This window comes from Amycolatopsis pretoriensis, assembly GCF_900107925.1.
Taxonomy (GTDB): Bacteria; Actinomycetota; Actinomycetes; order Mycobacteriales; family Pseudonocardiaceae; genus Amycolatopsis; species Amycolatopsis pretoriensis.
Genome location: NZ_FNUJ01000014.1, coordinates 166,407 through 223,655, shown reverse-complemented (window position 1 = coordinate 223,655; position 57,249 = coordinate 166,407). Strand labels below are relative to the sequence as shown.

Annotated in this window: 52 protein-coding genes and 1 riboswitch (2 of these 53 running past the window's edge); of the genes, 31 read left to right on the top strand and 21 right to left on the bottom strand. The window is 72.3% G+C overall.

Going from position 1 to position 57,249, the window contains the following annotated elements:
* A protein-coding gene (locus BLV96_RS44580; protein ID WP_086683293.1) for a hypothetical protein crosses the window boundary here: on the bottom strand, nt 1-197 show its 5' portion. 91 nt of this gene lie to the left of the window's left edge; only the first 197 of its 288 coding nucleotides appear in the window; its start codon is at nt 195-197; the stop codon falls past the left edge of the window.
* 1 nt (nt 198) lies between these two features.
* Between BLV96_RS44580 and BLV96_RS49475 the strand changes: the two genes are divergently transcribed.
* A complete protein-coding gene (locus BLV96_RS49475; RefSeq protein ID WP_143051130.1) occupies nt 199-414 on the top strand; it encodes a hypothetical protein in 216 nt (71 codons plus the stop codon).
* A 68-nt stretch (nt 415-482) separates the two neighbouring features.
* Here the strand turns inward: BLV96_RS49475 and BLV96_RS44575 are convergent, their stop codons facing one another.
* Nucleotides 483-2,084 carry an alpha/beta hydrolase gene (locus BLV96_RS44575; protein WP_244180945.1) on the bottom strand — a complete coding sequence of 534 codons (1,602 nt, stop codon included), beginning with the start codon at nt 2,082-2,084 and terminating at the stop codon, nt 483-485.
* Nucleotides 2,085-2,180: 96 nt separating this feature from the next.
* On the opposite strand from BLV96_RS44575, the gene BLV96_RS44570 reads away from it, so the two are divergent.
* Nucleotides 2,181-2,507, top strand: a complete 327-nt coding sequence (locus BLV96_RS44570; RefSeq protein ID WP_143051129.1) for a hypothetical protein — start codon at nt 2,181-2,183, stop codon at nt 2,505-2,507.
* The gene (locus BLV96_RS44565; RefSeq protein WP_086683298.1) at nt 2,504-2,974 is read left to right on the top strand and encodes a YbaB/EbfC family nucleoid-associated protein; all 471 of its coding nucleotides are present in this window, start codon (nt 2,504-2,506) and stop codon (nt 2,972-2,974) included. The genes BLV96_RS44570 and BLV96_RS44565 overlap by 4 nt, the downstream gene beginning before the upstream one ends.
* Here the strand turns inward: BLV96_RS44565 and BLV96_RS44560 are convergent.
* From BLV96_RS44560 to BLV96_RS44545, 4 genes are read right to left on the bottom strand one after another with little or no spacing between them, the layout of a single operon-like run.
* Complete coding sequence (locus tag BLV96_RS44560) at nt 2,931-3,590, bottom strand: response regulator transcription factor (protein ID WP_086683301.1); 660 nt, start codon at nt 3,588-3,590, stop codon at nt 2,931-2,933. The genes BLV96_RS44565 and BLV96_RS44560 overlap by 44 nt on opposite strands.
* A gap of 29 nt (nt 3,591-3,619) precedes the next feature.
* Nucleotides 3,620-4,240: a helix-turn-helix transcriptional regulator gene (locus tag BLV96_RS44555; RefSeq protein WP_244180944.1), complete on the bottom strand. Its 621-nt coding sequence runs from the start codon at nt 4,238-4,240 to the stop codon at nt 3,620-3,622.
* Nucleotides 4,237-5,541 carry a hypothetical protein gene (locus BLV96_RS44550; RefSeq protein ID WP_091390356.1) on the bottom strand — a complete coding sequence of 435 codons (1,305 nt, stop codon included), beginning with the start codon at nt 5,539-5,541 and terminating at the stop codon, nt 4,237-4,239. Before BLV96_RS44550 ends, BLV96_RS44555 begins: the two co-directional genes overlap by 4 nt.
* The gene (locus BLV96_RS44545) at nt 5,528-6,331 is read right to left on the bottom strand and encodes an AfsR/SARP family transcriptional regulator (protein WP_158104080.1); all 804 of its coding nucleotides are present in this window, start codon (nt 6,329-6,331) and stop codon (nt 5,528-5,530) included. The genes BLV96_RS44550 and BLV96_RS44545 overlap by 14 nt, the downstream gene beginning before the upstream one ends.
* 60 nt (nt 6,332-6,391) lie before the next feature.
* Between BLV96_RS44545 and BLV96_RS44540 the strand changes: the two genes are divergently transcribed.
* The 7 genes from BLV96_RS44540 (at nt 6,392) to mycP (ending at nt 15,838) form a co-directional block, all read left to right on the top strand.
* Nucleotides 6,392-7,063 carry a response regulator transcription factor gene (locus BLV96_RS44540; protein ID WP_208608497.1) on the top strand — a complete coding sequence of 224 codons (672 nt, stop codon included), beginning with the start codon at nt 6,392-6,394 and terminating at the stop codon, nt 7,061-7,063.
* Nucleotides 7,060-8,322 (top strand): sensor histidine kinase, encoded by a 1,263-nt coding sequence (locus tag BLV96_RS44535; protein WP_244180943.1) that lies wholly within the window; start codon nt 7,060-7,062, stop codon nt 8,320-8,322. Before BLV96_RS44540 ends, BLV96_RS44535 begins: the two co-directional genes overlap by 4 nt.
* Nucleotides 8,323-8,417: 95 nt before the next feature.
* Nucleotides 8,418-10,283 carry a fibronectin type III domain-containing protein gene (locus BLV96_RS44530; RefSeq protein ID WP_086673355.1) on the top strand — a complete coding sequence of 622 codons (1,866 nt, stop codon included), beginning with the start codon at nt 8,418-8,420 and terminating at the stop codon, nt 10,281-10,283.
* Nucleotides 10,280-11,254, top strand: coding sequence for an AAA family ATPase (locus tag BLV96_RS44525; RefSeq protein WP_086673356.1), 975 nt, complete (start codon nt 10,280-10,282; stop codon nt 11,252-11,254). Before BLV96_RS44530 ends, BLV96_RS44525 begins: the two co-directional genes overlap by 4 nt.
* On the top strand, nt 11,254-12,375 hold the full coding sequence (locus BLV96_RS44520; RefSeq protein WP_086673358.1) for a DUF58 domain-containing protein: 1,122 nt from the start codon (nt 11,254-11,256) through the stop codon (nt 12,373-12,375). Before BLV96_RS44525 ends, BLV96_RS44520 begins: the two co-directional genes overlap by 1 nt.
* A complete protein-coding gene (locus BLV96_RS44515) occupies nt 12,372-14,456 on the top strand; it encodes a transglutaminase TgpA family protein (protein ID WP_244180942.1) in 2,085 nt (694 codons plus the stop codon). Before BLV96_RS44520 ends, BLV96_RS44515 begins: the two co-directional genes overlap by 4 nt.
* A gap of 119 nt (nt 14,457-14,575) precedes the next feature.
* Nucleotides 14,576-15,838: a type VII secretion-associated serine protease mycosin gene (gene mycP, locus BLV96_RS44510; RefSeq protein WP_086677887.1), complete on the top strand. Its 1,263-nt coding sequence runs from the start codon at nt 14,576-14,578 to the stop codon at nt 15,836-15,838.
* A 44-nt stretch (nt 15,839-15,882) separates the two neighbouring features.
* Here the strand turns inward: mycP and BLV96_RS44505 are convergent, their stop codons facing one another.
* Together BLV96_RS44505 and BLV96_RS44500 are read right to left on the bottom strand one after the other, a co-directional pair.
* Nucleotides 15,883-16,179, bottom strand: coding sequence for a WXG100 family type VII secretion target (locus BLV96_RS44505; RefSeq protein WP_086677888.1), 297 nt, complete (start codon nt 16,177-16,179; stop codon nt 15,883-15,885).
* Nucleotides 16,180-16,197: 18 nt separating this feature from the next.
* Nucleotides 16,198-16,530, bottom strand: a complete 333-nt coding sequence (locus BLV96_RS44500; protein WP_244180950.1) for a WXG100 family type VII secretion target — start codon at nt 16,528-16,530, stop codon at nt 16,198-16,200.
* A gap of 140 nt (nt 16,531-16,670) precedes the next feature.
* Between BLV96_RS44500 and eccCa the strand changes: the two genes are divergently transcribed.
* Genes eccCa through BLV96_RS44485 form a run of 3 tightly spaced genes read left to right on the top strand, consistent with a single transcriptional unit; the run spans nt 16,671 to nt 22,231 of the window.
* The gene (gene eccCa / locus BLV96_RS44495; protein WP_425266220.1) at nt 16,671-20,645 is read left to right on the top strand and encodes a type VII secretion protein EccCa; all 3,975 of its coding nucleotides are present in this window, start codon (nt 16,671-16,673) and stop codon (nt 20,643-20,645) included.
* Nucleotides 20,645-20,941, top strand: coding sequence for a hypothetical protein (locus tag BLV96_RS44490; protein WP_086677890.1), 297 nt, complete (start codon nt 20,645-20,647; stop codon nt 20,939-20,941). The genes eccCa and BLV96_RS44490 overlap by 1 nt, the downstream gene beginning before the upstream one ends.
* 3 nt (nt 20,942-20,944) lie before the next feature.
* Complete coding sequence (locus BLV96_RS44485) at nt 20,945-22,231, top strand: hypothetical protein (RefSeq protein ID WP_086677891.1); 1,287 nt, start codon at nt 20,945-20,947, stop codon at nt 22,229-22,231.
* Nucleotides 22,232-22,402: 171 nt separating this feature from the next.
* Here the strand turns inward: BLV96_RS44485 and eccB are convergent, their stop codons facing one another.
* Together eccB and eccD are read right to left on the bottom strand one after the other, a co-directional pair.
* Nucleotides 22,403-23,806, bottom strand: coding sequence for a type VII secretion protein EccB (gene eccB / locus BLV96_RS44480; protein WP_086677892.1), 1,404 nt, complete (start codon nt 23,804-23,806; stop codon nt 22,403-22,405).
* 1 nt (nt 23,807) lies between these two features.
* On the bottom strand, nt 23,808-25,154 hold the full coding sequence (gene eccD, locus BLV96_RS44475) for a type VII secretion integral membrane protein EccD (RefSeq protein ID WP_086677893.1): 1,347 nt from the start codon (nt 25,152-25,154) through the stop codon (nt 23,808-23,810).
* A gap of 131 nt (nt 25,155-25,285) precedes the next feature.
* On the opposite strand from eccD, the gene BLV96_RS44470 reads away from it, so the two are divergent.
* The 6 genes from BLV96_RS44470 to BLV96_RS44445 all read left to right on the top strand — a co-directional run bounded on the left by BLV96_RS44470 (nt 25,286) and on the right by BLV96_RS44445 (nt 29,706).
* Nucleotides 25,286-26,722 (top strand): serine/threonine protein kinase, encoded by a 1,437-nt coding sequence (locus BLV96_RS44470; protein WP_158104159.1) that lies wholly within the window; start codon nt 25,286-25,288, stop codon nt 26,720-26,722.
* 89 nt (nt 26,723-26,811) lie between these two features.
* Complete coding sequence (locus BLV96_RS44465; protein ID WP_244180941.1) at nt 26,812-27,114, top strand: YbaB/EbfC family nucleoid-associated protein; 303 nt, start codon at nt 26,812-26,814, stop codon at nt 27,112-27,114.
* 16 nt (nt 27,115-27,130) lie between these two features.
* Nucleotides 27,131-27,433, top strand: coding sequence for a hypothetical protein (locus tag BLV96_RS44460; RefSeq protein WP_086677895.1), 303 nt, complete (start codon nt 27,131-27,133; stop codon nt 27,431-27,433).
* On the top strand, nt 27,433-28,374 hold the full coding sequence (locus BLV96_RS44455; protein ID WP_086677896.1) for a WXG100-like domain-containing protein: 942 nt from the start codon (nt 27,433-27,435) through the stop codon (nt 28,372-28,374). Before BLV96_RS44460 ends, BLV96_RS44455 begins: the two co-directional genes overlap by 1 nt.
* 109 nt (nt 28,375-28,483) lie before the next feature.
* The gene (locus BLV96_RS44450) at nt 28,484-29,020 is read left to right on the top strand and encodes a DUF3558 family protein (RefSeq protein ID WP_158104160.1); all 537 of its coding nucleotides are present in this window, start codon (nt 28,484-28,486) and stop codon (nt 29,018-29,020) included.
* Between the two features lie 44 nt (nt 29,021-29,064).
* Complete coding sequence (locus BLV96_RS44445; protein WP_143051128.1) at nt 29,065-29,706, top strand: hypothetical protein; 642 nt, start codon at nt 29,065-29,067, stop codon at nt 29,704-29,706.
* Nucleotides 29,707-29,808: 102 nt separating this feature from the next.
* Here the strand turns inward: BLV96_RS44445 and BLV96_RS44440 are convergent, their stop codons facing one another.
* Both BLV96_RS44440 and BLV96_RS44435 read right to left on the bottom strand, forming a co-directional pair.
* Nucleotides 29,809-33,585 (bottom strand): CHAT domain-containing protein, encoded by a 3,777-nt coding sequence (locus BLV96_RS44440; protein ID WP_167379929.1) that lies wholly within the window; start codon nt 33,583-33,585, stop codon nt 29,809-29,811.
* Nucleotides 33,586-33,629: 44 nt separating this feature from the next.
* Entirely contained in the window at nt 33,630-34,403 is a 774-nt protein-coding gene (locus tag BLV96_RS44435; protein ID WP_158104162.1) for a caspase family protein, read from the bottom strand.
* Between the two features lie 926 nt (nt 34,404-35,329).
* Between BLV96_RS44435 and fabG the strand changes: the two genes are divergently transcribed.
* From fabG to BLV96_RS44400, 7 genes are all read left to right on the top strand, one after another.
* A complete protein-coding gene (gene fabG, locus BLV96_RS44430) occupies nt 35,330-36,091 on the top strand; it encodes a 3-oxoacyl-ACP reductase FabG (protein WP_086677901.1) in 762 nt (253 codons plus the stop codon).
* Nucleotides 36,092-36,096: 5 nt separating this feature from the next.
* Nucleotides 36,097-36,549 carry a MaoC family dehydratase gene (locus tag BLV96_RS44425; protein ID WP_086677902.1) on the top strand — a complete coding sequence of 151 codons (453 nt, stop codon included), beginning with the start codon at nt 36,097-36,099 and terminating at the stop codon, nt 36,547-36,549.
* Between the two features lie 102 nt (nt 36,550-36,651).
* The gene (locus BLV96_RS44420; protein WP_086677903.1) at nt 36,652-37,668 is read left to right on the top strand and encodes a phosphotransferase family protein; all 1,017 of its coding nucleotides are present in this window, start codon (nt 36,652-36,654) and stop codon (nt 37,666-37,668) included.
* On the top strand, nt 37,669-38,892 hold the full coding sequence (locus BLV96_RS44415) for an acyl-CoA dehydrogenase family protein (protein WP_086677904.1): 1,224 nt from the start codon (nt 37,669-37,671) through the stop codon (nt 38,890-38,892). It abuts the gene before it with no gap.
* Nucleotides 38,889-40,067: an acyl-CoA dehydrogenase family protein gene (locus BLV96_RS44410; RefSeq protein ID WP_086677905.1), complete on the top strand. Its 1,179-nt coding sequence runs from the start codon at nt 38,889-38,891 to the stop codon at nt 40,065-40,067. The genes BLV96_RS44415 and BLV96_RS44410 overlap by 4 nt, the downstream gene beginning before the upstream one ends.
* Complete coding sequence (locus tag BLV96_RS44405; RefSeq protein ID WP_086677906.1) at nt 40,064-41,155, top strand: acyl-CoA dehydrogenase family protein; 1,092 nt, start codon at nt 40,064-40,066, stop codon at nt 41,153-41,155. The genes BLV96_RS44410 and BLV96_RS44405 overlap by 4 nt, the downstream gene beginning before the upstream one ends.
* 287 nt (nt 41,156-41,442) lie before the next feature.
* Complete coding sequence (locus BLV96_RS44400) at nt 41,443-42,186, top strand: SDR family oxidoreductase (RefSeq protein ID WP_086677907.1); 744 nt, start codon at nt 41,443-41,445, stop codon at nt 42,184-42,186.
* A gap of 48 nt (nt 42,187-42,234) precedes the next feature.
* On the opposite strand, the gene BLV96_RS44395 is transcribed toward BLV96_RS44400, so the two are convergent.
* From BLV96_RS44395 to BLV96_RS44375, 5 genes are all read right to left on the bottom strand, one after another.
* Complete coding sequence (locus tag BLV96_RS44395) at nt 42,235-42,897, bottom strand: cutinase family protein (protein ID WP_086677908.1); 663 nt, start codon at nt 42,895-42,897, stop codon at nt 42,235-42,237.
* Nucleotides 42,894-43,970 (bottom strand): alpha/beta hydrolase, encoded by a 1,077-nt coding sequence (locus tag BLV96_RS44390; protein ID WP_208608496.1) that lies wholly within the window; start codon nt 43,968-43,970, stop codon nt 42,894-42,896. Before BLV96_RS44390 ends, BLV96_RS44395 begins: the two co-directional genes overlap by 4 nt.
* Before the next feature lie 10 nt (nt 43,971-43,980).
* Entirely contained in the window at nt 43,981-46,407 is a 2,427-nt protein-coding gene (locus tag BLV96_RS44385) for a penicillin acylase family protein (RefSeq protein ID WP_086677910.1), read from the bottom strand.
* Between the two features lie 115 nt (nt 46,408-46,522).
* On the bottom strand, nt 46,523-46,990 hold the full coding sequence (locus tag BLV96_RS44380) for a MerR family transcriptional regulator (protein ID WP_086677911.1): 468 nt from the start codon (nt 46,988-46,990) through the stop codon (nt 46,523-46,525).
* Nucleotides 46,991-47,000: 10 nt separating this feature from the next.
* Complete coding sequence (locus BLV96_RS44375) at nt 47,001-47,861, bottom strand: SDR family NAD(P)-dependent oxidoreductase (RefSeq protein WP_086677912.1); 861 nt, start codon at nt 47,859-47,861, stop codon at nt 47,001-47,003.
* 95 nt (nt 47,862-47,956) lie between these two features.
* Nucleotides 47,957-48,192: riboswitch (cobalamin riboswitch) on the top strand.
* Nucleotides 48,193-48,307: 115 nt separating this feature from the next.
* On the opposite strand from BLV96_RS44375, the gene metE reads away from it, so the two are divergent.
* The 3 genes from metE to BLV96_RS44360 all read left to right on the top strand — a co-directional run bounded on the left by metE (nt 48,308) and on the right by BLV96_RS44360 (nt 52,215).
* Nucleotides 48,308-50,596, top strand: coding sequence for a 5-methyltetrahydropteroyltriglutamate--homocysteine S-methyltransferase (metE, locus tag BLV96_RS44370; protein WP_086677913.1), 2,289 nt, complete (start codon nt 48,308-48,310; stop codon nt 50,594-50,596).
* Complete coding sequence (locus BLV96_RS44365; RefSeq protein ID WP_086677914.1) at nt 50,593-51,522, top strand: methylenetetrahydrofolate reductase; 930 nt, start codon at nt 50,593-50,595, stop codon at nt 51,520-51,522. Before metE ends, BLV96_RS44365 begins: the two co-directional genes overlap by 4 nt.
* A gap of 339 nt (nt 51,523-51,861) precedes the next feature.
* Complete coding sequence (locus BLV96_RS44360) at nt 51,862-52,215, top strand: STAS domain-containing protein (protein WP_086677915.1); 354 nt, start codon at nt 51,862-51,864, stop codon at nt 52,213-52,215.
* 17 nt (nt 52,216-52,232) lie between these two features.
* Here BLV96_RS44360 and BLV96_RS44355 read toward each other — a convergent pair whose 3' ends face one another.
* Complete coding sequence (locus BLV96_RS44355; RefSeq protein WP_143051125.1) at nt 52,233-53,624, bottom strand: OmpA family protein; 1,392 nt, start codon at nt 53,622-53,624, stop codon at nt 52,233-52,235.
* A gap of 572 nt (nt 53,625-54,196) precedes the next feature.
* Between BLV96_RS44355 and BLV96_RS50150 the strand changes: the two genes are divergently transcribed.
* Nucleotides 54,197-54,358: a hypothetical protein gene (locus BLV96_RS50150; protein ID WP_158104163.1), complete on the top strand. Its 162-nt coding sequence runs from the start codon at nt 54,197-54,199 to the stop codon at nt 54,356-54,358.
* Between the two features lie 141 nt (nt 54,359-54,499).
* Here BLV96_RS50150 and BLV96_RS44350 read toward each other — a convergent pair whose 3' ends face one another.
* On the bottom strand, nt 54,500-56,350 hold the full coding sequence (locus tag BLV96_RS44350) for a patatin-like phospholipase family protein (RefSeq protein ID WP_086677917.1): 1,851 nt from the start codon (nt 56,348-56,350) through the stop codon (nt 54,500-54,502).
* A 162-nt stretch (nt 56,351-56,512) separates the two neighbouring features.
* Between BLV96_RS44350 and BLV96_RS44345 the strand changes: the two genes are divergently transcribed.
* Nucleotides 56,513-56,833 carry a DUF6204 family protein gene (locus BLV96_RS44345; RefSeq protein ID WP_086677946.1) on the top strand — a complete coding sequence of 107 codons (321 nt, stop codon included), beginning with the start codon at nt 56,513-56,515 and terminating at the stop codon, nt 56,831-56,833.
* 31 nt (nt 56,834-56,864) lie between these two features.
* Here BLV96_RS44345 and BLV96_RS44340 read toward each other — a convergent pair whose 3' ends face one another.
* Together BLV96_RS44340 and BLV96_RS44335 are read right to left on the bottom strand one after the other, a co-directional pair.
* Nucleotides 56,865-57,020, bottom strand: coding sequence for a DUF6131 family protein (locus BLV96_RS44340; protein WP_086677918.1), 156 nt, complete (start codon nt 57,018-57,020; stop codon nt 56,865-56,867).
* Nucleotides 57,021-57,155: 135 nt separating this feature from the next.
* Nucleotides 57,156-57,249 carry the 3' portion of an RICIN domain-containing protein gene (locus BLV96_RS44335; RefSeq protein ID WP_086677919.1) on the bottom strand. The gene runs 989 nt beyond the window's last position, so 94 of the gene's 1,083 nt are visible here — the last part of the coding sequence; the start codon falls outside the window, past its right edge; the stop codon is at nt 57,156-57,158.

The window sequence follows — 57,249 nt, the reverse complement described above, 5'->3', positions numbered from 1 at the left end:
AAGCTCGCCCCACCGAGACCCGGGCCGATGCTCGACTCGGCGCCACCGCCCTGCGGGTAGGCGACGGTGAACGTGAGGCTGTCCGGGCCGATCGCCGTCACCCGGAGCGAGGAGTAGTGGAACTTGGCGGCATCCAGGGGAATCGTGGTGGGCTTGGCCAGCGGCAGCGTGCAGTCACCGTCGAAGCAGTCCCGCACCTTGGTGCTGGGCGGTGCGGGCGGATTCGGGTTCCGGGAACTGGAAGTCGTCGTGGGCGTGGCCGTGGTCGAGGGCACGGCCGAAGATGTCGTCGCGGGTCGGGTGGTCGATACCGAAGGTACGGACGGAGGCTGTGCCACCGGTACGCTGCCGCAACCGGCCAGACCGACGGAAACCATTGCCAGCACGGGAATGTTTCGACGCATGGAACAGTGATAACAGCCATTTCCCGGCGGTGACGCCACTTGTCCGGTTCCTGCCGGTCGGGCCGGAGGACCGGGACATCATCGCCGGCCGGCGATGATGTCGCCGATCGTGGGCAAAGATGGGTTGCCTCGGTCCCAATATTCACTGTGTGCTGCACCGCTGAGGCCGCCGAACAAGCCCGGGGTGCCCGGCGCCGACGCGAAGACGTCGCCGCCGAAAGCCGGGTCCGCCGGGTCCGGGCCCAGCGCGATGTCCTGGGCGGGGGCGCCCACCGCGTAGGGATCCGGGTTCACCTTGATGTTGGTGATGCCGATCATGTCGTTCGCCGCGGTCGTCGAGTGGACGTGCTCGGCGACGTGCGCTTGGTCGACGCCGTCGAGGTGCAGCTGGTCCGCATGGTCGACGCCGACGCCCGGACTGGCCACGAAAACCACGTCGTCGGCGTTCAGGCCCCCGTCGCGAGCGGCGTGACCGATCGTGGTGGTGCCGTAGCTGTGGCCCAGCACCGTGTTGTGCGAAGCGGGGCCGGCGTGCGTGGCGCGCAGGCCGTCCTGGAACGTCTGCAGGTCGGCCTTCCCGCCGTCGGCGTAGGACTCGCTCGCGGCGTTGTAGAGCTCGTCGGGGGCGTCGTAGCCGACCCACGTGATGACCGAAGTGGACGGTGAGCCCGCGGCCTGCGCGGCGTCGTACATCACGTCGGCGCGGTGGACGTCCCCGGCGATGCTGTTCAGGTCGGCCATCGTCCCCGGGACGTAGGTGGTGACGTTCGCCGCCGTGTCGGGGTTCCCGGTCGCGACGACGCCCTTGCCGTCCGCGGTCGTGTCGAGCTCCAGCAGGAACGCCGGTGGCCCGCCTCCGTTCAGCCGGTCGCGCAGGGCGGTCAGGCCGCGCACCCGCTCCTGCAGAGCGCTGTCGCCGCCGTCCGGAACGCCGCCTCCGCCACCGGTGTAGGGGTTGTAGCCCTGGTTCTGGTCGGCTTTGAGCGCGGCGTTCGCGGTGTCGATCTCCCGGTCGAGCGCGGCCCGGTTGAGCGAGTCCCGGACGGTCGCGGGAATGCCGTCGCGGTTGCGGATCGAGTCCGGGGCGTCCTGCATGACCTTCGCCCGGTCGGCGTCGGACAGGCCGTCCCACCAGGCTTTGACCGCCGCCGGGTCGCCGGGCGGCGGCGCCGCCGGTGGCGGTCCGTGGTCGGGCGCCGTCAGCGGAGCCCCGGCGCCCTTCGAAATCCGGCTCGCGCTTTCGGTCAGCACTCGTTGCGCGAGCGTGGCGACCTGGCTCGCGAACTGCGCCCGGTAGGAATCGGCGGCCCCGGCGGGCAGCTTGGCGAGGTTCTGGTAAGTGGGCGCGTTCTTCGCGATCAGGTCCACAAGGGATTGTTTCGCGGCGGCGACCTCGTCGGCGAACGCCGTCACCCGGGCCGCGACTTGCCGCATCGCCTGGCCGTTGTCCCCGGCCTGGGTCAGCACCCGGTGAGCGCGGGTGAACATCGCGACGCCGGCGGTGTCGGTCCACGAAGTGGTCAGGTCGGCGGTGTTCGTCGCCGCGGCCCGGTCGAACGCCCCGGCCGCCGACTCCCAGGAGCCGGCGAGCGTGCGCACGGAGTCTTCGTTCGTGTCGGGCCACGGGACCTTGGCTTTCACCGCGCTCCACAGGGCGTCGGTGGGTTCGGCGATGGGCATGGCTCCAGGATTCCTTTCGTGCGAACGGAAGCGCGCACGGTGGCCGAAAGCGGCCAACGCCGTTTCAGCGCTGTGCGCATCGCGGAAACTGGACGGGTGACCACAGCAGCGGGCGATCAGATGGGCATGGACACCGACACCGTCGACCGCGGCGCGCAGGCTCTCGCCGACAGCGGCACGGCTCTGCGGACCGCTTGGCGTGATGGCGATGCGGCCATCACGGCGGGGGAGCCGGCGATCGGCACCGGGGTGCTGGGCGCGGCCTTCCGCGACGGCTACACGAGCACGAGCGACGCGGTGCGCCAGGCCGCCGGGCTCATCGCGCCGGACTTCGCCGCGACCGCCGAAGCCGGCCGGGCGTCCGCCGTGGACTACGCGGCGGCCGACCAGCGGGCCCGGAGCACGATGGCGGCCGGCCGGTGACCGAGAAGGTGTCTCCCGACGGCACCGTCGGCGCCACGCTCGGCGCACGGGGCGAACTGGTGCGGCTGTGGCTCGACCCCCGCGTCCTGCGGGAGCCGGACCGGCTGGCCGCGCGGGTGCTCGACACGCTGGCCTCGGAAGCCGGGTTCGATTTCGAGCCCGTGCTCCAGGAGCTGGCCGGCTTTCCCGCGCTGCGCGACAGCCTGGCGCGGTTCCGCGACGAACTGCCGGGGGTCCGGGAGACGGCGATCTCGGACGACGGCCTGATCAGCGCCACCGTGTCCGGCGATGGCCGGCTCGCGGACCTCGCGGTGAGCCCACGTGCCTGCCACGGCTCGAAGGCGCTGGCGTCGGCGATCGCCGACACCGTGCGGCAGGCGGCGAAGGCGGTCGAGCGCCGCAACTTCGCGACCGCGTACGAGCTCACGGCGCCAGCCGGTAGCCCACGCGGTGCTCGGTGTGGATGAGCGACGGCGGCCGGAGCTTGCGCCGCAGCTGCGCGATGACGACGTCGAGGACGTTGGTCGCCGGCGCGGCCAGCTCGTCCCAGCCGTGCGCGAGCAGCTCCGCCCGCGGGACCGCCTCGCCCGCGCGCCGCGCCAGCAGCTCCAGAACCGCGAACTCGGTGCGCGTCAAGGTCAGCAGCACACCGCCGCGGCGCACTTGACGGCTGCCGAGGTCCATCTCGAGGTCACCGCAGCGCAGCACCACCGGCTCGGCGGCACGCGGCGCCCGGCGGCACAGGCTGCGGACGCGGGCCACGAGCTCGTCCACCGCGAACGGTTTCACGAGGTAGTCGTCCCCGTGGGCGAGCCCGGCGATGCGGTCGGCGACGGCGTCGCGCGCGGTGAGGAACAGGACGGGCGTCAGCAGGCCGGCCGTGCGCTTCGCCGCGAGGAACCCGACGGAGTCGCCGGTGGGCAGCATCCGGTCCAGGACCGCGCAGTCGTAGCTGTTCACCCAGAGCGCCTCGTCGGCGGCGGGCAGGTCGTCGACCGCGTCGACGGCGAATCCGGCCCCGCGCAGCGCGGCGCCGACCGCGAGCCGGAGGTCGGGGTCGTCTTCGACGATCAGCACACGCACACCTCCGGACAGTAGTGCCCGGCACCCGGTCAGCCCGCTTCGGCCAGCAGCCAGCCACGGTCGGCGGCTTTCACCCCGGCTTGGAACCGGCTGCGCGCGCCGAGACGCCGCATGATGTCGGCGACCATGCGGCGCACGGTGCGGACCGACACACCGAGCTCTGCCGCGGCGGACTCGTCGGTGTGGCCGGTCGTGAGCAGCTCCAGCAGCCGGACCTGGCGCTGGTCGAGCTCTTCGTCGTGGCCGCCCTCGATCAGCGGGGTAGCCGCCGGCCAGAGCCGGTCGAACAGCTCGACCGTCGTGGTCACCACGCCGGGCAGCCGGAACGCGAGCACGCCGGAGGAGCTGATCGCGCGGTCGGTGGGCAGGACGACGAGCGAGCGGTCGAGCACGAGCGCGTCGGTCGGGACCGTGGGCAGGGTGCGCACGGAGGCCCCGGCCAGCGCGAGGGTGCCGAGCCGCCGGCTCAGCGCCGGAGCGGTCCGGGCGGTGTCGGGCACCAGGATCCGGTAGCTGACGCCGCGGCCCAGGTGGACGTGGTCGTTCGGCCGGACGGCGCCGAGGGGCGCGCGGGCCGCCGGGCCGGAGGTGCTCATGACGAGGACTTCGCGGCGGGCGTCCGCCAGCAGATCGTCGCGGGGCGTGGTCATTTCGAGGTCCCTCCGATCGGGAGCGTGGCGGTGACGCCTGCGAGGTGGTGGCCGTCGAGGCGGTGGAGCCGCAGGCCGTGGCCCGCGCACCAGCGGGCGAGCCCGGGCAGCGCGGCGTCGAGCGCGGTGGGGGAGCGGGCGGCCAGGCGCAGGGCGGCGCTGGTCGTGCTGCCACGCGGCGTGCGCCGGGCCTGCGCCGCCAAGGTGACGGCGACCCCGGCCGGCCGGCTAAGCAGGCCGGCGACCAGGCGTTCGGTGACCGGGCCGGGCAAGGCATGCCAGCCGTCGAGCCGGAAGCACACCTGGGAGACCGGTCCGGTGCGCCAGCGGGCCCAGTCTTCGCGCAGCTCCGTCCGGCCGCCGGTGACGTGCGCGAGCGCGGCGATGGTGGCAAGCCCGGCTTCGCGGCCGAGCGGTTCGGCGGGCACGCCGTGCTGGGCGAGGCCACGCAGCACGCGGCGCAGGGTGTTGCGCAGAACGAGGGTGAGCAGCTCGTCGTCGGCGTGCTCGGCGGTGCGGACTGCGTGCACGCCGAACCACCGCCGCGGCGGCGAGCCGGGCTCCCCGCCCGCGTGGAAGATCCCCTGCACACCGGGGTAGGGCCCGTCGGGTCCGGCCTCGGGCAGCAGGACGGCGGGCGAGACCCACCGCGGCCCGGTGGTGGTGGGTTCGGTGACGGCCGCGACGCCGCCCGCGTGCCGGATCACCAGGACGGGGACACCGCCGAGTTCGGTGGCCCCGAAGCTGACGGCGGGCAGCAGGTGGTCCAGCAGCGCGGCGGCCCGTTCGTGCGGTGGCAGGGTGAGGTCGCGAGGGCGGCCCAGGTAGCCGAGACCGCGTGCGGCGAGTTCGGTGAGGCTGCGGTTCCGGACGCGAACGGTGCTACCGCCCAGCCCGGCGGCGGCGAGTGTCGCGGCCACGGCGACGGGCCAGGGCTGGGTGAGGGATGCGGCGACCAGCGCGGCGGCGCATTCCCAGCGGACGAAGGCGCCGGGGCGGGGAAGCGGTTGCGGAGGTTTGGCGGGCGGCCGGGCGACAGCGGCGGGAGGTGCGGGCCGGGTCGCGGGAAGGGAGAGCGGCGCGGAGTGCGGAAGAGGCCCGCGGACGGCGGCCGCGACCACCGGCGGCGGGGTGACCGAGGTGGGGGTGGCGGCGGGTGCGGGCCGGGGGACGGCCGCGACTGCCGAAGCCACGGCGCCGGCCGGCACCGCCGCTTCGCCGGCCGGGGCCACCGCGCCGCCCACCGCCGGGTTGACCGCCGCCAGGACCGTCGGCGGCTCCCAGGACTCAGCGCCGGCCATCGCGCACCTCACCTTCGACCGCCGTCCGGAACGCCGCCGTCAGCTCGGGCCCCGGCTCGACCCCCAGATCGCTCCGGAGCGCCGCGCGGGCCCGGCGGTACAGCGCTATCGCGTCACCCGGTCGGCCCCGGCCGCACAGCAGCCCCATCCAGCAGACCCACGGCTGCTCCCACCACGGGTCCTCGTCCACCAGCCCCCTCAGCAGCGTCTCGGCTTCGCGAAACCGCCCGAGCGAGCCGGACAGCTCCGCCAGTTCCAGCCGCAGGTTGCGGTGTACGCCCTCCAGCCACGTCACCGTGCCCAGGCCGGAGTCCGCGCGGAGCCCGTCGAACGGCCTGCCGCGCCACAGCTCCAACGCCGAGCCGAACAGGGCCGCGGCCCGCGCACGAGAGCCCTCATCCCGTGCGCGGCGGCCCTGCCCGGCCAGCAGCTCGACGTGGTCGACGTCGAGGTCGCCCGGCTCCACCCGAAGCCGGTAGGCGTGTTCGCCGCGCTCGATGCGGGGGTCGCCGAGGGCGTCCGGGAGCGTCCGGCGCCAGTGCCAGATGTAGGTCTTGAGGTTCGCCTCGGCGGACGCCGGCGCGTCCTGTTCCTGCCAAGTCGCCGCGATCAGCTGCTCGACGTCCACCCATTCGTTAGCGTGGAGCAGCAGTGCGGTCAGCACCGCCAGTGGCTTCCGGGCGCCGCGGACCCCGCGCACCCGGACCGGCCCGAGCACCGAGAACAGCGCGGGAAGGGACACTGTGGACAATGGCCCGGTGGACACCTCGGACAGCGTGGTCGCCGGCATCACTGGCACCCCCCTCGTGGTCTGCTGTGCCCAGCCTGCGCGACCGGACATGAGGATTCGATGACAACGACCCGGGTGCTGGTCGTCGAGGACGATGAGAACCTGCGCTTCGCGGTGGCCACCGAGCTCACCGCCGGGGGCCTCGTCGTCGTGACCGCCGCCGACCTGGCCGGCGCGGACGCTGCCCTGCGTGAGGGCGACGTCGCCTGTGTCGTCTTCGACCGGATGCTGCCCGACGGCGACTCGCTGCACTTCGTCGAACGCCGGCGCCGGCGCGGCTGGGCCGTGCCGGTCCTGTTCCTCACCGCCCGCGACAGCACACAGGACCGCGTCGACGGCTTCGCCCACGGTGGCGACGACTACCTCGTCAAGCCGTTCTCCCCGGCCGAGCTGGCAGCTCGGGTGCACGTCCTGTGCCGGCGCGGCGGCACGCCCCGGCCGTCCGTGCTGACCCTCGCCGACCTGGAGCTGGACAGTGCCCGCCGCGAGGTCCGCCGGAGCGGGGTGCTGCTGACGTTGTCGGACAAGGAGTTCTCCGTGCTCGAGGTGCTGCTGATCCGCGCCGGGCAGGTGGTGAGCCGCGAAGACCTGCTCGAACACTGCTGGGACGGCTCGGCCGACCCGGTCGCCAACGTCGTCGACGCCGTCGTCAAGCGGCTGCGCGCCAAGTTGCGCGCACCCGGCCTGATCCACTCGGTGCGCGGCGCCGGCTACCGGCTGGCGGCGGAGTGACGCGCTCCTCGGCCGACCGCCTGCGCCGCCTGCGCGTGCTGCTCACCATCCTGTTCACGGCGATGAACACGATCGGCCTGGTCGTGGTCGCCTGGCTCGTCCTCGCGGCCGACTCCCGCCAGCGCGACGAGCATCTCGACGACGAGCTCTACCGCGTCACGTCCGTGGTCAAGCGGCTGCTGCGCGCCGACGGTCCGGACGGCATCAGCACCGCCGGCGTCGACCGCGACGAGGTCAACGACGCCTGCCCGCAGTTCGCCGTGCTGCCCGGCGGGTCCGGGACGTTCCCGGCGAAGCTGAGCGGCCGCTCGTGCGTGGCGGTCGACGTCAACGTGCTCAACGGCTACGCGCAGCAGGCCGTCGAGCAGGGCAAGTTCCTCTACGGCGAGATCGACGCCCCGGACGGCAGCCCGCTGCGGATGCGCGTCGACCCCGTGCGCGCCCAGTCCGGCCGCTACGTCGGCGCCGTCGTCGCGGTGGCGGATGCCCGCGCCGAGGCCGCCGCCCACGAGCGCCAGGTGCTCTGGGTGGTCGGCGGCGCCGTGGTGCTCGCCGGGGCGCTCGGCCTGGCCGGCTGGCTGCTGTCCGGCCGCGCGATCCGGCCTGCGGCGAGCGCCCTCGAGCAGCAGGAACAGCTGCTCGCCGAGACCGCGCACGACCTGCGCACCCCGGTGGCCGCGTTGCGCGCCCTCGCCGAGACGGCGCAGCGGCACCCGGGCGAGTCCGCCGAGCTGCTGCCGCGCACGGTGGCGCTGTCCGCCCAGATGGGCGAGATCATCGACGGTCTGCTCGTGCGCGCCCGGCTCGCGGCCGGGGTCGACCGGCTCACCGTCCAGCCGGTCTGGCTCGACCAGCTGGTTTCCGGGCTGGTCGAGGACACCCCGGCCGAGGGTGCTCGCGTCACGCTCACCGCCGCGCCGTGCACCGTGCTCGTCGACCCGGTGCTGGTTCGCCGGGCGATCGGCAACCTCCTGGACAACGCGCTGCGCTACGGACGGCGCCCGGGGGAGCAAGCCGTCGTGCACATCACCGTCGCCGGTGGCCGGGTCACCGTGGCCGACCACGGCCCCGGCGTCGACAGCACGACGGCGGAGGAGCTGTTCGACCGGTTCCGGACCGGCAGCGGCTCGTCCGGCCTGGGCCTGTCGATCGTGCGCTGGGTCGCCCAGGCCCATGGCGGCCGCCTCAACCTCTACAACGCCGACGAGGGCGGCGCGATCTTCGAGCTGGAACTGCCGCCGGCCCCCGAGCGCCACTGAGCGTCACCGGGTCTTTCGCCTGCTCCCGCGCGTGATCACACTGCTGGGGTGCGGAAATGGACCGGGAATGTATCCGGTGTCGTACACTCCGTCACGTGAAGCTGGGGATCAAAGTGCGGTTGCCGGGGGGCAAGAAGCTGCGTTCCCGGATCCCGCTGGTGCTCGTCGTGGCGTTGTGCGCCGGAGGCGCCGTCGTCGCGCTGACGGGCAAGACACCGTCGGCCGGGGCCGACTTCGTGCCCGCCGGGCACTGGTTCTACGACTCGGAGACGCAGTCCGCGCTGCACATCGACGGCTCGACCGCGCAGATCGACTCGGCGGGCCAGGTGCCCGGGCGCCCCGGCAGCCAGGTGCTGCAGGGCGACACCAGCGGCTACGTCGTCGGACAGGACGGCGGTATCACGATGTTCGACCAGTCCACCCTCGCGGCGCAGCCGCCGCAGCCGGCTCCCGACGACGAGCGCGGGCTCGCGATCGAAGCCGCCGGCGGCCCGTACCTCGCCTACCGCAACGCGGGCAAGATCGCGCGGCTCGGCGGTGCGGTCCAGCTGATCGACGTCGAGGGCCCCTTCGGCGACCCGGTCGCGACCGCCGACGGCACACTTTGGCTCAACCGCACCGACACCGGGCAGCTGTGCCGGCTGCGCAAGGACGACTCGTCGGTCTCCTGCCCGGCCTCGGCCCAGCCCGGCGACACCGGCGGCATGACCCTCGTCGGCGGCAAACCCGTCTTCGTCAACACCCACGACCGCACGCTGCGCACCGTCGGTGACGACGGCGAGGGCGCCGCGGTGCCGCTGGACGTCCCGGTCTCGGCCGCGACCCGCCCGGCCGCGGCCGACGTGCGCGGCCGGATCGCGCTGTTCGATCCGGAGAGCAAACGCCTGTACCTGGTGGACCCGGCCGGGTTCGACCCGGCGAAACCGCGGGAACGGCCGATCTCCGCGCAGCTGCCCCCGGGCGACTACGACGGCCCGGCCTCGACCGGCGACGTCGTCGCCCTGGTCGACAAGGCGGGCGACAAGCTGCTGACCTACGACCACACCGGCGCGGCCCGCGACACCAAGCCGATCCCGCCCGAGCCAGGCACGCCGAAACTGGTGCAGGGCGGCGACGCCCGCGTCTACGTCGAAGGTGACCAGGGCCGGCACGTCCTGGTGCTCGACCACGACGGGAGGGTGTCCGACGTCCCGGCCGCGGGCCGCCCGGCGGCGACGAGCACGCCGCCCAGCCCGCCGCCGCCGGAAACCCCGGTCGTCGGCAGCTCGCCGCAGGAGCCGCCGCAACAGCCGGAGCGGACGGTGGTGCGCACGGAAAGGCCGAAGCCCGCGCCGACTCCGAAGTCGACGCCGAAACCGCCGCCCGCACCGCCGCCCACGGTCGCGGCCAGCCCGCCGAGCGCGCCCACGCAGGTCTCCGCGAAGGCGGGCGACGGATCCGCGACGGTCAGCTGGGGCGCAGCCGCGGCCAACGGCTCACCGGTGACCGCGTACAAGGTCACGTGGAGCGGAGGCAGCAGCGGCTCGGTGACGATGATCGCTTCGGCGCGCTCGACCACCGTGCAGGGCCTGGCGAACCGCAAGGCGTACACGTTCACCGTGAAGGCGGTGAACGAGGTCGGCGACGGTCCCGGCGCGTCGTCGGGTTCGGTGACACCGGTCGGCACGGAAAAGCTGACGCTCTCGCGCGGTGGGAAGTGCGACCCCGAGTGGGACCGCGAAGGCTGCGCGAAGATGCGCGTGGTGCTCAGCGGGTTCGCGCCCGACGCGCACTACGACATCAAGCCGCACTCGACGGACTCCGGCTACAGCAACGAAGGTCACGGGGTGGAAACCGACTCGAGCGGGCGCGCGTCGTTCAGCGCGTTCGACTACTTCGGGGTCGGCCACACCGTCTGGGTCACCACGACCGGCGACGGCGCGACGATCACGTCGAACCGTCTCAAGTGGACAGGGGGATGAGCGTGCCGACACCGGCCGAGGTGTACCAGCGGATCGCGGCGAACGTGCAGACGGTGCTACGCGGGAAGCCGCAGGTGGTGCGGCTGGCCGTCGCCGCGGTGCTCGCCGAGGGCCACCTGCTGGTCGAGGACGTGCCCGGGCTCGGCAAGACGACGCTGGCCCGGTGCCTGGCGCGCAGCATCGGCGGCAGCTACCACCGGATCCAGTTCACCCCGGACCTGCTGCCCGGCGACATCACCGGCGTCCAGATCTACCACCAGCGCGAAGAGGCGTTCCGCTTCCACCCCGGCGGCATCTTCGCCAACGTCGTGGTGGCCGACGAGATCAACCGGGGCACGCCGAAGACCCAGTCGGCGCTGCTGGAGGTGATGTCCGAGCGCACCGTCACCGTCGACTCGGAACGACACGAGGTGCCGGCGCCGTTCGTCGTCGTCGCCACCCAGAACCCGATCGAGATGGAGGGCACCTACCGGCTGCCCGAAGCCCAGCTCGACCGATTCCTCATGCGCCTGACCGTCGGCTATCCCGACCTGGCGACCGAAGTACTGGTGATCATGAGCGACCGGGCCGGCATCGGGCCCGACGAGCTGTCCCCGGTCGTCGACCTGGAGACGCTGCGCGCCGCGATCGCACAGGTGCGGGCGATCCACGTCGACACCGCGGTCTGCGAGTACGCCGCCCGCATCGCCGCCGCCACGCGCACGCACGTCGCGCTGCGGCACGGCGCGAGCCCGCGCGGCAGCATCGCGCTGATCCGGACCGCGCAGGCGATCGCCGCCACCCACGGCCGCGGGTACGTGACCCCGGACGACGTCAAGGAGGTCGCGCAGCCGGTGCTGGCCCACCGGCTGATCCTGACCTCCGACGCCGAGCTGGCCCAGCGCAAAGCCGCGGACATCCTCGACGAGGTGCTGGCCGCGACCCCGGCCCCGACCATGCGCACCCCGGCCGCCGGGACCCCGGTCGGTTGATGACGCGCCCGACCGCGCGGGGCACCGGACTGGCGGTGACCTCGGTGGCCCTGCTCGCCACCGGCCTGGCCGGAGGCTGGCCGCTGCCGCGCGCGCTCGGCGCGGCCGGGCTGCTGGCCGTCCTCGGCGCCTTGCTCACCGGCGCTCGCCGCGTGCGCGTCTCGGTGTCCCGGGAGGTCTACCCGGACCGCGTCGGCCGCGGCCGTCCGGCGTTCGCGCAGCTGCGGGTCCGCAACGCCGGGAGCCGGCGCCAGAGCCCGTTCACCGCGGGCGACCGCGTCGGCGCCGGGACACGCGAGGTGCGCGTCCGCGCGCTGCCGCCGGGAACGGAGTCGGTGCAGCACTACGAGCTGCCCACCGAAGTCCGCGGCCGGCACCAGGTCGGGCCGCTGACACTGGAACGCCGTGACCCGCTCGGACTCGGCCGGGCCCGGCTCACCACCGGCGACACCGCGACGCTGTGGGTGCACCCGCAGGTGCGGCCGGTGCGGCTGCCGGTCGGCGGGCACCCGCGCCACCACCACGAGGGCGTCACCACCGAGCTGTCCCCGCGCGGTTCGCACGACCTTCGCGATGTCCGCGAGTACGTGCCCGGTGACGAGGTCCGGCACCTGCACTGGAGAGCGACGGCCCGGACCGGGCGGCTGATGGTGCGCGACTTCGTCGACCCGGAGCAGCCGCGGTTCACCGTCGTGCTGGACACCCGCTGCCCGCCGGGCCCGCTGTTCGAGGAAGCCGTCGACGTCGCCGCCTCGTTGCTGGCGGCGGCCGCCGCGGCCGGGCAGCGCTGCCGCCTGGTGACCTCGGGCGGCGTCGACGTCGCGACGCCGTCCGGCCCGCAGGCGGTGCGGCGCCTGCTGGACGAGCTGTGCGTGCTGACCGCGGGCGCCCCGCCGGATGCGCCTCTGCTGCCGGAGAGCGGCGAGCGCGGCGGCATCCTGACCGTCGTGGCCACCGGCGCGCCGGACCTGGCGCCGGTGGCGGCGGTGCGACTGCGCTACGCGAGCACGGTCGCCGTCGTCCTGGGGTCGTCGGCGCCGCCCGCGGGCGCGATCCGCGTGCTGCTCGCACCGGACGCTGTCACCGCGTTGCGGCGGTGGACCGAGGTGGTGGCGTCGTGACGCGGGCCGTCGTCCTGCTCCTGACCGTGCTGCCCGGCCTGTTGTTCGCGCCGGTGTTCGGGTTCTGGGCGCTGTGCCTGCCGGTGCTCGCGGCCGGGGTCGTGTGCTTCGGAGTCGCGGAGCTGTGCGCCCGGCGGCCGGTGCTGCTGCCCTGGCGGCCGGTCCTCGCGGTCGTGCTCGGACTGACAGCCGTGGTCGAGATCGTGGTGGGCGGAACCGTTTCACCCGGGGAAGCGCTGCGCGTCCTCACCGCCGGGGTGACCGACTCCTGGCGGCTCACCCTGCAGACGACGTGGCCCGCGCCGGCGGACCCGGCGTTGGTGCTGTTCGTGCCGCTGCTCGTGCTGGCGGCGTCGGTCCTGGCCGTCGAGCTGCTCGGGCGACGTCCGCTGCTCGCGGTACTGCCTTCGCTGCCGATTCTGGTGCTCAGCCAGGCGTACGGCGCCCTGACCGGGGTGACCGCACTGGTGGTCGGGGCCGGTTACGTCGCACTGGTGGTACTGCTGCTGGTGCTGACCGGGCCCGACCGGCCGGCGACGCCGTCGCCGCGGCCGCGCGCGGGGACGCTGCTGCTCGCCGCGGCGCCCGTGCTCGCGCTCGGCTGCGCCGGAGCCGTCGCCGGCAGCGTCGCGAACCCGGCCGGGACACCGGCGTTTTCGTTGCAGGAGAACCAGCCCGCGCCGCTGCCGCCGGGCCGCGTGGCCAACCCGCTGACCGAAATCGCGGGGCGGCTGCTGCACCCCGAGGTGCCGGTGTTCCGGTACTCGAGCGTCACGCCGGTCGACCGGTGGCGCTTGGCCGTCCTCGACCGCTTCAACGGCGTCACGTGGTCGCCGGGCGGTGAACCGCGGCGGCTCGGCGCACCGCTGCCCGCCCCGGCGGCGCCACCGTCGGACCTGCGGACCGCCGACGTCACGGTGTTCGGGTCGCTCGGCCCGTGGCTGCCGAGCCAGCCGCTGGTGTCCGGAGTGGACGGAGTGGCACCGTTCGTCGACGCCGCGTCCGGCCAGTTGCGGCTGCCGGGCCCGGCCGACGGCGCCGAGTACCGGTTGCGGTGGTGGGAACCGGGCGGCCAGTCCGGGCTGCTGGGACGCGGAGTCGACCCGGCCGCGGCCCAGGACGTCGGTGACGTCGGCGCGGTCCCACCGGAGGTCACGGCGCTGGCGCGGGCCGCCGTCCGCGACCTGCGGCCGTCGTTCCAGACGGCGTTGCTGCTGGAGAAGTACTTCAGCGACCACTACCGCGTGGTACGCGCGGGGGAGCGGCTGCCGACCGGCAGCGGCTGGCCGCAGCTGAAGCGGTTCCTGCTGGAGACGCGCGTCGGGACGAGCGAGCAGTTCGCGGCGGCGTACGTGGCGGTGGCGAAGCTCCTCGGCATACCGGCCCGCATCGCGGTCGGCTTCCGGCCGCAGGCGGGCGCGGGCCGGGACGTGGTGGTCCGCAACGCGGACGTGCTGGCGTGGCCGGAAGTCGCGGTCGACGGTGTCGGCTGGGTGCCGTTGGACCCGACCGGGGCCGCGGCGGCGTCGGGTGGTCTCGGCGACACGACGGCGCGCGCCCGGGCGGCGCTGCCCCCACCGGACCAGGTGGCCCCGCCCCGCCTGCCGGCCACCGGACCCGGCGGCACCTCGAGCCCGGACGGCGGTTTGTCGGTGCCGTGGCCGGTGTTCGCGGTGCCGGCGGCGGTACTGCTGGTGCTGTGGCTGGTGGGTGTCCCGGCGGCAGGCCTGGTCCGCGCGTGGCGACGGCGGCGCCGGCCGGGGTACGAGTCGGTGGCGGGCGCGTGGGCGGAAGCGCGAGATCGGCTGCGCGCGCACGGCGTGGTGGTGACGGCCGGGATGACGGTGCGGGACGCGCTTTCCGCGGCCGGGCATTCGGCACCGCCGCAAGTGCGGGAGGGGTTGTCGGAACTGGCCAATGCCCTGGACGCGGCGATGTGGGCCCCTTCCGCGGCGGGCGGTGAACGCGATCGGGCGTGGTCGGCCGTCCGGAAGCTGCGGCGCGGCCTGGCGAGGGCCAGGCCGGGCCGGCGGGTGCTGGGTTGGTTCGACCCGCGTTCGTTGCGGCCCTCACGCGGTTAGCGGATGCCGGGCGGCAGCGCACCGGCTCGGTGCGCGGCCGACCGGAGTGCGACGTTGCCCGCCTGGCCGGTTCCGGCCAGCGCGCCCCGGCCGTCAGGCACCCCCGCGACCATGACCTGATGAGCCGAACCCTGCCCGCGTTGGCCGGCGTCGCCGCCGCGGTGCTCGTCAACGTCACCGTCGCACCGCCCGCGCTCGCCGCACCGCCCGCCGGGGCCTGTTCCACCGCCGAAGGCGCGCACCCCGTCGTCGCCGAACTCCCTTGGGCTCAGCGCACCCTCGACCCCCGTCGCGTGTGGACACACAGCACGGGAGCCGGGGTCACCGTCGCCGTCGTCGACTCCGGGGTCGACGCCGGCCATCCGCAGCTTGCCGGGAAAGTCCTTCCCGGCAAGGACTTCTTCCTCGCCGGTGAGCTCCCCGGCGACTTCGACTGTGCCTCCCACGGCACGGCCGTCGCCGGGATCATCGCCGCTACGCCCCAGGCCGGTGTCGGCTTTCAAGGGCTTGCCCCCGGAGCCACCGTGCTGCCCGTGCGGATCACCGACCGCGACCTCGCCGACGACGGCCGCCCGACACCGATCGACCCCGTCGTGCTCGCCCGGGGGATCTGGTACGCCGCGGATTCCGGGGCGAAGGTGCTCAACCTCTCCCTCTCCGGGTACGCCGACGACCCCATGGTGCACGACGCGATCCGGCACGCCCAGCAGAACGACGTCCTCGTCGTCGCGGCCGTCGGGAACCGCAGCTCCGGCCCGTCCTACCCCGCGATGTACGACGGCGTCCTCGGCGTCGGCTCGATCGACATCGGCGGCCACCGGGCGCAGGGCTCCCAGGTCGGATCCTATGTGGACATAATGGCGCCCGGGGCCGGGGTGCTGAGCACGACCCGGGTGGGCGGCCACGACTACTTCGACGGCACCAGTTTCGCCGCCCCCTTCGTCGCCGCCACCGCCGCGCTCGTCCGCGCGGCCGCGCCGAACCTCAGCGCCGCCGAGGTCGCCGACCGACTGATCGCGACGGCGACCCCGATGCCCGGCGGCGCGGGCAGCCTCGAGTACGGCGCCGGCCTGGTCGACCCCTACCGGGCGGTGACCGAAGGGCTGACCACCCGCCCGGCGGCCCCGCTGCCGTCCGTGGTGCCCACCCCACGCGACCACGAAGCCGAAAGCGTCGCGGCGTGGTGGGCGCGGCAGGGCATCGCGGCGCGGGCCGGGGTCGCCGTCGCGCTGGCCGCAACACTGCTGGGCACCGCCGTGATCGTTGTCCTCCGCCGGGGGAAACGCCGGCGGTGGACACCGGCCCGGACCCGGCCGCTGCCGCCCCGTCCCGACCGCGAACCGGTCGCCGCGGAGCCGTTCCTGCTGCCCGGCGGGCACTGAGAAGGGGCGGTCCCGAACCTCGGGACCGCCCCTCGTCATCAGCCTCAGATCGACGTGCTCCCGACCCGCGCCTTCGCCGACGCCAATGCCTGCTGCAGCTCGGTGTTGGTGTTGTCGACGCCCCCGCGCAGCGCCTCCAGCATCTGCTGCTGCGCCTGCGAAACCTGCTGCCAGGCGGCACTCACCTCGGAGAACTGCCCACCCGCCTGGTCCTGCCAGCCTTCGGCGGTCTGGCCGGACATCGTCTGCCAGGTGCTCATCTCCTGGTCGACCCGCCCGACGGTGCTGCGGATCTGGTCGGTGAGCCGGTGCAGCTCGCTGAAGTTTCCCTTGATCAGCACGAGAATCCCCTTCCGGAGTCAGGCCCGCAGCGCGCCGCCGAAGGGGCTGTGCCCCTGGGCGGACTCGATGCCGGCGCGCGCCGCGTCTTCGGCGCTGAGGTAGGTGTTGGCCGAGAACTGCGTGTTCTCACCGAGGTTGCCCAATGCCGCGGTCAGCCGGGTGATGCCCTGATCCCATTGTTCGTGCGCGCGCACGAACGCTTCGTAGGACGTCCCGACCCACTGCCCGTGCATCGCGCCGACCACCGGCAGCAGCGAGGCCCGGTGCCCGTTGATGCTGTCCGCCACCGAACCGGCGGTCTTCGCCGATTGCTGGAGGACGTCCATTTCGCCGTGTAGCTGATCCTGCATGCTCGCCACGCGCGGCTCCTTTTCCGCCGGAGTAACCGTTTCCTGGTCGACGCTAGGTGCTGCGCGGCCCGCGTGGCCCGGTCACGGCACGTTCCTGCCACACCGCCCCACACCGCCGCGCGAGGCCCGACGATGGCCGGGTGGCGACAACCTTGGTGCACCGCGGCGATCGGACGGCCGGGCCGGCGATGCCGTCCGGCGAGGTGGTGCTGGAGGCACCGCCGGAGATCCCGCTGCCGTCGGGGCGGACGTGGGCCCAGGCCCTGATGGTCCTGCCGATGGTGGCGATCATGGGCGGCACGCTGCTCGGCTTCGGCGGGACGGCGAGCGCGCTGCGCTACGTCGTGCTCGGCCTGTTCGGCGTCGCGATCCTCGGCATGCTCTGCGCGGCCTTCCTCAACGGCGGCGGGGTCGGCAAGCGCGAGATGGCCCACGCCCGGCGGCTGTACCTGCGCGGCCTGGCCCAGCACCGGATGCGCGTGATCCGCACCATCGATCGGCAACGCGCGGCGCTGGCCCACCTGCACCCGGAGCCGGCGACGCTGTGGTCACTGGCCGCCGGAGCGCGGCTGTGGGAACGACGGCCCGCCGACGCCGACTTCCTGGTCGCCCGGATCGGCCTGGGCCCGCAGGCCCTGGCCACCCCGATCGTCCCGCCGGACACGCTGCCCCTCGAACGGCTGGAGCCGCTTTCCGCGCTCGCGCTGCGCCGGTTCGTCACGGCGTACAGCACGGTCGGCGGGCTTCCGCTCGCCGTCTCGATCAACGGGTTCGCTCGCCTCCACCTCACCGGCGACCGCGACCGCCGCACCGCGCTGACCCGGTCCCTGCTGGCCCAGCTGGCGGTGCTGCACGCACCCGACGACGTCCGGATCGCCGTCTGCGCCGCGCCCGACCGGCTGCCGGAGTGGGACTGGGTCAAGTGGCTCCCGCACGCGCTGCACCCGGAACGCACCGACGCCGTCGGCCTGCTGCGGCTGGTCGCCCCGGCGGCGACCGGGCTCGAGGCGATGCTCGACGACCTGCTCGCCGGCCGGCCGCGGTTCGACCCCGACGGCACCGGGCGCGCCCCGGCTCCGCACCTGCTGGTCGTCCTCGACGGCGGCGACGTCCTGGGCTCCGACCACCTGATGACCGGCGGCGGCGTCGAGGGCGTCACCGTGCTCGACCTCAGCTCACCGGTGCCCCGCGCGCTCGGCCGCGGCACGGCCGAGCTGACCGTCGATCCCGACGGAAAGCTCGGGGCCCGCACCGCCGGCGGGACCGAGGAACTCGGCCGCGCCGACGAAATGGCGCTCGGCGCCGCCGAAGCGCTCGCGCGGACGCTGGCGCCGCTGCGGCTGCCCGGCGGGCCGCGGGGGGAACAGCCGCTCAGCAGCGAACTCGGCCTGGAGGACCTGCTCGACCTCGGCGACCCCTTCGCGTTCGACCCGGCCGGCACCTGGCGGCCACGGCCCAGCCGCGACCGGCTTCGCGTGCGGTTCGGGATCACCCCCGACGGCACGCCGGTCGAGCTGGACCTCAAGGAGTCCGCGCAGGACGGCATGGGCCCGCACGGCCTGCTGATCGGCGCCACCGGGTCCGGCAAGAGCGAGCTGCTTCGCACCCTCGTGCTCGCGCTGGCGATCACGCACCCGCCGAACCAGCTCAACTTCGCGCTCATCGACTTCAAAGGCGGCGCGACCTTCACCCGTCTCGACGGGCTCCCCCACACCAGCGCGGTGATCACCAACCTCGCCGACGAGCTGCCGCTGGTCGACCGGATGGCCGACGCCATCAACGGCGAGCTGATCCGGCGTCAGGAACTGCTGCGCGCGGCCGGGAACTTCGCATCCCTGCGCGACTACGAGAAAGCCCGGCTCGCCGGAGCACCGCTGGACGAAGTGCCGACGCTGCTGGTGGTCTGCGACGAGTTCAGCGAGCTGCTTTCGGCCCGGCCGGACTTCATCGACATGTTCGTCCAAATCGGACGGGTCGGGCGGTCGCTCGGCGTGCACCTGCTGCTGGCCAGTCAGCGCCTGGAGGAAGGCAGGCTGCGCGGGCTCGACGGCCACCTGTCCTACCGGATCGGCTTGCGCACGTTCTCCGAGATGGAAAGCCGCGTGGTGCTGGGGGTCACCGCGGCCTTCACGCTGCCGCGTGCGCCCGGTCACGGCTTCCTCAAATTCGGCACCGAGGTCATGACGCGGTTCCGCTCCGCCTACGTCTCCGGCGTTCACCGCCCGGGCACGACCGGCGCGGGTCCTCGCGAGCACCAGGCGGCGATGCGCGAGTACACGACCGCCTACGTCGCACCGGAAGTCACCGAAGAGACCGAAGCCGAGGAAGACGTCGACGACGCCGTCGGCGAGAGCCTGCTCGACATCCTCGTCGACCGGTTCGCCGGCAAAGGCACGCCGGCGCACCAAGTCTGGCTCCCGCCGCTACGCGAGCCGTCCACAATGGATGGGCTACTCGGGGTACCGGTCGTGGATCCGGTGCGCGGTCTCGCCGCCGGCGGGCCCGGGCGGCAGGGGAAGCTACGCGCCGTCGCCGGGATCGTCGACCGGCCGCTCGACCAGCGCCGCGACGCCCTGGAGCTGGACTTCTCCGGTGCGGCCGGACACGCCGTGGTCGTCGGCGCGCCGCGGTCGGGCAAGAGCGTGGCGCTACGGGCGATCATCACGAGCCTCGCGCTGACGCACACGCCGCGCGAGACGCAGTTCTACTGCCTCGACTTCGGTGGCGGCACGCTCGCCACACTGCGGGGCCTGCCCCACGTCGGGAGCGTCGCCGCGCGGCAGAACGCCGGCGCGGTCCGGCGCACGGTCGCCGAGGTGGCCGGCGTGCTCGCGGCCCGTGAACGCCGGTTCGCCGAGCTGGAGCTCGACGGCATGCCGGAGTACCGGCGCCGCCGCGGCGCCGGCGAGTTCGCCGAAGACCCGTACGGCGACGTCTTCCTCGTGGTGGACGGCTGGCTGACGCTGCGCAAGGACTTCGAAGACCTCGAGGAGGTCGTCGCGGGGATCGCCGCGCGCGGGCTCGCCTACGGCGTGCACCTGCTGGTGGCCTGCTCGCGGTCGTTCGACCTGCGCCCGGCCGTGCGTGACCTGTTCGGCGGACGGCTGGAGCTGCGGCTCGGCGATCCGGTCGACACCATGGTCGACCGGGCCGGCCAGCTGCTCGTCCCGGAGAACGCGCCCGGTCGCGGCGTCACGACCGGACGTCACCAGATGCTGACCGCGCTGCCCCGGATCGACGGGCGGGTCACCGCCGACGACCTGCCGGCCGGGTCCGCGGCACTCGTCGAAGCCGTCGCGGCGGCCTGGCCGGGGAACCCCGCGCCGAGCGTGCGGCTGCTGCCGGGCGTGCTGCCGTACGCGGAACTGTCCGCCGTGGACGACCCGGCCACGCACCGGCTCGCGGTCGGGATCGCCGAGCAGGACCTCGGGCCGGTGCGGCTGAACTTCGCCGCCGACCCACACCTGCTGCTGCTCGGCGACGGCGAGTCCGGGAAGACGGCGTTCCTGCGCCTGCTGGCCCACCGCATCGCCCGGGCGTACCGGCCCGAGCAGGCGCGGCTCATCGTCGTCGACCACCGGCGCGGACTGCTCGGGGACCTGTCCGAGCCGCACCTGCTCGGCTACGGCACCGACCCGGCGTCGACGGCGAACCTCCTGGCCGAGGCCGCCCGCGGTGTCGCCGAACGGCTGCCCGGCCCCGACGTCACCCCCGCCGAACTGCGGACGCGGTCGTGGTGGCGCGGGCCGGAGCTGTTCGTGCTGGTCGACGACTACGACCTCGTCGTGAACCCCGCGGCGAACCCGTTCCTGCCGCTGCTGGACCACCTGGCCCAGGGCCGCGACATCGGCCTGCACGTGATCGTGACGCGGCGGACCGGCGGGGCCGGGCGCGCGCTGTTCGAGCCGTTCCTCACGCGGCTGCGCGACGTCGGCACGCCCGGGTTGCTGCTGTCCGGCGACAAGGAAGAAGGACCGCTGCTCGGCGGGGTCAAGGCCGAGCCGCTGCCCGCCGGGCGCGGCCGGCTGATCGGCCGCCGCGAGGCACCCAAGCTTCTGCAGCTGGCCTGGCTGCCGCCCGGTGAAACGACCACAGTGGACGAGAGGAAAACCTGATGGGAGAAGACATCCACGGCCTGACCGACGGCCTGGAGCAGTTCGCCCCGCAACCGCCGGACCCGGCTGTCGCGGCCGCGCGCCCGGGCATCGCCGGCGGCGGCCTGCGCGAAACGGCTGACCTGGCAGCCGCGGACACGACGTCCGCGACCGCGCTCGCCTCGTACGTCCGGCGCGCGCACGACGAGTTCGTCGCGCTGGCGCGAATCGCCCGCGGCTCGGCACAGGACTACCTCGCGGGCAACGCGGCCGGGGCCCGAGCCCTGGCCTCGGCCCGCACCGGACTGGGGGACTGAGCCATGGGGTACGGATCGCTGCCGCTGGAGCAGCAGCTCGCGATGGTGCAGGCGGAGCAGGGCAACATCGGTGCGTTCGGCGAGATCGGCCGCAAGTGGCAGGCCGCGCGGACGGCCCTGGAAACCGCGGAAGGGCAGCTGACCGAGCACGCGAACCGGATCTCCGGCGCGTGGCGGGACGACGCGGGCAAGAGCTTCGTCCGCCGGACCACCGACGGCACGACGTCGTTGCGCACGCACGCGCAGCGGATCGCCGCGGCGGCCCCGTGGACGGCGCTCGACGCGGCCGCCCAAGCGGTGCCGATGGTGGCGCAGTACGTCGCGCAGTGTCTCGAGCAGGCGCGGCGGATCCAGGCCGCGGCCGCGCAGGCGAGCGGTGCGCCGACGGACTCGCAGGTGAAGCAGCTGCAGGAAGCGGCCGGCGCGAAGATGGACGAGCTGGGCCGGCTGTACGTGGCGGCGGCCCAGCGGCTGCGCGCGGCGGCGGGCGAAAACGGCGCGGGCGGCGGTAGCCAGAGCGCCTCGAGCCGTGCTGCGGCCGACGCTGGGGGTGCTTCGGGTGGCGCGGACGGTGGCGGTGCTGCTGCCGGCGCCGCTGGTGGTGCCTCGGCTGACGCTGGGGGTGCTTCCGGTGGCGCGGATGCCGCGGGCGGTGGCGCGGCCGGCGGTGCCGATCCCGGCGCGGTCCCGGCTCCCGTGGCGCCCCAGGTGCCGGAGTTGCCGTCCCCGGTCGCACCGACGTTGGCGGGGCTGGAGAGCGTCGCCCCGCCGGTGCCACCCTCGGTGACTCCGGTCGCGCCGACACTGCCGTCGGCGGCGAACGCGTCCGCGGTGCCGGGCACGGCACTGGGCGGCCTCGCCGGACTGGCCGGCTCCGTCCGCCTGCCGGGCGCGGCAGCGATCCCGCAGGTGGCGGTGCCCCGGGCAACGACGGTCACCCCGGCAACGGCGGCCGCCCCCGTCGAACCGACTATCTCCGGCCCGGCCCAGGCTGCGTCCGCGCGTTCGGCCTCGGGTGGCTTCCCGGGCATGATGCCCCCGATGTCGGGTGCGCTCGCGGGATCGGGTCAGCGCCCGGGACCGGGCCGCGCGGAGCACCCGTTCACCGGTCGCGGCCCGGCCCGGCGGCAGCCACCGGGAGTACCCGAGCGACTCGGCGGCCGGGCCCGCGGCGACCATCGCGCGGTGCCGGCGGAGGAGCCCCGCTGGTCACCCGGCACGCCCCGCCTCGACGACGAACTGTGGGAGGTCACACCACCGCCGTCCGTGCTGCGCTCCGACCGCGCCTGAGCTGGGAAAGGCCCGCCCTCGTAGTTCGGGGGCGGGCCTTTCGCCGTGGAGGCGGTGCCGAGGCGGCACGCTCACGGGACAGTGCCGATCCGAGGGTGCGGCCCGAGCGTCGAGAAGGAGTCTTTCGCGACGCCGGCCGCGTGGCCGGGGCGGTACCGAGGCGGGCGCCGGTCAGCGGCCGAGCGCGGTGTTCTCCGCCAACCCCGGCCCCTGTGGCACCCGGGCGAGCAACGCCGCCGGGATCCGCACCGGGGTCGTCGCGCCGTACCCCAGCACCTCCAGGGTCCGCCGGCCCGCCAATGGGTACGCCCGCCCCGCGTCCGTCACCAACGCCAGCGTCCCCGCCGGCGCCGTCCGGCTCGGCATCGCCTCCACCAGCGCCGCCGTGCCCGGGGGCACCACCACGCGGTCGGCCAGGACCGCGCCCGCCGCGGTGCGGCCGGGCGTCGCGGTCATCGGGTCCGATGGGCCGAGTGCGGGGTCGATCAGGACCGAGGGCGCGTCCGCGTCCGGGGTGAAGCCCAGGCACACCGCGGTGCCCGAGGCGAAGCCGGGCAGCTGCGCGGGAACGTCGCCCGGCTGCGGTGGTGGCGCCGGGGCCCGGCGGCCCTCCGCCAGGTCGAGCGGGCTCAGCGAAACGGCGTCCGGCCGGGCGTCGGGATAAGCGGCCGCGGTCGGCGGGTAGGCGCGCTGGATGTCGTACTGCAGCGGCGTGATCGGGCGCAGGCGCTCGGCTTCCGCCAGGTAGTACTCCGTCGCGCCGCTCGTCCGGACGACCAGCAGCTGACCCGTGCGCAGTTCCGGCCGCCGGGGTACCGCCGTCGACGGCTTCCCCGCGTCCGGTACGGGGATCGGCGCGATCGCCGCTCCGGCCGGCAGCAGGTCGCCGGCCGCCGGGCTCAGCCGAACGGGCGGCGCCGAGCGCAACGCCAGCCCGACCGTCACCGCGTCGGCCGCCGCGATCCGGTGCCGGAAGCCGCCGGCCACCAGGTATCGCTCGCCGGTGTCCGCGGACTCGGCCAGCAGCGCACGGTCGCCCAGCGGCGTTCCGCCCGGCGGCATACGCCCGGCGAGCAGCACCGAACGGCTCACCGCGCTGCCGTCGGTGCCGGTCTCGGGCCGTGAGCACAGCGACCACTCCGGCCCGAGCAGGTGATCGGCCGCCGGGAGGGCGTCGGGCGCGCCGGCGATGCCGATCACCGGTCCGCGCGGGACGCCGTCGAGAGAGTTCCGGGACACCTGAAGGGTCTTCGCGCTACCTGCGGCGAGCACCGCCGACGTGTAGTTCGCCGCCGGGTGCAGGCGGCCGGCGAGGTAGACGAACCGCGTCCCGGTTTCCTTTTCGACGATGACGGCGTCGCCGGCCTGCCAGGACGTGTTGCCGCCCGGGACGAGAAGCCCGAAGACGCCGAACCCGGCGAGCAGGACCAGGGACAGCCCGATCCCGGCGAACGCCGCGGTCGCCGGCCGCCGGAACCGCGGCCGCTCCGGGTCGGTTTCGCGGGCGGTCAGCGCGGAAACCGTGCGCTGGACGAGGAACTGGTGCGCGTGCAGCTGGTCGCGAGGGGAAGCCACGTCAGCCCGCCAGCCCGCGCAGCACGGCGTAGAGGCCGAGCACCCAGCACAGCAGCGGTACCACGGCCACGACGACGAGCACTTCGACGACCTCGCCCCACCGCGCGAGGTAGGGCGTCGGCGTCCTCGCCGCGTAGCGCAGGCCGGCGGGCACCGCGGCGACGGCGGCGGCCGCGCAGACCGCGGTGATCGTCCAAGGGTGGCCGCCGCCGAGCAGGGCGAGGCTCGCCAGGCCCGTCGCACCGGCCAGCAGCAGCGGCAGGCGGTGCCGCACGATCGGGTGCAGCCGCGCCCGCAGCAGGAACCCGGCGGTCAGCACCGCCGTGAAAACCAGGCCCGCGGTGCCGCCGTGGCCGGCCCACCACACCTGCGCCGGTACGGCGGCCACGGCGATCGCCCAGAGCAGTCCGGTGAGGAGGCCGTCGGTGCGCACGACGGACGCGTAGACCGCGCGCCGCGCCGGGTGCGGGGTGTCGTGCAGCAGGTCGGCCGTGCCGCGCGGGAGCACCGGCAGCGGCAGCCTGCCCAGCCGGACGGCCAGCGCGGGCAACGCCGGTGAACCGACCAGGGCGGCGGCCGCGACGATCGCCGCGGCCTGCGGCCCGGGCACGACGCGGGCGGTGGCGAGCCACGCCCCGAGCGTCCCGGCCAGCCCGGCGACCGCCGCGGCCGAGAAGACGGCCGCCCGGTCGGCCACGCCCACCAATCCGGCGACGGCGGCGACCAGCACCGCCGCGCACCCGGCGAGCAGCTGGGGCGCACCCAGCGGTTTGCCGGCCGCCAGGAGGAGGGCGCCACCCACGAAGGCGAACGGCCACGCCGTCACCGCCAGCACCGTGCCGGCCCCGCTGTCCCCGAACGCCCGGGCGAGGGCCGCCCCGCCGGCCACCAGCGCGATCGCCGCGAGCAGCGCCCCGACCGCCGGAGGAGTCCAGGCCGGCCCCGCGGTGCTGAGCACGGCCAGCGCCAGCAGCGCCGCGAGCGAACCGGCGGCCAGGCCCGCCGCCCGGGTGTGGCGGGCCTGCCAGGTGCCGCCGAGACGGGCCGACCCGTCGGCGATCACGTCGGCCAGGTCGTCGTACTCCAGCTCGGGCCAGTCGACGTGGGCCGGGGCGAGGTGCAGGACCTCGCCGTCGCCGACGCGCTGCGCGGCGGCGGTGCGGGCGGGGTCGAGCCGGCCACCGTCGCCGCGGCGCAGCAGCCACCCGCCGGGCGGCTCGTCGGCCGCGCCGGCGTGGCGGAGCAGGCCCGGGAGCAGCTCGGCGAGCGGCGCGCGTTCGGGCAGCGCGAGGTCGATGCGGCGGTGCGGCGTCGCGACAGTCACGCGGACCAGGCCGGTCGTGGTCATGGTGGCCTTCCTCGGTTCGGCTCGCGGCAGGTAGCTGCCGCGAGCACCCGCGGACTGGCGCGGGCGGACCTACTATGAATCGGCGGGGCCACGCGAAGGGTGTGGCGGCAGGTTGCGGACAGGCGGGGGTCATGACGGGAACGACGGCCGGAGACACGTACCCGGGGGGTTCGTCGCGAGTGCCGTTCGCCTACCGGCCGCTGCCGTCGAAGTTCGACAAGCGCACCAAGGCGGCGTTCGAACGTGAGCAGGCCGCGCTGCGGCACGTCCCGTCCGTGCTGGCGATCGACGCGGTCGAGACGCGGCTGGACGGCAGCCAGGTGCTGCGCCGCGAGCAGTGCCCGCAGTCGCTGGCCGGGCTGGTCGCCCACGGCGGCCCGTTGTCCGCCGCGGACGCGGTCGTCCTGGGCCGGACGCTGGCCGCAGCGCTGGCCGGGATGCACGCGGCGGGCGTCGTCCACGGCGGGGTGAGCCCGCACAACGTGCTGTTCCGCGCCTCGGGTGAGCCGGTCCTGGTCGACGGTGGCCTGGTGCTGCGCCACACGTTCCCGCGCGATCCGCTGCACGCCATCGAGTTCCGTGCGCCCGAGGCCGCGCGCACGGAGGTGTTCGACGAGGCGAACGATCTGTACGGCTTGGGTGCGGTGGTGCACTTCGCGCTGACCGGCAGTTCGCCGCATCCGGGCAAGCTGGGGGAGCGGCAGGGCGAGCGGGTGCTGAGGGTGCTGCGCGAGCCGGTGCCGGCGATCCACCGCGAGGACGTTCCGGTGGCCCTGTCCACGACGATCGGCCGGTTGCTGGCGGCGGACCCGGCCCATCGGCTGACGGACGCGGCGGACGTGGCCCGGAGGCTGGCGACGGTGGGTTCGGTACCGCCGGGCTTCGACGACTTCGCTTCGGGACCGGCGCCTGCCGCGATGCCGGGCGCCGGGTACGGGATGGTCGCGCCGGTGTCCGGGGCGCCGGCGCCGACTGCCGACCAGCCGGCGGGACCGCCGCGCGTGCCCGCCGAGTACCCCACGCCGCCGAGCCCCGTCGTCGCCGCGCTGCCCCCGAGCCCTGCCGCGTCGCCGCAGATTCCCGCACCCGCCCGCGTTCCCCTGGCCTCTTTCGACTTCCGCGGCGGCAAACCCGCAAAGGGCCGCAGCCGCCGGAAGATCCTCGTCGCCGGCGGGGCCACCATCGTCGTTGCCGCCGTTGTCGGTGGGCTGATCGTCGTGCTCGGCAACGGGTCCGTCGAGATGGCGCAGCCTCCCGAAACCCAGCCCGCCGCCCCGCCGCCCTCCTCGCCGGTTGCCGCGCCGGCCACCGCGCTCGAACTGCTGCCGCCGCGGGACTCCAGCGACAGCGTCGAACTCACCTGGCGGAGCTCGGCGCCCATGGACTACGCGATCGTCGTTGCCGCCGAAGGAGATCAGGCGCGGATTTTCCCCGCCGGGCGGCAGCTCAGCCTCACCGTTCCCGTCGAACCCGGACGGCGTTACTGCTTCCTCGTCCGCGCCGCCACCGCGCGTGGGGTCTACGAAAGCCTGCCGAAGGCCATTCGCGGCGCCACCTGCAACCGCTGAACGCCCGTGGCCGGAAGCGGCCAGCCCGTCGCCGCGCCCCTTGTCGGACCGGCAGACTCCCCCGTAGACGCGAGAACCGGGGAGGCGCGGTGGAAACCCAGCGGATGGTCCTGACCTACGAACCCGTGCGGTTCGAACAACTGGCCGGGGAGATCCGCGACATCCAACGGGAGCTCGCGGCCGTCCGGGAAACCGCTTTCTCCTCCGACGGCCTGATTTCCGTGACCGTCGACGCCCGCGGTGACCTGCTGGAGCTCGTGCTCGATCCGCGGGTCTACCGCGACCCCGACTCGCGCCGGCTCGCCGCCGCGATCGCCGAAACCCACCGTGCCGCGCGGGAAGCGGCCGACGCGCGCGCGTTCGAACTGACCGTGCGCCAGCTCGAACTCTGAACAGGAGGACCGCACCATGACCGACGGTGCCGACATGGACGTGGACGGCGTCACCAACGCTATGACGGGACTCGAGCAGACCGGTACCACGTTCCACACGGAATGGAGCAACGCGACCGCGGCCGGCACCGGCGGGCTGGGTCAGGGACCGATGGGCGCTGCCTTCCTCGCCGGCTTCCGGCCCGGCGCCGAAGCCCTCGGTGACGCCGCCGCGAGGATCGCCCGCGGGATCCAGGACACGGCCGCGTCCGGGCACGGCTCGGCGGGCGACTACCGGGCCGCCGACGCCGCCGGCGGCGAAGCGCTCGGCGGCCGCTGATGGCCGTCGCGGAACCCGCCAACGAGCTGTGGACCGCCGTCAAGGCGATCGCGAACCCCTGGCCCCCGGACGACGAGGACCAGGTCGCCGACCTCGCCGACGACTGGCGCAAGGCCGGTGAGACAGCGAACCTGGCCGGCACCGAGCTGTCCGACCAACGCCAGGCCGCGCAGCAGGCATGGAGCGATCAGGCCGGCCAGGCGATGGGGCAGAACATCGGCAAGGGAGCCGTGACGCTCGAAAGCCAGCGCCAGGGCGCCGAGCAGCAGGCGGCGATGGCCGACCGCTACGCGCAGGCGTTGACGAGCGTGAAGAACGCGATCGTCCAGGCGGTCAACGCGAATCTGCCGGCCTACCTGCAGCTGGGCAACCCGATGTACGGCGCGGCCGGACAGGCCAAGCAGCAGGAGTTCGCCCGGCAGGTCGCCGCGCAGCTGCAGGCCCTGGTGGCAGCCCAGACGCAGGGGATGCACGCGCCGCCGGCCGCGCCGGACACCGACACCACGCTGGGCCAGGTCGGCGACATCGCGGGCGCGGTGTCCGCGGTCGCCGGCGGGCTCGCGCTGATCCCGGTGCTGGCGCCGTTCGCGGCGCCGGTGGCGCTGCTGGCGGGGGCGACGGCCCTGGCGGCCCACGGCGTCGACATGATCGCCACCGAGAGCTATGACGACCCGAACGCCTGGATCGGCCTCGGCGGCGACGCCGTCGGGCTCATCCCGGCCGGGCGCGCGGTGTGGGAGCTGGCGGAGCTCGCCCCGGCGGCCACGGGAGTCGAGAGAGCCGTGGAGGTCGCCGGCGGCGTTGTCGACGTCGGGCTGCAGGTACCGGGAATGGTGGACCTGGCGGTCGACGACGAGGGCTTGGACACCGTCAAGGACATCGCAGGCGGGGCCGGGCTCAACAAGACACTGCTACTGGAAGCGCTGCGGCGGCTGCGTTGATTCCCGGTGTTGATTCCCGGTGTTGATTCCCGGTGTGGCCGGTTGTGTCCATCCACCACTTTCGCCCACACCGCGTAGCTACGCTGGAACAATGAGATGGACAACGGCCGTGGTAACGCTGATCGCTGCCGCTCTGCTGAGCAGCTGCGATCATTCCGGGAACGAGCAAGCGCCTCCGGTGAGCGCCGAACCAGTGCGGCCTGCGAGCCTGCGGGAAGCCGATCCTTGCTCGTTTCTGCCGGAATCCGCGAGCGCGCCGTACGGGCTGCACCCTGGACAGTTGCACAAGGGAGAGGTGGTCCGCAGCTGCATGTGGCCGGCCGAGGCATTCTCGGTGGGGGTCTACATCAACTGGGATCCACAGGTCCTGGTCAATTTCAGCCAAGCTTATCCGTTACCGGCCGGAGAAGCAGTGCTCGATGGCGTGGCGGTCATCCTCCAGAAGAGCAGCACCATTCCGGCCTGCGGCATGGCGTTCCTCGCTGAACGGGGAACCGTCATCGAGGTCGTCTCTGGTGATCAACCTCCGGTCGTGGCCGACCGCGCGTGTGACCGCGTCAAGATGGCCGGCACGGAAGTGATACGCCGGATGCGCGAACAAGGTGTGCTGGACACGGCGTTCACCGCTGCACCGACCACCCGTTGAGAGTCGGGCGCCGGTCAGCGAGAGATGAACTGGGAGGGAGCTACATGGCTGTGGCGGCAGAGTCGTCCGACGAGGTAAAGCGGGTTCAGGTCTATGCGGGGCCCGCCGGCTTGCTGCTGTTGCTGTTGCTGTTCCTGGTGTTGCCCGCGGCCACGGCGTCGTGTTCGGCGCCCGCGGGCAATCCGGACGGAGCCGGGTCCGTCAGCGTGTCGGTGACGGGTGCCGATCTGGTCGTCGGCGGCGATCCCGGCTACACGGCCGGCGGGGTGTTCGAACTGTCTCCCGGCGGGAACGCGAGCATGGCGGACGAGGTGTCACCGCGGTCCGCGGTGAGAGGGTTCGGCATCGCGACGGTGGCCATCATGGGACTGGGTCTGCTGATCGCTCTCATCCGGGTCTGGCGCCTGCGCGCGGTCGTCACGGCGGTGGTCGCGTCGGTGGCGGCCGTGCTGTTGGTGATCGCCGAGTGGAAGCTGGTCGGCCAGCTGGTTTCGGTGGCGGAGGACATCGCGCGATTTCTGATCTACCTCCCCTCGACCCAGGGCATCGACGTGGTGGGGAGAGCGGATGAGGTGGTCGGCACCGGATGGGGCTTCTGGCTGACACTCGCAGGACTGGTGCTGATGGCAGGCATCAACTTGTTTCTGCTCGTGCGTTCCCGTTCCAGGCCACGCATCCCGGAGTGACAGCGTCCGGCGGGTAGAGCTGCGCGGGCCGGCTACGACGACCTCTTCAGCTTGGCGGCAGGAATTACGGCTGACGTCGCCGGCCTGTTGCCGCGGTCGAGGTCAACCACCGAACGGGCCGGTCAGCCTGTTGTAGGTGCCGAAGTCCAATCCCATGGTGTACGGGAGCTGAGTGAAGGTTCGTTGGTAGAGTTCCGGTGCCTTGCCGACGAACATCGAGATCTCGCCGAGCCACGGTTCGCCGGTTTCGGTTAGCTCGATGACACATCCCGACGTGTCGAACTGGATCCGGGTGCGCGGGCTCGCCGTCGATTTCGGGGTGTACACGACCATCAAGGGGATCAGGCCCGGTTCCAGTTCGACCGAGACGTCGTACCGAAGAGTCCGGCTGCCCCAGGTCTCGACGTAGAACCCGCCTTCGTTCTTCGCCGGGTCCCGCAGGGAAGCTCGCTCCTGGCTGATTCGCACGTCCCGGTCGTCCGCGAGTTCGTACACCGCGACACCAGCCACCACGACGGCTTCAGACTGATCGTCACCGAGCGATGGGCTCAGGCAGTAGACAGTCGCCGGCGCGGTCCACTCGCCGCTCACGTCTTCCCGATAGGTGGTGACCTGGGTATCGACCGAGAAGTCACCGTCGATGGTCACTCGGCCGGCCCGGGTGAGCGACCCGTCGGCCGCCAACTGCTTGATCGCGGCGGTGTTGCGGGGGTGCGCGGCGTTGGCCAGCAACTCGTAGTCGGGCCGGGTTTCCCCCTGCGGCCAGGCTTTCTGTGCGGTGTACCCGCGCAGTGCCAGCCGCCAGTCGCCACGGGCGGCCAGCTGCTGCCAGATCGACGTGGTGTTGTCCCAGATGTCGGTGTTCGGTTCGCTCAGCACCGCCCGCACGGCCGGCTGTGCCTTGAGGATGCGACCGAGCCGGCCCGAGTACTCGAAGAAGGTCCGCAGTCGCTTGTTCTCCGGCCGCTGTTGGTACGCCTTGAGCGCGACTCCCGCCGCGAAACTGCAGTTGCGCGCGGCGGCCTCGAAATGACGTGCCTTGAAGAGCACTTCGGCGTTGTTCCTGGCGCAGGACAGTGAGCGGTCGAAGTCGCCGTGTTCGTAGTACCAGACCGCGAGTTCGTTGATCGGATTCGTCGGCCGTACCCCGAGATCAGTCATGGTTCTGGCGATCTCGGCGCTGGCTTCCCGTGCGCGATGGTGGTCTCCTCGGCTGGCGTTGTACGCGGCCAGCGCGCCGAGGATGTCGCTGCGATGGTCGGCTCTGCTCACCAGAGGTTCGATCGAGTTCGTCAAGCGGAGTGCCCGGCGCGCGAGTCCGTCGGGGACCGGCTCGCTGTTTCGCGCCGCATCGCGCAACCGATGCGCGGCGGCGACGCACTCGGCGTACGCACCGGTAGGATCACTCGAATCCTCGACAGCACCGCGCAGTCGCGCTGCGGACTCCTGGCTTCCGAGCCTCTCGTGGAGTTCGGCGAACTGGCGGAGCACCCTCGACCGGCTGACTCCCGAATCCTGCAGCAAATCGATCTCGTGAAGGTCACCGGATCCGCCGGCCGCGCGGGCCGGTACCTTCAGGCCGGTCTTGACCTGCGCTATCAGCACGTCGTCCGGCACATCGCGGTCAGCATCGAGGTCGTCGGGCCGGGCGATCAGGGACGCGGCGACACGCAGCCACCGGCGTGCCTTCGCGGCGAGAGCAGGCTCGTTGACCTCTGCGAGGACAACACCCACCGGGAGGGCACACGCGGCGGCGAACATGTAGTAGCGAAGAGCGTGCGCCAGATCGAACGACGCGGTGGGGATGCCGCTGCGCTCATCCGACGAGATCAGGTCCTGGAACGCGAGGTCGGCGAGGTCCGCCAGTTGGTGTGCGATCGCCCGGCCCCGTTCGTACGGGGCCACCCGTCGAATCGCGAGCAACAGGTTGATGCTCTGCCCGGCCAGAACGGAGTCGATGTCCGCGACGGACGCCTGCGCCATCGGTGGCGGCAGGTGAAGTTGGAACTGCTGCGTCGGCTTGACCAGGGCCAGGAAGCGTTCCCGTAACGCCGGCACAGTCACCTGGTGCAGCGCCTCGGCTTCGTCGATCTTGTTGGCGCCGACCAGGTTGTGCATGCACTCGAACAGGGTGAGGAGCATCCTGGTCAGCACGGTGATGGTTTCGTTCTCGTCCACGGTGGCTCGGGAGGACACCCGGGTGTGGGGAAGACCGACGTACAGGTAGGCGGCCGCATCGGGGTCACCGCTGACGGCATCCTTCACCGCGGCCACCAGTTCCTGCCCGTGCAGGTGGCCGGCGACGCGTTCACCCACCCGGATGGCGAGGTCGTTGGCGACCGGCCAGAGCGTGCCGACGACGGCTCGTGCTCCCGCGGCGACGAACGCCGATCCCGTGCTGGTCCAGCTCCCGCACGAGTTGTTGATCACGACCGGCCTGCCGCGCATCCGCCAGTTCCGGATGGTCGTGTCGTGAATCCGCTCGTTGACGCCGTCGTCGAGGTAGTCGTCCCGGCCATGCGCGATGATCAGCAACAGGTCGGTGTCGACGGCGTGCACCAACTCGTGCAGAACCCGGTGCAGCGCGCGTTCCGCGGACAGGACGAGCGGCGCGGACAGTCCACCGGCCAAGAGTTCCTCGTACGCCGCGCCTTCGGTCGCCACCGCGCCCAACGCGTCGAACACCACGCCCAGTGCGACCGGCGGCACTGGTTGTCCTGCGTGGCCGAGTAGCCGGGGTACGAGCGTGCTCGCGGTCTGACCGGGCAGGTGCGCCACGGCGTAGCGGTCCATCCACTTGGCGCCGTCTTGCGTCGGCGTCAGGTGCAGCGGGAGTTCCTGGGTGAAGACGGTCAGCGTGGTGGCGTCCGGCATGCGTAGCGGCTCGGGCACCGCCTCGTTCGCGCGGTGTGCCAGCGCCGCGGCGTCGGTGAACGGCCCGACGTCGCCGACGGGTGGCAGGAAGGCGATCCGGCAACCCCACAGAGACGCGTAACCCACCGCCTGACTGATCAGCAGCTCGGCGGACGAACTCTCACAGACGACAAGTTCGTCGGTCGCGCTGCCGAAGATCTCCAACGGGGTGCCGAGCACGTCCGGCAGCGCCCATTCCGCGGAGCCGTCGCTCAGGGAGAGCTGATCCACGTCGGCGAACCGCAACCGCGCGCCCGAGGCCACGGCGAGCGCGAGGGCGGGTCCGAAGGCCTCTTCCCGGTCGGGAGCGACCAGCGTCAGCCGATCTGCGTCACCCACACCGGGTTCGTCGTCCTCGAATCCGACGCTGACGAGGTGCTTGACGGTGAGCTCGGCCAGCAGGTCCGGCATTTCGGTGCGGTCGCCGACGACGAAAGACGGCACGAACCCGGTGCCGTGGTCGGCCCGCGCCATGATCGCCGCACGCTCGTGCCCGGCGCGGGCGATGATCACCGTGTCACGGACTTGCGGCACGGACTGGTGGATCTCGACCAGGAACGACACCGTGCCGGGCTGGTCACTGGTGACAGCCTGGAACGTGGTCCCGTCGTAGGTCCATGGCAGCGTGGTGGACACCGACAGCACGACACCAGGCGCCGGCTCGAACGTATCGTCGTCGTGCCTCGGGCTCTGCCACCCGATGCGGTACAGCGCCTGTTCCGGCAGATCCACGTGCAACCTGGCCGCGAACGTGCCGGTCTCGGCGTCTTCGACCCGCTCGTAGCGCAGCGTCCTGCCGAACTTGTCCGGCATCATCATGTACGGCGGGGTCGTGATGCCGCCGACGACCATCGTGGACTTCTCGCGCGGCGCCGCCGCGAGGTCGACCAGTTCCGACTCGACGAACTCGACGATCTCACCACGGCGGGCCCGGTCGCACAGTCCGCTGATCGTCCAGCCGTCCAACAGGAAATAGATGTGGTTGTACTCGCCGAAGTAACCCATATCCCTCACCAGAGGTAAGGAAGCCGTGCCCGCGCGGAACGGCCGTTGATCACTGGGACCTGTTGCCCGCCGGTGTCGTCGGCGACGGCCGCTGCGACTTCCTCGTACAGTCGGTGCACACCGACGGTGTACCCGTCGTCCGCCGTGGTGGGCCCCTTGAGCAGGTAGTGCGTGAACACGCCGTGGCCGAGGGTGCGTCTCTCGCGGGCGACCTGGTCATCATCGCAAGCGCCGATCATCAGTCGCCCTTCACCCAGGTCCAGGTCTTCCAACGAGATCATGCGGCCGTCCCGGGCCGCGGCACGTGCGGCTCTCAACCGCGGTCCCTCGAACGTCCGGCCACCGGCTCCGCCGCTGAAGCACGCGTCGATCAGCATCAGCACCAAGGGCGGACGGGAGATCCGTTCGAACAACCACGGGAGCTCCCGCTCCATGCTCAGCCCGGTCGCGTAGACGTTCTCGTACTCGGTGTCGTGCAGCACGAGGTAGCGGCCGACCTCGTCGGGACTGGGATTGGTCTCCGGGCTGCCATGACCCGCGAAATACAGCAGTACCACGTCGTCTTCACCAGCGTCACGGACGAGCCGTTCACCGATTTCGACCTGAATGTTCCGCTTGGTCGCGTCCTCGTCCAGCAGCAGCGTGACGTGGCGTTGCGCCGGGTGTACTTGCTCGATCAGGTCGGCGACGGCTTCCGCGTCGGAACGAGCGTAGTGCAGATCTCGGATCCGCTGGTCACGGTAACGATCTATGCCGACAATGACCGCGCGCAAGGTCACCACGCCCTCCTGACGCCGGGACCCCGGACGATATCAGTCAAACTGCGATCACGACTCACACGGTGTTCGCCACCACCCGGCCTTCGACCAGCTACACCAATATTTTTGTTTTGAAACAGCAGGGCATTATCGCCTACGCCCACAGCGACACCGCCATGTCCGATTACTGGCCCGAACCGCACTCCGGCGACGAAGAACGCATTCAAGAAAGCAGTGTGCGCCGGCCAGGTCACTTTGGCGGCCGGGCAGAACGCCGATCGAGGGCATCGGCCGGCTGGGGGAGGGCGCTGACCTCCGCCGGATTCATGTCCGCCCCCTGCAGCCGGCATCGCCGTCCGGAGAAGGCCGCCGGACAGCGTCGGGCACCGTACTCAGCGCCGCCGACCGGCTCGAACAGGCTCCTGGTGAGCCCGTCGTGTCGGCGACGCGTGCGCGGGTTCGCGAGCTTCGGTCGAGGATCGCTGTGCGGCCGTTGATCGGTCGATGGCCCGGCAGAACCAGCGTGGACCGAGCCCGGTGGTGTCGGCCGACCTGCCGCGCCGAGGCTTGTGCATCTTGCTCCATGCGAACTCGTACGGCGTCCGGGCCTGCTCGACGGGGTCGAGGTTCGCGGGGCGCGGTCACTCGCCACCTCGTGCCTCGGCACCGCCTGGCGGACGTGACGCCGGGCGTGATGGTCCCGGCCGGCGTGACCGAGAGAAGGCGTGCCCCTACAGGAGCGTGTCGCGGCAAGTCAAGAGCGCGGTGGAGCGGACTACCTGAAGCGGTTCCCCCGAGCGGAGCAGCAAGGTTGCCGTCATCCGCCACGACTATGATCCTGCGCATGCTGTCGCCACTTCGGGGAGCAGTCACGCGTATCCTCCACAAACCAACCGCTTAGTAGGCTCGCGGGCACGAGCCCGCTTCTCAACGACGAGGAGGTCCCCGTGACCGATTCCCCTTCCCGTGTCGCCGTGGTCACCGGTGCCGGCCGTGGCATCGGGGCCGCCGTGGCCGCGCGGCTGGCCGATGACGGCTTTGCCGTCGGGTTGCTCGACCTGGACGAGGCCGGTGTCAAGCAGGGCGCCGAGGCCATCGTCGCCAAGGGGGGCAAGGCCGTCGGCGTTGCCCTCGATGTCAGTGCTGCCGAGCAGGTCGAGGCCGCCGTCACGCGCGTCGCCGATGAGCTCGGCCCGCCCGTCGTGCTGGTCAACAACGCCGGCATCACCCGCGACAACCTGATCTTCAAGATGACCGAGCAGGACTGGGACTCCGTCCTCGGCGTGCACCTCAAGGGCTCGTTCCTGATGACCCGCGCGGTGCAGAAGTACATGACGCAGGAGAAGTACGGCCGGATCGTCAACCTCTCCAGCACCTCGGCGCTGGGCAACCGCGGCCAGGTCAACTACTCCGCCGCGAAGGCCGGCATGCAGGGCTTCACCAAGACCCTCGCCATCGAGCTGGGCAAGTTCAACGTCACGGCGAACGCGATCGCGCCGGGCTTCATCGCCACCGACATGACCGCCGCGACGGCCGAGCGGATCGGGATGGGCTTCGAGGAGTTCAAGGCCGCCGCCGCGTCGCAGATCCCCGTGCAGCGCGTCGGTACGCCCGATGACATCGCGAACCTGGCGTCGTTCCTGGTCAGCGAGGGCGCCGGGTTCATCTCCGGCCAGGTCATCTACGCCGCCGGCGGACCGAAGGACTGAGGGCGATGCGCGAGTTCGAGAACCTGGACGCCTTCGCCGCCGCGGTCGGTGAGCACCTCGGGTACAGCGAGTGGCTGAAGGTCGCCCAGGACCGGGTGAACCTGTTCGCCGACGCCACCGACGACCACCAGTGGATCCACGTCGACGAGCCGATGGCGACCGCGGGCCCGTTCGGCGGCACCATCGCCCACGGCTTCCTGACGCTGTCGCTGCTCTCGGCGTTCGGTCCGAAGATCTACAAGGTCAACGGCATCAAGATGGGCATCAACTACGGCCTCAACAAGGTCCGCTTCCCGCAGCCGGTGAAGGTCGGCTCGAAGGTGCGCGCCGGGGCCGAGCTGGTCGAGGTCACCGACATCCCGGACGGCAAGCAGGCGGTGTCGAAGTGGACGGTCGAGATCGACGGCGAAGCGAAGCCCGCTTGCGTCGCCGAATGGGTGACGCGGTTCCTCGCGTGACGTCGCCGGTGCGGAGCTTTCACGTGAAAGCTCCGCACCGGCTTCTCTCTGTACGTCATACCGACTAGTCGGTATGCTCCCCTCGGTGAAGAGGAGAACCGCATGAACCCGCCCGGACTCGACCTGGACCGCCTGCGCGCCCACCTGGACGCGCACCGGCCCGGCCTGGTCGCCGGACAGTTGTCCGCGGACGTCGTGGAGGGCGGCCGGTCGAACCTCACCTACGTGGTGGGCGACGGCCGCTCGCGCTGGGTGGTGCGCCGCCCGCCGCTCGGGCACGTGCTGCCCACCGCGCACGACATGACCCGCGAGTTCCGCGTGATCTCCGGCCTGCGCGACACCGCCGTGCCGGTGCCCGAGGCGATCCTGCTCTGCGAGGACGCCGACGTCATCGGGGCGCGGTTCTACGTCATGAGCTTCGTCGAGGGCACGCCCTACCGGACCGCGGACGAACTGGCGGAACTCGGCGAAGGACGCACCCGGGCCATCGCCGACGCGCTGGTCGACACGCTCGTCGACCTGCACGCCGTCGACCCGGCCGCGGTCGGGCTCGGCGACTTCGGCCGGCCCGACGGCTTCCTGGAGCGGCAGCTGCGACGCTGGAAGAAGCAGCTCGACGCCTCGCGCAGCCGCGACCTCGACGGCATCGACGAACTGCACGACCGGCTCGCCGCGGCCGTGCCGGTGTCCGGGAAGCCGTCGATCATCCACGGCGACTACCGCCTGGACAACGTGCTGGTCGACGGAGGCGACGAGATCTCGGCGGTCCTCGACTGGGAGATGTCGACGCTCGGCGACCCGCTGACCGACCTCGCGCTGCTGGTGGCCTACGCCGAGCGCGACAAGGTGTCGCTGCAGTTCGTCTCCAACGCCAGCTCCGCGCCGGGCTACCCGACGACCGACGAAGTCGTGCGGCGCTACGCCGAGCGTTCGGGGCGGGACGTCTCGCAGCTGAACTGGTACGTCGGCTTCGCGTTCTTCAAGCTCGCCGTGATCCTGGAAGGCATCCACTACCGCTACACGCAGGGCAAGACGGTCGGCGCGGGCTTCGAAGGCGTCGGCGCCGGTGTCCCGCTGCTCATCTCGCACGGCAACGAGATTCTCAAAGAGGAGAAGTAAATGGACTTCGCGTTCGACGAGAAGACCGAGGAGCTGCGCGGGAAGCTCCTCGAGTTCATGGACTCCCACATCCACCCCGCCGAACCGGTTTTCGAGCGGCAGCTCGCCGAACGCGACGACCCGTGGGCCATCCCGCCGGTCATGGCGGAGCTGAAGGCCGAGGCCCGCAAGCGCGGCCTGTGGAACTTCTTCCTCCCCGGCGACCACGGCGCGGGCCTGACGAACCTGCAGTACGCGCCGCTGGCGGAGATCACCGGCCGCAGCATCCGGCTGGCGCCGACCGCGCTCAACTGCGCCGCGCCGGACACCGGGAACATGGAAGTGCTGGCCATGTTCGGCAACGACGACCAGCAGAAGCAGTGGCTGGAACCGTTGCTGGACGGCGAGATCCGCTCCGCGTTCGCGATGACCGAGCCGGACGTCGCCTCCTCCGACGCCCGCAACATCGAGACCGCGATCCGGCGTGACGGCGACGAATACGTCATCAACGGCCGCAAGTGGTACATCTCCGGGGCGATGAACCCCGCGTGCAAGATCTTCATCGTCATGGGCAAGACCGACCCGGAAGCCGCGCCGCACAAGCAGCAGAGCATGATCCTGGTCCCGCGCGACACCCCGGGCCTGACGGTCAAGCGCGGCATGCACGTCTTCGGCTACGACGACAGCGACCACGGCGGCCACGCCGAAGTGCTCTTCGAGGACGTCCGCGTGCCGGTCGAGAACCTCATCGCCGGCGAGGGCGACGGCTTCGCGATCGCCCAGGCGCGCCTCGGGCCGGGCCGGATCCACCACTGCATGCGTGCCATCGGCATGGCCGAGCGCGCGCTGGAGCTCATGTGCAAGCGCGCGATCTCCCGCGAGGCGTTCGGGAAGCCGATCGCCCAGCAGGGTGTCGTGCAGGACTGGATCGCCGAGTCGCGCGTGAAGATCGAGCAGCAGCGGCTGCTCGTGCTCAAGACCGCGTGGCTGATGGACACCGTCGGCAACCAGGGCGCGCACACCGAGATCCAGGCCATCAAGATCTCGACGCCCGCCGCCGTCGAGTGGATCCTCGACAAGGCCGTGCAGGTGCACGGCGCCGGCGGCGTCAGCCAGGACTTCCCGCTGGCCGCGATGTGGGCCGGGAACCGCACGCTGCGGCTGGCCGACGGACCGGACGAAGTCCACAAGCGCTCACTCGCCCGGCGTGAGCTGAAGAAGTACCTCTCGGAGGGCGCCAAGTGAACGCCGAAGACCTGACGCGCCAGGCCCGCGAGTTCCTGGCCGCGCACGACCCCGCGACCACGGACCGGATGGACTTCCTGCGGGCGCGGTTCGACGCCGGGCTCGCCTGGATCCACTTCCCCGCCGGGCTCGGCGGGCAGAACGCGCCGCGGGCACTGCAGTCCGCTGTGGACAGCGTGTTCACTGAAGCGGGCGCGCCGGACAACAACCCGCGCCGGATCGGCATCGGCCTCGGCATGGCCGCGCCGACCATCCTCGCCTTCGGCACGCCGGAGCAGCACGAGCGCTTCCTTCGTCCACTGTGGACCGGCGAGGAGGTGTGGTGCCAGCTGTTCTCCGAGCCGGGCGCCGGCTCCGACCTCGCCGCGCTGGGCACGCGGGCCGTGCGCGACGGCGACGACTGGGTCGTCACCGGCCAGAAGGTCTGGACGTCGGGCGCGCACGAGTCGCAGTGGGCGATCCTGGTGACGCGCACCGACCCGGACGTCCCGAAGCACGCCGGCATGACGTACTTCCTGTGCGACATGACCGCGCCGGGCGTGGAAGTCCGGCCGCTGCGCCAGATCACCGGCGAGGCCGAGTTCAACGAGGTGTTCCTGACCGAGGTCCGGATCCCCGACAGCCAGCGCCTCGGCGCCGTCGGCGAGGGCTGGAAGGTCGCGCAGACGACGCTGATGAACGAGCGCGTCGCGATCGGCGGGCACGTCCAGCCGCGCGAAGGCGGGCTGATCGGCATCGTCGCGAAGACCTGGCGCGAGCGGCCCGAGCTGCGCACGCCGGAGCTGCGTGACCGCCTGGTGCAGCGCTGGGTCGAGGCCGAGACGCTGCGGCTGGCCGGCACCCGGCTGCGCCAGCAGCTGACCGCGGGCGCGCCCGGTCCGGAGGGCTCGGCCATGAAGGTCGCGTTCTCCGAGCTGAACCAGGCACTGACCGGCCTGGAGGTCGAGCTGCTCGGCGAGGAGGGCCTGGCCTACGACGACTGGACGTTCCGGCGTCCGGCCATTGTGGACTTCACCGGTCGCGAGGCCGGCTACCGCTACCTGCGCGCGAAGGGGAACTCCATCGAGGGCGGCACCTCGGAGGTCCTGCGCAACATCATCGCCGAGCGCGTGCTGGGGCTGCCCTCGGAGCCGCGCGTCGACAAGGACGTCGCCTGGAAGGACCTCCCCCGATGAGTGACCTGCTGTATTCCGACGTCGAGGAAGACCTCCGGGCGTCGGTCCGGGACCTGTTGAAGGACAAGGCTTCGGCGGAGGCGCTGCTGGCGCGCGTCGAGACGGCCGAGGGCTACGACCTGAAGCTGTGGCGCACGCTGGCCGAGGAGGTCGGCGTGGCCGGGCTGGCGGTGCCCGAGGAGCTGGGCGGCCACGGCGCGTCGGCCCGCGAGGTGGCCGTGGTGGCCGAGGAGCTGGGCCGCAGCGTGGCGCCGGTGCCGTTCCTGGGCAGCGTCGTGCTGGCGACGACGGCGCTGGTCCGCGCTTCGGCGGGCGAGTTCGTCCGGCGGCTGGCGTCGGGTTCGGCGATCGGCGCGCTGGCGGTGCCGCTGTCGACGGCGCCGGGAGCGGGTTTCCCGTCGTCGGTGACGGCTTCCGGCGGCCGGCTCAGCGGCCGCGTCGGCACGGTGGCCGACGCGTCGGTGGCTGACCTGCTGGTCGTGCCCGCCGCGGGCCCGGACGGACCGGAGCTGTACGTCGTCTCGGCCGCCGACGCGACGGTGACGGAACTGGTGTCGTTCGACCTCACGCGCCGGGTGGCGGACGTGTCCTTTTCGGACGCGCCGGCCCAGCTCGTGGCGTCGGGCCCTTCGGCGGCCGCCGCTCTCGAGGAAGCGTTGCTGTTCGGGGCCGGGATCCTGGCGTCGGAGCAGACGGGCGTCGCCGAGTGGGCGTTGACGGAGACGGTTTCGTACTTGAAGGGGCGCTACCAGTTCGGGCGTCCGGTGGGCGGGTTCCAGTCGCTGAAGCACCGGCTGGCGAACTTGTACACGGACTTGGTGCTCGCTCGCGCGGCGGCGCGGTATGCGGCGGACTCGCTGGCCACGGGGACCGACGTGCCGATCGCGGTGGCGGTCGCGCAGGCGCGGGTGTCGCCGATCGCGGTGAAGGCGGCGGAGGAGGCGATCCAGCTCCACGGCGGCATCGGGATGACGTGGGAGCACCCGGCGCACCTGTACTTGAAGCGGGCGAAGGCGGATGAGATCGCGCTGGGGACGCCGGGCAAGCACCGGGCTCACCTCGCCGAGCTGGTCGATCTTCCCGCTTGAGCGTTGTCCGTGAAGGCCTCCTTGACGGGTTTCTTGACCGGGAAGGAGGCCTTCACGGCTTTCTGGGAACCGCGCCTCGCCGGACATCGTTCTCGATCGACGACCCGGCGACGTTCCTGCTCGCGCCGGGCGGGCCGGTCGGCGCCGCATCGTCGCCGAGGTCTGCTGACGCCGGGGGTCTCGCGGCTGATCTCCGGCGGGCTGTCACAGATCCGCGGGCTGTCCGGTCCTGGTTCGTGACGGCCACCGAAAGCGGTGGCCGGGCACCTCGGACGAAGGGACACATCGTGAAGGTCGTTGTGATCGGTGGGACGGGCCTGATCGGCTCGAAGGTCGTCGCCCGGCTCGGGGAACACGGTCACGAGGCCGTCGCCGCCGCGCCGAACACGGGCGTGAACACCCTCACCGGAGAGGGCCTCGCCGAGGCGCTCGACGGCGCCGACGTCGTGGTCGACGTCTCCAACTCGCCGTCGTTCGCCGACGACGCGGCCATGGAGTTCTTCCGGACCGCCACCACTAACCTGCTGGAACACTCGGCGAAGGCGGGCGTCGGCCACCACGTCGCGCTGTCGGTGGTCGGCACGGACCGGTTGCAGGACTCGGGCTACTTCCGGGCGAAGGCCGCTCAGGAGGCGATGATCCGGGAGTCCGGCCGGCCGTACTCGATCGTGCACGCCACGCAGTTCTTCGAGTTCGTCAAGTCGATCGCCGACTTCAGCACGGTCGACGGGCAGGTCCGCCTGCCGTCTTCGCTGATCCAGCCGATGGCGGCCGACGACGTCGCCGCCGGCGTGGGCCGCACGGCCGTGGGGCAGCCCGTCGGCGGGATCCGGGAGATCGCCGGCCCGGAGCAGTTCGGGCTCGACGCGCTGATCCGCAAGGGACTGGCAGCCGAGGGCGACCCGCGCGAGGTCGTCACCGACGAGCAGGCGCCGTACTTCGGGGTCCGGATCGACGAGCGCACGCTCGTGCCCGGGCCGGGCGCCCAGCTCGGGGAGATCACGTTCGACAAGTGGCTCGCGCGGCAGTGATCACCGACGGCCCACCGCCGGAACTCCGGCGGTGGGCCGTCCGGCCGCTTACCGGTCGGGGAAGTACTGGCCGTTGAACCACTGCCCGACACCGTCGTCGGAGTAGACGTCCACGTTGAAGTCGTAGTTGTCGGTGTGCTTGTGCTGGAAGTACCCGAGCCAGCCCGAGGCCGCGCCTTCGTCGCAGATGATGTCGTCCGTGCACAGCGACACCGTGGGGACGTTGCCGAAGAAGCTGTCGACGCCCACCAGCGGGTAGCCGACGATCGGGCCGAAGACGACCGACGGTGCCTGCCCCGCGAGCCCGGGCCCGCCGAGGCCGTGGGGATCGCGCTTGGGGTCGGCGATGAGGACGGCGTTGACGTTGTCGAAGCTCGGCCAGTTCTCGGTGACCCAGATGTGCACCACCGCCGCGCCTTCGGAGAAGCCGATCGCCTTGGCGTGCTGGCCCGGGCAGGCCGCGCGCTGGTCGCGGATCAGGTGGTTCAGCTCGTCGACGCCCTGTCGCGCGCTCTGGCTGTTGACCTCGGCGGAGTAGCCGACGCGCTGGCTGATGTTGCCGGAGAAGATCATCGAGTCGCGGTCGGTGTACCCGCCGACCACGATCGTGTAGGTGCCGTCGCAGGACGCGGCGGACGCCGATGCCGGAGCCGCGAAGGTGAAGCCCGCGGCGAGGGTCAGGCCGGCCAGGACGGCCGCTGTCTTCTTCATGACGAACTCCCGTTCAGCAGTCGTTCCAGGCGCGGGATCAGGTCGCGCAGATCCTGCTCCCAACAGCCGCCGTTGTGGCCGCCGTCGCAGTGCGATCCCCACGCGGCACCGTCGCCGTAGTCGACGTAGTAGTAGGGCATGTCCAGCGCGTCCATCGCGGCCTTGGTGCGCTTGGCCGCGCCTTCGATCCAGAATTCCGGCTCGGCGGGGTCACCGCCGCCGCTGCCGACGTACAGCGAAACCCCCACGCCGGCGAGCTTGTCCATGTGCGCGGTCGGATCGACCTCGTTCCACTTCCGGTCGGCGTCGAACACCGGATAGGGCGAGCCGAAGAGAGCATCACTGCTGACGCCCGGCCGGTACGGGTCGACGGCGGGATCCCCGCAGCCGCCCGAAGCCGAGCCGCAGAGCGCGCCCTGGACGTCGATGAGCGACGCCACCACGGCCAGCCGCAGGTCCATCGACGCCGCCGACATGTCGGTGTCACCCGACAGCGACGCGGTCTGGGCGAACAGCTCGGGGTGGTCCTGGGCGTAGTGCAACGCCCCGAACCCGCCCATGGAAACCCCCGCGACGGCCCGCCCCTGCTTCGTGGCGACGGTCCGCAGGTTCGCGTCGATGAACGGGATCACCTGGCCGAGGTGGAAGTTCTCCCAGTTCTGCGCGCCGAGCACGGTGTTCTGGTCGAGCCAGTTGGCGTACCAGCCGCGCGCGCCGCCGTCCGGGATGACCGTGATCATCGAGGTGGACGTCGTCAGCGCCGGGTACGTCTGCTGGACGGGGTCGTCCGGCGAACCGTGCAGGAAGTACAGCACCGGGTAGCGCTTCGCCGGTTCATCGTAGTAGCCGCCCGGCAGGATGATCTTGATGTGGTGCGGTCCGGTGACTTCGGGTGTGGTCACGGTGATGACGAAGTTCGTGGACGTGCCGGTCGCGGTGCCGGTCTGCGTCAGCCCGAAGCCGTCCCGCAACGTCGGTGGCGTGGTTTCGGTGGCCTGCGCGGTGGTCGCCGTCGCCGCCATCGTCACGACGGCGGCGAGGACCACCGCGAGCCGTTTCGTCTTTCTCCTCAAGGTTCCCCCTTCAGTTCAGGACTTTGACTTCCAGCACCGGAGACGCCGCGATCTGCTCCTCGGTGAAGCGTTCGGGCACCCACTGGCCGGCCGAAAAAACCTTGGTCTGGTCCGTGTAATGCGGTGAGGTCGGGTCGGCCGACTGGGAGTAGGCCAGCACCGAGGACGTCTGCGGCGGCCCGTCGGCGGTGAACTTCACCTCCTGGATGAAACTCGATCCGAACAGGACATCCAGCTTCCCTTCGGCGTTCTGGCCGGGCTCGATCACGTTCAGCACGCCCAGTTTGGACATGGAGCCGTGGATCGGGATCCGCTCGCCGCCGCGGGTGATCTTCTGGATGTCCGACAGGGGAGCGTTCAGCGGGATGCCCGCGCCCCGCAGGGCGAGCACCGCGCGGCCGAACGCGTCGCGGACCGCGGAGCTCCCGCCGTCCAGCGAATTGGGCGTGTGCACGGGATCCTTGGCGTCGAACGGAATCCGCCACGGGACGGTGTCGACCGGCGCGCTGGTCAGGTACGCCCAGAAGTTCGCGAACAGCCAGGACCCGCGGCTGTCCAGGGTGTAGCTGTGGTCCTTCCAGGCGGCCAGGATCGGGCACGCCTCGCTCACGTCGACGACCGTGGCGTCCACGACGATCAGTCCGAAAGGGACGCTCCGGCACATCGAAACGACGGTGTCGAGGGCGAGGTCGGCCGCCCGGCTGCGGTCGCCGAACAGCAGCTGCCGCATGGTGTCCGGGGTGAACCCCCGGCCGGGCAGGCCGTCGGTGCCGTTGATCCGGTTCTGTGCGGTGAGGATCAGCTGCTGGGTCCGCAACGACCGCGGCGAGGCCGAGTCGCCCAGCACCCTCGGGTAGGTCAGCGGCTGCTCGGGGTTGGCCAGCCAGGCGCTGTCGTTGGCGTTGCCCGCGAAGTCCGAGCGGATCAGGCGGGGCTGGCTGTGCGGGTCGAGCAGGCCGGAGGCGGCCGCGGCGGGGTCGTCGGGCCAGTCGCATTCGCTGCGTTTGCCGTCGAAGATGGAGATCGGCGGCACGTTCGCCAGCTTCACCTGGTTGAACAGGATCTGTCCGGTGGCGGTCAGGCAGGACTGCGCGTGCGCGTCGGTGATGTTCGGCGCGGCCTGGATGTCGGCGTAGAGGGCGTTGCCGGCGCGGTCGGCGGCGACGGTGTTGAAGAACGGCACCCCCTGCGTGGTTTCCAGGGTGTGCACCACGTCGTGGACGTCCTTGGCCTGGTCGAGGTGGAACCAGGTGTTCAGCGCCCGCAGGTTGTCCATGTTGGCGTCGCGGACGGCGTGCGCGCTGACCGCCCACGGCAGCGGGACGCCCTGCATCGACGTGGTGATCGGGCCGTAGCGGGTGGCCCACAGCGTCCTGGTCACCTTGCCGATCGAGCCGTCGGGGTTGCGCACGTCGACGGCGACCTGCTGCGAGGTCATGTCCTGCCACACGCCGTCGACCAGGTACTTGGTCGGGTGCAGCGGATCCACCTGCACGTCGAAGAGCCCGAACGGCGACACCGTGGCCACCGTGTGGCTCCAGGCGACGTCGTCGGTGTGCCCGATGTTCACCGCCGGGAAGCCGAGCAGGCTCGCCCCGGAGACGTCGAGCTTGCCGGGGATGGTCAGCTGGCTCTGCCACATCCGGTTCTTGCCCTGCCACGGGAAGTGCGGGTTGGCGAGCAGCATGCCGGTGCCCCCGGAGACGCCTTGCGAGCCGACGGCGAGGGCGTTGCTGCCCATGCTCTGCTGCCGCGCGGCGGCGACGCGCTCGGCGATCTGCCGCGCGGTGTCCTCGGCCGGCGGCGCCTGGGCCGCGGCGGTTCCCGGCGGCTGGGCGGTGACCTCGCCGTCCAGCAGCGGATCGGCCGCCCCCATGATGATTTCGGCGTGCGCGTGCCGGTAGACGTCGAGTTCGGTGATCGGCCGCACCCAGGCGGCACCGCGGCAGGCCGGGTCGGTGATGCCGCCGGTGCCGGTCTCGGCGAGGTACCGGTTGTACCCCTGGACGTAGCCGCGGATGGCGTCCCGGACTTCCGGTTCCGGCCCGTTCGGCGCGGGCTGCTCGAGCAGCCGTTCCACGACGCGGTTGTCGTTGATGCGCTGGAAGTACAGGTCGCTGTTGAGGTTCGTGGTGGTGTTCTGGTTCTGGCCCGGGCTCGCCTTGCCGTCGGGCCCGAGGTACCGGGACCGCTGGGCGTCGACCATCAGGTACGTGTCGGCGAGGGTGCAGATGTTGTCCTTCGCCGCGGCGTAACCGTAGCCGGTGCCCAGTCCCTCCCAGTCCGAAGCGATGATGTGCGGGATGCCGTATTCGGTGTAGCGGATGGTCGGCCGGTCCGCCGACACCGGCGCCGCGGCTGCCATCGTCGTGGTCATCGCCACCACGGCGATGACCACGACCGGCAGCGTCGCGCGCCGTTTCCCCCTGCGCCCCATGGGGCCGTCCCCTCTGTAGTCCGGCTTTCGCGAACGTCGAGAGGTTAGGGGGAAGCGATGAAATCCCGATGAAACCGGTGGTAGCGCGCCGGGATCACCGCCAAGCCTCAACGCCTCATGACTCGGGTCCGGTCGTGCCTCCGTAGGTGGCGATCTTGTACTCGGTCGCCGCGAGGGACAGCGTCAGCTCGCGGATCCGGCGCCGGATCGTGTCGCGGTGCTCGACGAGCAGGTCGAGCCGCTCGGGCACCGTGTCTTCGCCGGCGTCGACGAGCGTGATGTAGTGCTGCAGGTCGCGCATCGGCATCCCCGACAGCCGCATCCGGGTCAGGAAGACCAAGCGGCGGACCGCTTCGGCGTCGTACACGCGGTATCCGCTGCTGTCCCGGCCGACTTCGACCAGCCCGGCCCGTTCGTAGTAGCGCAGCGTGTGCGGCGAGACGTCGAGCACGTCGGCGACCTCGGCGATGGTCATCGGCCCGTCCGCCGGGGTCGCGTCGGTGAGCCGGTGGATGGCCTCGACCGGCGGCTCGTCGTCGCCGAGCATCGCCAGCGCCCGGGTCATCAGTTCGTCCGTGGCCATACCGTCCAGCCTAGATCGGCCGCGACGACGGCGCGGCGTCGGTGAAGTCGGCGCTGCGGGCGGTCTCGGCCCACCGCTCGACGCCTTCGAGGTCGCGCCGGTACGCGCGGGTGAGCCGCTCGACGGCCTCGCTGCCCAGCGGCAGCCGCAGGGGCACGTCGTCGCCGTGGACGAGGGAGACGATGATGTCCGCGGCGCGCGCCGGGTCGCCTTCCTGGGTGCCGTCGGCGCCGGCCATGTCGGCGCGGACGGCGGAGAGCACGTCGCGGTAGCTCTCGGACGGCTCCGCGAACTCCAGCACGTCGGCGCCGTTGAACCCGGTGCGGAACCGGCTCGGTTCCACGAGCATCACCCGGATCCCGAACCGCGCGACCTCGCCGGCGAGGGACTCGGACCAGCCTTCGAGAGCGAACTTCGACGCCGAATACGCGGCGACCCCCGGGAAGGACTGCCGGCCGCCCTGGCTGCTCATCTGCACGATCGTCCCGGAGCCGCGTTCGCGCATCCCGGGCAGCGCCGCGCGGACGAGGGCGGCCGGGCCGAACAGGTGCAGGTCCATCAGCTCGCGCAGCTGCGCGTCGCCGACCTCTTCGACGGCGCCGACCACGGCGCGGCCCGCGTTGTTGACCAGGACGTCGAGCCGGCCGAAGTGGTCGACGGTGTCGCTCACCAGGCCCGCGGCCGCGGTGGTGTCGCGGACGTCGAACTTCACGACCAGGCAGCGGTCCGGGTACTCGGCCTCCAGGTCGAACAGGCTTTCGGGACGGCGCACCGCGGCGACGACGTTGTCGCCCGCCGCGAGTGCCGATTCCGCCAGTGCGCGCCCGAAGCCGCGGGACGCGCCGGTGATGATCCAGGTCTGTGTCGTCATGCCGGCGAAGCTATGGCTTCGAGCGCGCTCGAACGCAAGCCCGCCGGTGTCCACGGCGTGGAACCCGGCGCTAGGGGAATCCGCGCGGAGGTCGCTATGGTGGCGGGGCAGCTGGTTCGGTCTCCGCGCGCACGTGGCGGTGACCGAGGCAAGAGGGAACCCGGTGGAAATCCGGGACTGCCCCGCAGCGGTGAGTGGGAACGACCGCCGTCAGTCCCTTCGAGGGACAAGCACTGAGCCACCCGGCTTGGGAAGCGACGGCCAGTAGGAACCCGGCGCACGCGCCGGAACGCCCGCGAGTCCGAAGACCTGCCGGCTGCGCACCCCACGACCGTGGGGTGCCGGCTGCGACCTCGCGGGCGGGTCACGCCGGATCACGACCGTCAGCGGTCGCGGTTCGCCGTGCGCTCCCGCAGGTCCACGCGGACTCGCGAAGGAGAGCCCCCGTGACCAGTACCACCCCGACCAGCCGTGCCACCGTGTACGGCTATCCCCGCCAAGGCGCCGACCGGGAGCTCAAGAAGGCCATCGAGGCCTATTGGAAGGGCCGGATCGACGCCGACGCGCTGCTCGCCGCGGCCCGTGAGCTGCGGCTGCGGAACCTGGCGGAGCTGCGCGACGCCGGCGTCGACGACATCCCGAGCAACCACTTTTCCCTCTACGACCACGTTTTGGACACCGCCGTCCTGCTGGGGGCGGTTCCCGAGCGGCACCGCGGGGCCGCGACCAAGCTGGACCGCTACTTCGCCATGGCCCGCGGCACCGCGGACGCGCCGCCGCTGGAGATGACGAAGTGGTTCGACACCAACTACCACTACCTCGTGCCCGAGCTCGGCCCGGACACCCGCTTCAGCCTGGACGCGAGCAAGCCCCTGGAGGAGTTCGCCGAGGCCCGCGAGCAGGGCGTGACCACCCGGCCGGTGCTCGTCGGCCCGGTGACCTTCCTGCTGCTGGCCAAGGACCCGACCGCGACCGCCGGGTTCCGGCCGCTGGACCTGCTCGACCGGATCGTCCCGCTGTACGTGGACCTGCTGTGGCAGCTGCACGAAGCCGGCGCCGACTGGGTCCAGCTCGACGAGCCCGCGCTCGTCACCGACCAGCCGGCCGACGTCCTGGCCGAGGTGGCCGGCACCTACGCGACGCTGGCCGCGGCGACCGCGCGGCCGAAGATCCTGGTCGCGTCCTACTTCGACCGCCTCGGCGACGCCCTGCCCGTGCTGGCGAAGTCCCCGGTCGAAGGCCTGGCGCTCGATTTCACGAACAACGCCGCCGCCAACCTCGGCGACCTCGCGCGCGTCGGCGGGATCCTGGACAAGCGCCTGGTCGCGGGCGTCGTCAACGGCCGCAACATCTGGGCCGCCGACCTCACCGCCGCGCTGAGCACCCTCGGCACGCTGCTCGGGCTTGCCGACTCGGTGGACGTCGCGGCGTCCTGCTCGCTGCTGCACGTGCCGTACGACGTCACCCTCGAGACCGGCCTCGACCCGGAGATCGCCGGCTGGCTGTCGTTCGCCCGGCAGAAGCTCGCCGAGATCGTCACGCTGCGCCGCGGCCTGACCGAGGACCGCTCCGCGATCGAAGACACCCTGCGGGTCAACGCCGAGCGCCTGGCGTCGCGTGCGGCGTCGCCGATCGTGAAGGTGCCCGCTGTCCGGGAGCGCGTCGCCGCGGTCACCGACGCCGACCTGCGGCGCGTCAGCCCGTACGGCAAGCGCCGGCAGGCCCAGCAGGCACGCCTGCACCTGCCGGAACTGCCGACCACGACGATCGGGTCGTTCCCGCAGACCGCCGAGCTGCGCAAGGCCCGCGCGGCGCTGCGGGCGGGAAACCTCGACCAGTCCGCCTACACCGAGGCGATGCGCGCCGAGGTCCGCGCGGTCATCGCCGAGCAGGAGCGGATCGGGCTGGACGTGCTGGTGCACGGCGAGCCGGAGCGCAACGACATGGTCCAGTACTTCGGTGAGCGGCTCACCGGGTTCCTGGCCACCGAGCACGGCTGGGTCCAGTCCTACGGCACGCGTTATGTGCGGCCGCCGCTGATTGCCGGCGACGTCGCGCGGCCCGAGCCGATGACCGTCGAGTGGGCCACCTACGCGCAGAGCCTGACCGGCAAGCCGGTGAAGGGCATGCTGACCGGGCCGGTCACCATGCTCGCGTGGTCGTTCGTCCGCGACGACCAGCCCGAGGGCGACACCGCCCGCCAGGTCGCGCTCGCCCTGCGCGACGAGGTCGTCGACCTCGAAGCCGCGGGCATCCCGGTGATCCAGGTCGACGAGCCCGCGCTGCGCGAGACGTTGCCGCTGCGCACCGCCGACCGCGCGGCGTACCTGGACTGGGCCGTGGCGTCGTTCCGGCTGTCGACGGCCGGCGTCCGCGACGACACCCAGATCCACACGCACATGTGCTACGCCGAGTTCGGGGACGTCCTGCAGGCGATCGTCGACATGGACGCCGACGTGATCAGCCTGGAGGCGGCCCGGTCGAACATGGCGATCGTCGCCGACCTGGCCCGGGCCGGGTACCCGAACGAGGCCGGGCCGGGCGTCTGGGACATCCACTCGCCGCGCGTGCCGTCGGTCGAGGAGATCGCCGGGCACCTGCGCACCGCGGCCGCCGCGTTCCCGGCGGAGCGGCTGTGGGTCAACCCGGACTGCGGGCTCAAGACCCGCGGCTACCCGGAGGTCCGGGCGACCTTGGCCAACCTGGTCGAGGCGACGCTGAGGGCACGGGCGTGACGAGCGTTTCGCCGCGGCGGGCAGGCACCTCGCCCGCCGCGGCACCCGCGCCGCGCACCGTCCGGGATCGCCTGGCCGCCGGCACACCGGTGCTGTCGCTGGAGTTCATGCCGCCGCGCCCGGCCGACGACGCGGGCCGGATCTGGCAGAACGTCCGCAAGCTGGAGTCCCTGCACCCGGGGTTCGTGTCCGTCACCTACGGCGCCGGCGGCTCGACGCGGGACAACACCATCGCGGTCGCGGCGCGGATCGCCCGGGAAACGACGATGCTGCCGGTCGTCCACCTCACCGCGGTCGACCACTCGGTCCGCGAGCTGCGGTCGTTCGTCGGCGCGCTGGCCGACGCCGGGGTCGTCGACGTGCTGGCGCTGCGCGGCGATCCGCCCGGCGACGTCACGGGGGAGTGGGTCCGCCACCCGGAGGGTCTCGAATACGCGAGCGAGCTGGTGACGTTGCTGCGCGAGCACGGCGACTTCTGCGTGGGGGTGGCCGCGTTTCCGTTCGGGCACCCGCGTTCGGGCTCGGTGGCGGAGGACACCGCGCACTTCGTGGCGAAGTGCCGGGCGGGCGCGGACTACGCGATCACGCAGATGGTCTTCGACGCCGACGACTACCTCCGGCTGCGCGACCGCGTCACGGCGGCGGGCTGCGAGACGCCGATCATCCCCGCGGTGATGCCGGTGACGACGATGAAGACCATCGCCCGTTCCGAGCAGCTGTCCGGGGCACCGTTCCCGCCGCGCCTGGCGGAGCGGTTCGCCGCGGTCGCCGACGACCCGGCGGCCGTGCGGGCGCTGGGCATCGAGCAGGCGACCCTGCTGGCGCGGCGGCTGCTGGCCGAAGGGGTGCCGGGCCTGCACTTCATCACGTTCAACTTCGCCCGGGCCACCACGGAGGTCGTCGCGCAACTCCCGGTGTTCCCCTAGCGCCCCCGGATCCGTGGGTCAGCGGTCGATGGTCCAGTTGGCCTTCACCTGGCTGAGGAAGGACCTCCGGCTGCCCGCGCCCAGCGCGGCGGCACGATCCGGGTAGCAGTCCAGCACCGCCGCGAACCCGGTCGCGTTCTTCGATCAGAACGCGGACGACGGCGCGCTACGCGCGCACACCGTGAGCGGGTGAATCGTCGAGATCGTCCGGCAGCGCGACAGCTTCTTCGCTACGGTGGTCGAGCTTTCCCGCCGGGAACTACCTCGACCAGGCGTTCCACCGGCCCGAGCGGGGACGTCCGGCCCTTGTGGACGGTACGTTCGGCCCAGGAGGGCGACATGCGGGTCTCACTTGATCGTGGATTGCTCCGGATCAGCACTCGTGCACGCGAAGGTGTTCTCCACGTCGTCGTGCACGGAGAGGTCGACAGCGTGACCGTGGAGCTGCTCCAGCACGCGGTGGCCGCGGCGCTGCGGCGTGGACCTCGGTCGCTGGTGGTCGATCTCGACGACGTGGGGTTCTTCAGCTCGGCGGGGATCGCCCACCTCCTGGCGGTGCGGGAACGCTGTGCGGAGCAGGAGATCGACTTCCGCCTTCGCGCTCCGCACCAGGTCCGCCGGGCGCTGGAGCTCGTGGGTGTCGACGCGGTGTTCACGTTGGTCGGACCCGATGCGGACGTGTCGAGCACCTGATTCCGCCGATCTGGTGGCTAGGCGAGTTCCGGCCGGCAGAAGTCGTTCATGCGCCGGGCCGTGAAGCGGCAGGTCCGTCCCGACATCGCCTGCTCGACGTCGAGGTCGGCGGGCGCGCCGTCCTGTGGCGCCTGTGCCGAGGCGGCCGTGCTCGTGGGGTTCAGCGCTCCGGTCGCGTCGACGGCGTGGTCGTCCGCGAGGGACCAGACCACCGACTTCACCGGGAGGAACCGGTCGCCCGAGTACGCCCCGATGACGGCGACGAACTCCATCTCCCAGTGCGACGAGACCAGCGTCCCCCGCCGGGGATCGGCCACCTTGATCGGCATCACGAAACCCGGCGAGTCGGCCATGCGCACCGTGCCCGCGCCGGGGCCGTTCACCTGACCGGGGCCGCTGAAGCGTCCCCGCGACTCGGCGACGTCCTTGCACGGCAGGTCGGGCTGCATGCAGCGGCCGAAGTCGAGCAGGAACGACCCGGCCCCCGACCGGTAGCCGCCGATCCGGCTGTCGGCGCGCAGGAACTGGAGGATGCCGACCGCCAGGTCCGGCGGGCCGGTCGCCACCACGTCCGCGGTGAAGACGAACGGGCGCCAGCGGAGCACGAGCAGGTTGGGGTTCGAGGTGTCGCGGCTGAAGCCGACGGGCACCGCCGCCGACAGGTTCGACGCCGTCACCGACACCCCCGCCAGTGCCGCGACCCGCTTGGCCGGGCGGAAGAGGAAGACCTCCACGCGCCGGTTCCGCGCCATGTTCTCCGAGCTGGTCTCGTCGGCGAACGGGTGCCGGCTCCCGACCCCGCTCGTCACCACCCGGCCCGCCGCGATGCCACCCGACACCAGCGACGCCCGGACCCGGTCCGCCCGTGCGCCGGACAGGGGTGTCGCGACCGCGGCACCGCCGGTGGAACTGGCGCCGCCGACGACCGCGACCCGGAGCGCCTTGTCGGCCCGCAGCATGTCCGGCCACCGGCCCGGGCCCAGGACCTTGTCCGTGAGGTACGTCGTGTGCTGCGCCCGCGGTTCCGGCCGGCCGACCCGGTAGTTCCACAGCAGGAACTCGTTCGACTCGGTCGAGCCCTCACCGAAGCCGCCGCCGGTGGTGTCCCCGACCTCTTCGATCCGGCCGCCGGTCGCCTCGAACGCCTTCTCGTCGACCTTCCGCTGGACCGGAGCGTCCGTCCGGCTCCGCTGGACGCTCTCCGGCTCGGCCGTTTCCGCACAGGGACACCCCTCGTGCCGCTCGGACCCACACCGCTGCACCGCGACCGCGGGGGCCAGGAGGGCGGCCACCGCACGGTTGCCCGCCGCGCGTTGCAGCGCGAGCAGCCCCGGCAGGCCGTCCCGCCGCACCGGCGGAACGGGACGCCTGCCCTGCTCCGCCCGCGGCGTCGTGAGCGACGACCTCATGGCAAGAGTGTGCGTGCCCAGGTGCTCGACGACAAGGCTCACGGCGAACTGTGCCCGTACGGGCAGTAGCCGGAAAAGGCCTTGTCAGGCGTCCAAGTGGGCTCCCGTTTCCAACACGTCCACCTCACGCGCAGCGCGATCTCGAAAGCTGTCGTGGCTCCGGCGGCGACCAGCGTCCCCATCGCGTCCAGGCGTTCTCGGTGGGGGCCAGGAGTTCGTCGACGCGAGCGTGGACGCTGCCGGTGACCGGTCCAGGACAAAGACGCGACAGTGCCGGCCGAGGTCTCTCGTTGGGGCGATGCCGCCGAACGAGGGAATTGAGCGACACGCCTCGGTCGGGGTGATAACATTCCGATAACGGCTGCGAGGTGGACATCTCTTCTGCTCGACCGGCTTCACCGATCATCGGAATCCGTTCTTTTTGTCAGGGATCCTTCAACCGGGCTTGTCTCGCACTGCCGTCCACCAGGCGCCCCGCGGGCACAAGCGCGTGGGGACAAGGGGTTGTCGCGCGACGACCCCTCGATCGGGCTGCCGGTGCGAGCCGGCTCGCTGGGAAGGAGGAAACGGGTTTGGGCGACGATGGAACCGAAGCTCCGGACGACGACGAAGGAAGACCCGGGAAAAGGAAAAGCCCGATCCGGATTGGCCTGGCCTGCCGGATCGAGCTGTTCCTGCTGTTGCTCACCGCCGTGGAGAAGGTTTCCGGCCTGCTGGTCCACTGGGTGAGCTGAACGCACGGTCCGCTTCTCCGCGTTCGGGAGGAGCGGACCGCTACAGCGCGGGATGACCGAGCCGGTCCTCCCGACCACCCCGACGATACCCTCGGATCTTCGCTGAACGGAAGCAGAACCGGCCGACGTCGCCGGCTCTGCTCACGCCGAGCCGCCGAGTCCCGGACCCGGACTTCCGCTGCCGCCTGGTGAGCCGGGGCGCTCGATCCACGCCTTCGGTACCAGTTGCAGTACCGGCGCCGGTTCCGGCGCGCCCTCGGTGAACGCGTCGGCCGGAGGCTCCGCCCAGTCGGTGGCCAACGTGAGCAACTCGCCGGTCCGCTGGTCCACGGCGATCCGTCGAGCGGGCTCGAAATCGTGGGAGGGCGGCGTTTCCGTGGCGCCGGGTCCGGCCAGATCCCCGTACGGCGTGGTGGCGGGCGGTGTCGCCGTGTAGCCGGTGCGGAAGCCCGTCAGCCACCCGGAAAGCCCGGCCGTCGCGGTGCGGAAGCGAAGCCAGCGTTGCCTTTCCCAGCCCAACGCCGGGGTTGTCCCGGGGAGTTCGCCGGCGAAGCGCTCGACGAGCTGCTCCGCCGCGGCTTTCCCGCGTTCGGCGAGCCCGGTGATCTGCGACTGGTCCATCTCGAGGTTGAGACCGCCTTCGTCGTCCTCGACGTACACGGTCACGATGCGGTCGTCGTAGCCGGGCATGGCGGCTTGGGACTCGTCCACCCACGACCTCGCCGTGCTCAGCATCGCGCCGGCGAACCCCACGAGACTGCCCAGGCCGGTGCTCGGCCAGGTGGTCCACCGCGGCGGCCGCCCGGAATCGTCGAGGGCCGGCAGGAAGGTGTTCTCCCGTTCGACGTCGGACTTTTCCCGGCCGGGCGGGAACGGCGCGAGGTCGATGGCGAACGTCGGCCGGCTCGGCAGGGGACTGTCGAAGAAGTGCACCGGCAGGTTGCTGCAGATGCCGCCGTCGGAGAACCAGTGCACCCGGTGACCCCCGGGTGCCGCGGCGTCGAGCGTGTGGAGCGGGATCGCCGAGAGCAGGAACGGGAAGCTCAAACTCATCCTCGTCGCGACTAGGACGGGCAGGTGCTCGGGCGCGGGCAGGGGTCGCAGTGAATCAGGCGCTTCGGCCGCGTTCGCCGGCGGGTGGTCGACCATCCACTCGACGACGTCGGCCGGGAACAGGTCGCGGAACTCCTTCTCGTCGAAGAAGTACTGCCGGTCGCTCCAGGGCATCGCGAGCGGTTGTCCCCGGGTGAGGTTGGTGGTCATCACCCGCAGTGCGCAGCCGTGGGTTTCGAGGTCGCCGAACGTCAAGGGCGTCCCGGCCGTTCCCCGGCCCGCGAGGTCCTGCACGGTCTTGTGCAACCAGGGGGTGAGTGCCTCGGCCTGGCCGCTCGATCCCGGGCCGGGCATGCCGGAGCACAGCCCGAAATTGTTCGCGGGCACGGCGCGGCCCACACGCTGTGCGATGCCGACTGCCGCGCCGAGTGTCGCGCCCACCAGCAGGAGCAGGACGGCCGCGACGATGGCGGTAACTCGCGCGATCCCGGTTCCGAACAGGGCGAGGATCAGCAGCACGATTCCCGGCAGCGCACCCAGCGCCACGGCGATCGGGAACGACCGGACCACGGCCAGGGCGATGGCGATCACCTGGATGGCCTTGCGCTTGCCCAATCCGGCGGTGGCCACCCGGAAGAGCCCCCGGGTCCGGCCGGCCGGCTGGAAGAGGCGGAACAGCACGGAGCCGCCGATCGCGGCCGGCTCGCTGATCTCGTCCGGCAGGTTCGCGAGCTTCTCGAACCCATCGGCGGTCCGGCCGTACTCGGCCGCGGCCGCCGCCGCGGCGGCGATCGCACCGGCGGAGGCGCCGCCGACCGACCGCAACCGGTAGGTGCGGGCGAGCTCGCAGACGGCACGCGGGTAGATCACGCCGCTGGTGATCCCGCCCTTCATGATGACGTCGCAGTCCAGCCGGGGCTCGGCGGGGTATCCGGTCATTTCTCACCTGACCTGGTCCGAAGGGGTTCCGGCGTGCGCCGGATGTCCACGACGGCATAGTCGCCGGGACCGCCGGTCTTGTTTCGGACCGGTCGCCGGCCGCGCGAGGTCCGCCGCGAAAACGGGTTCGCTTCCCGGGCCGGCGTCGCTACCCTGACGCGCATGCCGACCTACCGCGTCCTCGTCCGGGGCAAGTTCGACCGGCCGGCGGGGGCCGTCCGCGAGAAGCTCCTCGCCGAGGCGAGCGATGATCTCGCCGGCTTGTCCTTCTCGGACGAGGGAACGCTGACCTACAGCCGGCACCTGGGCGGGTTCGGCTTCCGCGTCCGGATCGACGTCGCCGCGGGCGAAGGCGCCGAGCAGCGGGCGCACGACGACGCCGAACTGTGGGCGATGGACCTGCTGGAGCGCGAAGGGTATCCGTACCGCGACCTGACGGTCACCTCGACGTGCCTGGACGACGTCCGGACCGCGCGCCGCTGAACGGGTTTCGCGCGCGGTCCGGAACCCCGGCTCAGTACCAGTGCGCGCGGCCGCCGATCTTGCGGCCGGTTCCGCCGAGGATCGCGAGGACGACGCCCGCGACGGCGAGCACGGTGCCGATCGTGTACAGCACCGGGATGCCGATGAGGAAGCCGAGGACGATCAGGATGACGCCGAGGACGATCACGGTGGGGGAGCTCCTTTTCCGGGGGAACCGCCACCCCGGAACGGGTGGCGGCTCGGTTCGAGCGCGGAGATACCCGGACGCCCCGCCGGTCAAACACGCGTTCTCACCCGGACGGCTCGCCTTGCCGTCACTCGGCTAGCGCAACGTCCACTGCTGGTTCGCCTGCCCGCCGCAGGCCCACAGGACCAGCTGGGTGCCGTTGGCGGTGCCCTGGCCGTACGCGTCCAGG

Coding starts and splice junctions, on each gene's coding strand:
- BLV96_RS44575 (WP_244180945.1), bottom strand. CDS start 2,084: ATGCCCATCGCCGAACCCACCGACGCCCTGTGGAGCGCGGTGAAAGCC.
- BLV96_RS44555 (WP_244180944.1), bottom strand. CDS start 4,240: ATGACCACGCCCCGCGACGATCTGCTGGCGGACGCCCGCCGCGAAGTC.
- BLV96_RS44550 (WP_091390356.1), bottom strand. CDS start 5,541: ATGGCCGGCGCTGAGTCCTGGGAGCCGCCGACGGTCCTGGCGGCGGTC.
- BLV96_RS44545 (WP_158104080.1), bottom strand. CDS start 6,331: ATGCCGGCGACCACGCTGTCCGAGGTGTCCACCGGGCCATTGTCCACA.
- BLV96_RS44540 (WP_208608497.1), top strand. CDS start 6,392: ATGACAACGACCCGGGTGCTGGTCGTCGAGGACGATGAGAACCTGCGC.
- BLV96_RS44525 (WP_086673356.1), top strand. CDS start 10,280: ATGAGCGTGCCGACACCGGCCGAGGTGTACCAGCGGATCGCGGCGAAC.
- BLV96_RS44520 (WP_086673358.1), top strand. CDS start 11,254: ATGACGCGCCCGACCGCGCGGGGCACCGGACTGGCGGTGACCTCGGTG.
- mycP (WP_086677887.1), top strand. CDS start 14,576: ATGAGCCGAACCCTGCCCGCGTTGGCCGGCGTCGCCGCCGCGGTGCTC.
- BLV96_RS44500 (WP_244180950.1), bottom strand. CDS start 16,530: ATGCAGGATCAGCTACACGGCGAAATGGACGTCCTCCAGCAATCGGCG.
- BLV96_RS44490 (WP_086677890.1), top strand. CDS start 20,645: ATGGGAGAAGACATCCACGGCCTGACCGACGGCCTGGAGCAGTTCGCC.
- BLV96_RS44485 (WP_086677891.1), top strand. CDS start 20,945: ATGGGGTACGGATCGCTGCCGCTGGAGCAGCAGCTCGCGATGGTGCAG.
- eccD (WP_086677893.1), bottom strand. CDS start 25,154: ATGACCACGACCGGCCTGGTCCGCGTGACTGTCGCGACGCCGCACCGC.
- BLV96_RS44470 (WP_158104159.1), top strand. CDS start 25,286: ATGACGGGAACGACGGCCGGAGACACGTACCCGGGGGGTTCGTCGCGA.
- BLV96_RS44460 (WP_086677895.1), top strand. CDS start 27,131: ATGACCGACGGTGCCGACATGGACGTGGACGGCGTCACCAACGCTATG.
- BLV96_RS44455 (WP_086677896.1), top strand. CDS start 27,433: ATGGCCGTCGCGGAACCCGCCAACGAGCTGTGGACCGCCGTCAAGGCG.
- BLV96_RS44445 (WP_143051128.1), top strand. CDS start 29,065: ATGGCTGTGGCGGCAGAGTCGTCCGACGAGGTAAAGCGGGTTCAGGTC.
- BLV96_RS44425 (WP_086677902.1), top strand. CDS start 36,097: ATGCGCGAGTTCGAGAACCTGGACGCCTTCGCCGCCGCGGTCGGTGAG.
- BLV96_RS44420 (WP_086677903.1), top strand. CDS start 36,652: ATGAACCCGCCCGGACTCGACCTGGACCGCCTGCGCGCCCACCTGGAC.
- BLV96_RS44415 (WP_086677904.1), top strand. CDS start 37,669: ATGGACTTCGCGTTCGACGAGAAGACCGAGGAGCTGCGCGGGAAGCTC.
- BLV96_RS44405 (WP_086677906.1), top strand. CDS start 40,064: ATGAGTGACCTGCTGTATTCCGACGTCGAGGAAGACCTCCGGGCGTCG.
- BLV96_RS44395 (WP_086677908.1), bottom strand. CDS start 42,897: ATGAAGAAGACAGCGGCCGTCCTGGCCGGCCTGACCCTCGCCGCGGGC.
- BLV96_RS44385 (WP_086677910.1), bottom strand. CDS start 46,407: ATGGGGCGCAGGGGGAAACGGCGCGCGACGCTGCCGGTCGTGGTCATC.
- BLV96_RS44380 (WP_086677911.1), bottom strand. CDS start 46,990: ATGGCCACGGACGAACTGATGACCCGGGCGCTGGCGATGCTCGGCGAC.
- BLV96_RS44375 (WP_086677912.1), bottom strand. CDS start 47,861: ATGACGACACAGACCTGGATCATCACCGGCGCGTCCCGCGGCTTCGGG.
- BLV96_RS44360 (WP_086677915.1), top strand. CDS start 51,862: ATGCGGGTCTCACTTGATCGTGGATTGCTCCGGATCAGCACTCGTGCA.
- BLV96_RS44355 (WP_143051125.1), bottom strand. CDS start 53,624: ATGAGGTCGTCGCTCACGACGCCGCGGGCGGAGCAGGGCAGGCGTCCC.
- BLV96_RS44350 (WP_086677917.1), bottom strand. CDS start 56,350: ATGACCGGATACCCCGCCGAGCCCCGGCTGGACTGCGACGTCATCATG.
- BLV96_RS44345 (WP_086677946.1), top strand. CDS start 56,513: ATGCCGACCTACCGCGTCCTCGTCCGGGGCAAGTTCGACCGGCCGGCG.